Source organism: Streptomyces sp. NPDC000404 (assembly GCF_040300365.1).
Lineage (GTDB): Bacteria > Actinomycetota > Actinomycetes > Streptomycetales > Streptomycetaceae > Streptomyces > Streptomyces ramulosus.
On the sequence record NZ_JBEPDN010000011.1, the window covers coordinates 1 to 57,671 of the forward strand.

At 73.6% G+C, this 57,671-nt stretch carries 37 protein-coding genes, 1 rRNA gene and 1 other RNA gene (1 of these 39 running past the window's edge); 25 read left to right on the plus strand and 14 right to left on the minus strand.

The annotated features are described in order from the left end of the window. Positions 1-88, plus strand: a 5S ribosomal RNA gene (gene rrf / locus ABT345_RS21475); the annotation flags it as partial. A 381-nt stretch (positions 89-469) separates the two neighbouring features. On the opposite strand, the gene ABT345_RS21480 is transcribed toward rrf, so the two are convergent. Beyond that, positions 470-1,774 carry a DUF7847 domain-containing protein gene (locus tag ABT345_RS21480; RefSeq protein ID WP_345085007.1) on the minus strand — a complete coding sequence of 435 codons (1,305 nt, stop codon included), beginning with the start codon at positions 1,772-1,774 and terminating at the stop codon, positions 470-472. A gap of 155 nt (positions 1,775-1,929) precedes the next feature. Between ABT345_RS21480 and mtnA the strand changes: the two genes are divergently transcribed. From mtnA to ABT345_RS21515, 7 genes are all read left to right on the plus strand, one after another. Beyond that, positions 1,930-3,060 carry an S-methyl-5-thioribose-1-phosphate isomerase gene (gene mtnA, locus ABT345_RS21485; RefSeq protein ID WP_345085006.1) on the plus strand — a complete coding sequence of 377 codons (1,131 nt, stop codon included), beginning with the start codon at positions 1,930-1,932 and terminating at the stop codon, positions 3,058-3,060. After that, complete coding sequence (mtrA, locus tag ABT345_RS21490) at positions 3,057-3,734, plus strand: two-component system response regulator MtrA (RefSeq protein WP_004000747.1); 678 nt, start codon at positions 3,057-3,059, stop codon at positions 3,732-3,734. The genes mtnA and mtrA overlap by 4 nt, the downstream gene beginning before the upstream one ends. Before the next feature lies 1 nt (position 3,735). Beyond that, complete coding sequence (mtrB, locus tag ABT345_RS21495) at positions 3,736-5,787, plus strand: MtrAB system histidine kinase MtrB (protein WP_345085002.1); 2,052 nt, start codon at positions 3,736-3,738, stop codon at positions 5,785-5,787. Positions 5,788-5,869: 82 nt separating this feature from the next. Continuing rightward, entirely contained in the window at positions 5,870-7,702 is a 1,833-nt protein-coding gene (locus tag ABT345_RS21500; RefSeq protein ID WP_345085169.1) for an LpqB family beta-propeller domain-containing protein, read from the plus strand. A gap of 87 nt (positions 7,703-7,789) precedes the next feature. Continuing rightward, positions 7,790-8,581, plus strand: coding sequence for a ComF family protein (locus ABT345_RS21505; RefSeq protein ID WP_345084999.1), 792 nt, complete (start codon positions 7,790-7,792; stop codon positions 8,579-8,581). Positions 8,582-8,863: 282 nt separating this feature from the next. Further along, on the plus strand, positions 8,864-9,556 hold the full coding sequence (gene hpf, locus ABT345_RS21510; RefSeq protein WP_345084996.1) for a ribosome hibernation-promoting factor, HPF/YfiA family: 693 nt from the start codon (positions 8,864-8,866) through the stop codon (positions 9,554-9,556). 224 nt (positions 9,557-9,780) lie between these two features. Beyond that, positions 9,781-10,536: a response regulator gene (locus tag ABT345_RS21515; RefSeq protein WP_345084993.1), complete on the plus strand. Its 756-nt coding sequence runs from the start codon at positions 9,781-9,783 to the stop codon at positions 10,534-10,536. 123 nt (positions 10,537-10,659) lie between these two features. Here ABT345_RS21515 and ABT345_RS21520 read toward each other — a convergent pair whose 3' ends face one another. Together ABT345_RS21520 and ABT345_RS21525 are read right to left on the minus strand one after the other, a co-directional pair. Beyond that, positions 10,660-11,844, minus strand: coding sequence for a winged helix-turn-helix domain-containing protein (locus ABT345_RS21520; protein ID WP_345084990.1), 1,185 nt, complete (start codon positions 11,842-11,844; stop codon positions 10,660-10,662). Positions 11,845-11,901: 57 nt separating this feature from the next. Beyond that, complete coding sequence (locus tag ABT345_RS21525; RefSeq protein WP_345084987.1) at positions 11,902-12,513, minus strand: GNAT family N-acetyltransferase; 612 nt, start codon at positions 12,511-12,513, stop codon at positions 11,902-11,904. 238 nt (positions 12,514-12,751) lie between these two features. Here ABT345_RS21525 and secA point away from each other — a divergent pair, with 238 nt between their 5' ends. After that, entirely contained in the window at positions 12,752-15,574 is a 2,823-nt protein-coding gene (gene secA / locus ABT345_RS21530; RefSeq protein WP_345084984.1) for a preprotein translocase subunit SecA, read from the plus strand. Between the two features lie 189 nt (positions 15,575-15,763). On the opposite strand, the gene ABT345_RS21535 is transcribed toward secA, so the two are convergent. Beyond that, a complete protein-coding gene (locus tag ABT345_RS21535) occupies positions 15,764-16,195 on the minus strand; it encodes an Rv3235 family protein (RefSeq protein ID WP_345084981.1) in 432 nt (143 codons plus the stop codon). Positions 16,196-16,882: 687 nt separating this feature from the next. On the opposite strand from ABT345_RS21535, the gene ABT345_RS21540 reads away from it, so the two are divergent. From ABT345_RS21540 to ABT345_RS21550, 3 genes are all read left to right on the plus strand, one after another. Beyond that, entirely contained in the window at positions 16,883-17,377 is a 495-nt protein-coding gene (locus ABT345_RS21540) for a DUF6912 family protein (protein ID WP_345084978.1), read from the plus strand. A gap of 183 nt (positions 17,378-17,560) precedes the next feature. Then, complete coding sequence (locus ABT345_RS21545; protein WP_345084975.1) at positions 17,561-18,223, plus strand: HAD family hydrolase; 663 nt, start codon at positions 17,561-17,563, stop codon at positions 18,221-18,223. A gap of 583 nt (positions 18,224-18,806) precedes the next feature. Continuing rightward, the gene (locus ABT345_RS21550) at positions 18,807-23,816 is read left to right on the plus strand and encodes an NAD-glutamate dehydrogenase (RefSeq protein ID WP_345084972.1); all 5,010 of its coding nucleotides are present in this window, start codon (positions 18,807-18,809) and stop codon (positions 23,814-23,816) included. Between the two features lie 78 nt (positions 23,817-23,894). On the opposite strand, the gene ABT345_RS21555 is transcribed toward ABT345_RS21550, so the two are convergent. Both ABT345_RS21555 and ABT345_RS21560 read right to left on the minus strand, forming a co-directional pair. Then, positions 23,895-24,707, minus strand: coding sequence for an ABC transporter ATP-binding protein (locus tag ABT345_RS21555; protein WP_345084969.1), 813 nt, complete (start codon positions 24,705-24,707; stop codon positions 23,895-23,897). Further along, a complete protein-coding gene (locus ABT345_RS21560) occupies positions 24,700-25,638 on the minus strand; it encodes an ABC transporter permease (protein WP_345084966.1) in 939 nt (312 codons plus the stop codon). The genes ABT345_RS21555 and ABT345_RS21560 overlap by 8 nt, the downstream gene beginning before the upstream one ends. A gap of 283 nt (positions 25,639-25,921) precedes the next feature. Here ABT345_RS21560 and ABT345_RS21565 point away from each other — a divergent pair, with 283 nt between their 5' ends. Next, a complete protein-coding gene (locus tag ABT345_RS21565; RefSeq protein ID WP_345084963.1) occupies positions 25,922-26,548 on the plus strand; it encodes a TetR/AcrR family transcriptional regulator in 627 nt (208 codons plus the stop codon). A 191-nt stretch (positions 26,549-26,739) separates the two neighbouring features. Here the strand turns inward: ABT345_RS21565 and ABT345_RS21570 are convergent, their stop codons facing one another. Next, positions 26,740-29,055 (minus strand): bifunctional glycosyltransferase/CDP-glycerol:glycerophosphate glycerophosphotransferase, encoded by a 2,316-nt coding sequence (locus ABT345_RS21570; RefSeq protein ID WP_345084960.1) that lies wholly within the window; start codon positions 29,053-29,055, stop codon positions 26,740-26,742. A gap of 506 nt (positions 29,056-29,561) precedes the next feature. On the opposite strand from ABT345_RS21570, the gene ABT345_RS21575 reads away from it, so the two are divergent. Together ABT345_RS21575 and ABT345_RS21580 are read left to right on the plus strand one after the other, a co-directional pair. Further along, on the plus strand, positions 29,562-32,444 hold the full coding sequence (locus ABT345_RS21575) for a bifunctional glycosyltransferase/CDP-glycerol:glycerophosphate glycerophosphotransferase (RefSeq protein WP_345084957.1): 2,883 nt from the start codon (positions 29,562-29,564) through the stop codon (positions 32,442-32,444). Beyond that, a complete protein-coding gene (locus tag ABT345_RS21580) occupies positions 32,441-33,589 on the plus strand; it encodes a glycosyltransferase (RefSeq protein ID WP_345084954.1) in 1,149 nt (382 codons plus the stop codon). Before ABT345_RS21575 ends, ABT345_RS21580 begins: the two co-directional genes overlap by 4 nt. Before the next feature lie 64 nt (positions 33,590-33,653). Here ABT345_RS21580 and galE read toward each other — a convergent pair whose 3' ends face one another. From galE to ABT345_RS21595, 3 genes are all read right to left on the minus strand, one after another. Further along, positions 33,654-34,634, minus strand: a complete 981-nt coding sequence (gene galE / locus ABT345_RS21585) for a UDP-glucose 4-epimerase GalE (RefSeq protein WP_345084951.1) — start codon at positions 34,632-34,634, stop codon at positions 33,654-33,656. Positions 34,635-34,673: 39 nt separating this feature from the next. Then, entirely contained in the window at positions 34,674-36,314 is a 1,641-nt protein-coding gene (locus ABT345_RS21590; RefSeq protein WP_345085166.1) for a glycosyltransferase, read from the minus strand. Between the two features lie 276 nt (positions 36,315-36,590). Next, positions 36,591-40,454, minus strand: coding sequence for a bifunctional glycosyltransferase/CDP-glycerol:glycerophosphate glycerophosphotransferase (locus tag ABT345_RS21595; protein ID WP_345084948.1), 3,864 nt, complete (start codon positions 40,452-40,454; stop codon positions 36,591-36,593). Positions 40,455-41,082: 628 nt separating this feature from the next. Here ABT345_RS21595 and ABT345_RS21600 point away from each other — a divergent pair. Further along, positions 41,083-41,772: a class I SAM-dependent methyltransferase gene (locus ABT345_RS21600; protein ID WP_345084945.1), complete on the plus strand. Its 690-nt coding sequence runs from the start codon at positions 41,083-41,085 to the stop codon at positions 41,770-41,772. A gap of 34 nt (positions 41,773-41,806) precedes the next feature. Here ABT345_RS21600 and ABT345_RS21605 read toward each other — a convergent pair whose 3' ends face one another. Further along, positions 41,807-42,751, minus strand: coding sequence for a class I SAM-dependent methyltransferase (locus tag ABT345_RS21605; RefSeq protein WP_345084942.1), 945 nt, complete (start codon positions 42,749-42,751; stop codon positions 41,807-41,809). Positions 42,752-43,330: 579 nt separating this feature from the next. Further along, a complete protein-coding gene (locus tag ABT345_RS21610) occupies positions 43,331-46,567 on the minus strand; it encodes an FtsK/SpoIIIE domain-containing protein (RefSeq protein WP_345085163.1) in 3,237 nt (1,078 codons plus the stop codon). 479 nt (positions 46,568-47,046) lie between these two features. On the opposite strand from ABT345_RS21610, the gene ABT345_RS21615 reads away from it, so the two are divergent. From ABT345_RS21615 to ABT345_RS21630, 4 genes are all read left to right on the plus strand, one after another. Then, complete coding sequence (locus ABT345_RS21615) at positions 47,047-48,684, plus strand: serine/threonine-protein kinase (protein WP_345084939.1); 1,638 nt, start codon at positions 47,047-47,049, stop codon at positions 48,682-48,684. A 251-nt stretch (positions 48,685-48,935) separates the two neighbouring features. Then, positions 48,936-50,243: a serine/threonine protein kinase gene (locus ABT345_RS21620; RefSeq protein ID WP_345084936.1), complete on the plus strand. Its 1,308-nt coding sequence runs from the start codon at positions 48,936-48,938 to the stop codon at positions 50,241-50,243. A gap of 44 nt (positions 50,244-50,287) precedes the next feature. After that, positions 50,288-51,406 carry a peptide chain release factor 2 gene (gene prfB, locus ABT345_RS21625; protein WP_345084933.1) on the plus strand — a complete coding sequence of 373 codons (1,119 nt, stop codon included), beginning with the start codon at positions 50,288-50,290 and terminating at the stop codon, positions 51,404-51,406. A gap of 363 nt (positions 51,407-51,769) precedes the next feature. Continuing rightward, complete coding sequence (locus tag ABT345_RS21630) at positions 51,770-52,708, plus strand: LPXTG cell wall anchor domain-containing protein (RefSeq protein WP_345084930.1); 939 nt, start codon at positions 51,770-51,772, stop codon at positions 52,706-52,708. Positions 52,709-52,827: 119 nt separating this feature from the next. Here ABT345_RS21630 and ABT345_RS21635 read toward each other — a convergent pair whose 3' ends face one another. Further along, positions 52,828-53,016, minus strand: coding sequence for a hypothetical protein (locus ABT345_RS21635; RefSeq protein WP_030287589.1), 189 nt, complete (start codon positions 53,014-53,016; stop codon positions 52,828-52,830). A gap of 251 nt (positions 53,017-53,267) precedes the next feature. Between ABT345_RS21635 and ftsE the strand changes: the two genes are divergently transcribed. From ftsE to ssrA, 5 genes are all read left to right on the plus strand, one after another. Next, entirely contained in the window at positions 53,268-53,957 is a 690-nt protein-coding gene (ftsE, locus tag ABT345_RS21640; RefSeq protein ID WP_030287586.1) for a cell division ATP-binding protein FtsE, read from the plus strand. 9 nt (positions 53,958-53,966) lie between these two features. Further along, positions 53,967-54,878: a permease-like cell division protein FtsX gene (gene ftsX / locus ABT345_RS21645; RefSeq protein ID WP_345084922.1), complete on the plus strand. Its 912-nt coding sequence runs from the start codon at positions 53,967-53,969 to the stop codon at positions 54,876-54,878. A gap of 78 nt (positions 54,879-54,956) precedes the next feature. Then, positions 54,957-56,144 carry a S41 family peptidase gene (locus ABT345_RS21650; RefSeq protein WP_345084919.1) on the plus strand — a complete coding sequence of 396 codons (1,188 nt, stop codon included), beginning with the start codon at positions 54,957-54,959 and terminating at the stop codon, positions 56,142-56,144. 18 nt (positions 56,145-56,162) lie between these two features. Continuing rightward, complete coding sequence (smpB, locus tag ABT345_RS21655; protein ID WP_345084916.1) at positions 56,163-56,660, plus strand: SsrA-binding protein SmpB; 498 nt, start codon at positions 56,163-56,165, stop codon at positions 56,658-56,660. A gap of 158 nt (positions 56,661-56,818) precedes the next feature. Beyond that, positions 56,819-57,188: a transfer-messenger RNA gene (gene ssrA, locus ABT345_RS21660) on the plus strand. 32 nt (positions 57,189-57,220) lie between these two features. On the opposite strand, the gene ABT345_RS21665 is transcribed toward ssrA, so the two are convergent. Beyond that, positions 57,221-57,671, minus strand: the 3' end of a protein-coding gene (locus ABT345_RS21665) for an MFS transporter (protein ID WP_386460332.1). Its footprint extends 854 nt past the window's final position; the window shows 451 of its 1,305 coding nt (coding positions 855-1,305); the start codon falls outside the window, past its right edge — the gene reads right to left on this strand; the stop codon is at positions 57,221-57,223.

The window sequence follows — 57,671 nt, forward strand, 5'->3', positions numbered from 1 at the left end:
CGGTTACATTCCGAACCCGGAAGCTAAGCCTTTCAGCGCCGATGGTACTGCAGAGGGGACTCTGTGGGAGAGTAGGACGCCGCCGAACAATTTTTTAGCTCCGGTCTCCGGGAATCAGTGATGGTTCCTGGGGGCCGGAGCTTTTTTGTGTTTCAGGATCCGGATTTCGCTGGTCCCCGGCGGCGGGCGCTGGCTGTAGGAATTGCTGGTGGTGCGTGGAGCCGGGCGATTGGCTGCGTAGCCCTCAAAGCGTCCGGAAGGGCTAAGAGCGTCCGGAAGGGCTCGGAAGTTGGCGTACGGGCTGCTGAGGCGGGTGGCTCGGGGGACGGGAGGCGGCGCGGAGCCGGCCGGTGGCGTCGGGAAAAGGGGAGGAAAGGGAGCGGATACGGTTCCGCCCCGCCTCCCGGAGGAGAGACGGGGCGGAGTGCCGGTCCTGGCAGGGCCTAGGGGCTTTCCGGGCCCTGTGGGGTCAGTGCTTCGGTTCGTCGTTCGTGGACTGGTTGGGGATGTTGCCGGCGGGGGCGGGAGTGTCGTAGTCCGTGAGGCCGGCGGCGTGGGCGAGTTCGATGTCGAGGGACTCGCGGCGGATGCGCTGGTCCATGTAGAGGAGGGCCGTCACGCCTGCGCTGAGCGGGAAGGTGAGGGCGGAGCCGATGACCGCGCCGATGCCCAGGAGGGTCAGGAAGGTCCAGCCGGTGGCCTCGGTGGGGCCGCTCATCCAGTTCAGGAGGCCGTCGCCGTCGATGATGAAGGCGATCAGCGTGACGGGGATCTGGACGACGAACTCGATGACGCCGACGATCACGTACATCAGCAGCTGGATGCCCAGGATGCGCCACCAGGAGCCGCGTACCAGCTTCGCGGAGCGGCGCATGGAGGCGAGGACGCCCTGCTTCTCCAGCATCAGGGCCGGCGGGGCGAGGCTGAACCGTACCCACAGCCAGACGGCCAGGGCGCCGCCGGCCAGCAGGCCCAGCGTGCCGAGGGCGAATCCGGCGGGTGCGGAGCCGAGCGCCATGACAAGGCCGCCCGGCAGGGTGCACACCAGGATCACGGCGGTGAGCAGCAGCGTCAGCAGGAAGAGGAGGCCGCAGAGGCGGGGCAGCTGGGGGCGGGCGTCGCGCCAGGCCTCGCCGGCGGTGACCGGGCGGCCGAGGACGGCGCGGCTGACGATCATGGTCAGCAGGCCCGTGACGAAGATCGTGGCGAGCAGCCCGATCAGCGAGGTGATGCCGCTGCCGAGGAGGGACTTCTCCAGGTCGCGGAACGCTTTGACGATCTCCTCGGTGGACTCGCCGCGCAGTACGGGGGTGCGGCCGCTGTCCGGGAACCACAGGCCCGTCACCAGGGTGATGGCGAGCTGTGCCACGACGGCGATGACCAGCGAGATCCCGACGACGGTGCGCCAGTGGACGCGGAGCGTCGAGAGCGCGCCGTCGAGGATCTCCCCGACGCGCAGCGGCCGCAGCGGGATGACGCCGGGCTTCGCGGCGGGCGGGACCGGTGCCCAGCCGCCGCCCCACGGCGGACCGCCCGGTACCTGGCCGCCCGCTCCGTGACCGGCGGTGGCGCGGCCCCGGGGGCCGGGCACGCCCGCGGGCGGGGACCACTGGCCGGCGGGCGGCTGTTGCTTCGACCACTGCGGCGGTGGCGACGCCTCCTCGCCGGGGTGGTCGTCCGGTGCGGGGGTGCGGTCGGATGGTGCCCGGTCGCCGCGGTCCGGTTCGTCGGAGGGGGCGGATCCGGGCGAGGCCCAGCCCGGAGAGTTGTTCATCGTCGCTCCTTCATGCTTCCCGGCCGCCGCCGTGGCGGTCGGGGACCGGCGTCAGCGGTGGCAGTCATCGTGTCATGGCGGGTGCGGCCCGGTGCCTGTGGCCTGGGAGGGCGGTGAGGTTCTGTTCGGGTCGTGTCCGGCGGCAGACTGGGCGGATGGCCGAACGTCACGAGGTACCCGAGACCGGCGCCGCGGCGCCCGTCGTCCCGTCGCTGCGGTGGGCGGACCCGCCCGAAGGACCCGCGGTGGTGCTGCTGGACCAGACCCGGTTGCCCGCCGAGGAGACCGAGCTGATCTGCGCGGATGTGCCGCAGCTGGTGCGGGCGATACGGACGCTGGCGGTGCGCGGGGCGCCGCTGCTGGGCATCGCGGGCGCGTACGGCGTCGCGTTGGCCGCGGCGCGCGGTGACGATGTGCCGGCGGCGGCCGAGGAGCTGGCGCATGCCCGGCCGACGGCGGTCAACCTCGGATACGGGGTGCGACGGGCGGCCGGTGCCCACCGTGCCGCGTCGGGGGCGGGCCCGGCGGCGGCCGCGGCGGCTGCGCTGGCCGAGGCGCGGGCGGTGCATGCGGAGGACGCCGAGGCCAGTGCGCGGATGGCACGCCACGGCCTGGCGCTCCTCGGTGAGCTGCGGCCCGGCGGCGGGCACCGGATCCTCACCCACTGCAACACGGGCGCCCTGGTGTCCGGGGGCGAGGGGACCGCGCTGGCGGTGGTGCTCGCCGCGCACCGGCAGGGCGCGCTGCGCCGGCTGTGGGTGGACGAGACCCGGCCGCTGCTCCAGGGCGCGCGGCTGACCGCGTACGAGGCGGGGCGGGCCGGGATGCCGTACACGGTGCTGGCGGACGGGGCGGCGGGTTCGCTGTTCGCGGCGGGGGAGGTGGACGCGGTGCTGATCGGTGCGGACCGGATCGCGGCGGACGGCTCGGTGGCCAACAAGGTGGGCAGCTATCCGCTGGCGGTGCTGGCCCGGCACCACGGGGTGCCGTTCGTGGTGGTGGCGCCGTTGAGCACCGTCGATCCGGCGACGGAGCGGGGCGCGGACATCGCCGTGGAGCAGCGTCCGGCGGGTGAGGTGACGGAGATTTCCGGAACGCTTCCCGTCGCTCCGGCGGGCGCCCCGGCGTACAACCCGGCGTTCGATGTGACACCAGCGGAGCTGGTGACGGCGATCGTGACGGAGGCGGGGGTGGTCTCGCCGGTGAACCGGGACGGCCTTGCGAAGTTGTGTTCCACGTCACGTTGGAGTACGTCACGATCAGGTAATGGGATGATGGCCGAATGAAGGGACGCGTCCTCGTCGTCGACGACGACACCGCACTGGCAGAGATGCTCGGCATCGTGCTGCGCGGCGAAGGCTTTGAACCGTCGTTCGTGGCGGACGGTGACAAGGCGCTCGCCGCCTTCCGCGAGTCCAAGCCCGATCTTGTGCTGCTCGACCTGATGCTCCCCGGACGGGACGGCATCGAGGTGTGCCGGCTGATCCGGGCCGAGTCCGGGGTGCCGATCGTGATGCTGACGGCCAAGAGCGACACCGTGGATGTGGTGGTCGGCCTCGAATCGGGGGCGGACGACTACATCGTCAAGCCGTTCAAGCCCAAGGAGCTGGTCGCCCGGATACGGGCCCGGCTGCGGCGGTCGGAGGAGCCGGCGCCCGAGCAGCTGGCCATCGGTGACCTGGTCATCGATGTCGCCGGGCACTCGGTGAAGCGGGACGGGCAGTCCATCGCGCTGACGCCGCTGGAGTTCGACCTGCTGGTGGCGCTGGCCCGCAAGCCCTGGCAGGTGTTCACCCGCGAGGTGCTGCTGGAGCAGGTGTGGGGCTACCGCCACGCCGCCGACACCCGGCTCGTCAACGTCCATGTGCAGCGGTTGCGCTCCAAGGTCGAGAAGGACCCGGAGCGGCCCGAGATCGTGGTGACCGTGCGCGGCGTCGGCTACAAGGCCGGGCCCAGCTGATATGAGCCGGACCGGTGCGTCCCCGGAGGACAGGCGGGGGCGTTCCACCGACCCGGTACGCGGAACGTCCCTCTCGGCGAGGGTGTTCGCGCGGCTGCTGCGTGGCGGTCAGCTGCTGCCCGACGGGGCGGTCAGCGGTCCGGTGCATCCGTTGCTGCGGCTGTTCAGCCGCTGGGTGCGGCGGCCGCTGCTGCCCGCGGTGCGGCTGTGGCGGCGCAACATCCAGCTGCGGGTCGTCGCCTCGACGCTGCTGATGTCGCTGGTCGTGGTGTTGCTGCTCGGCGTGGTCGTCGTCGGGCAGGTCCGTAACGGGCTGCTCACCGCGAAGGCGCAGGCCGCGCAGAGTCAGGCGGCGGGCGGTTTCGGCGTGGCGCAGAAGCTCGCCGACGGTGCGGGGGCGGGCGCCGGTGCGACCGCGGGTGACGACACCGGGCGCTCCGGGGGCCGCGGGGCCCAGGATTCCGCTACCTGGCTGACCGGTCTGGTCGAGCAGCTGGCCAGCGGTGGCCAGGGTGTCTTCTCCGTCGTGGCGCTCAGCTCGGACTCCGACGAGCCGTTCGGCGACGCCAGCCGGGGCACCCGGGGGCCGCGTGCCTCCGGGGACGTCGATCCGGAGGCGAGCGTGCCGCCGGAGCTGCGGCGGAAGCTGGATGCCCGGGCGGGCACGTTCCGGCAGTACACGCAGATCAAGCGGATCGGCTCCGACGAGGGCCGGCCGGCGCTGATCATCGGCAAGCGCCTCAACGACGTGAACGGCAATCAGTTCCAGCTGTACTACCTCTTCCCGTTCACGCAGGAGGCGGAGACGCTGAAGCTGGTCACGGGCACGCTGGCGACCGCCGGGGTGTTCGTGGTGATCCTGCTCGGCGCCATCGCCTGGCTCGTCGTCCGGCAGGTCGTCACGCCGGTGCGGATGGCCGCGGGGATCTCCGAGCGGCTGGCCGCCGGGCTGCTCCAGGAGCGGATGAAGGTCTCCGGCGAGGACGACATCGCTCGTCTGGGTGAATCGTTCAACAAGATGGCGCAGAACCTCCAGCTCAAGATCCAGCAGCTGGAGGAGCTGTCGCGGATGCAGCGCCGCTTCGTCTCGGACGTCTCGCACGAGCTGCGGACGCCGCTGACGACGGTCCGGATGGCGGCGGACATCATCCACGAGGCGCGCGAGGACTTCGACCCGGCCACCAAGCGCTCCGCGGAGCTGCTCCGCGGCCAGCTGGACCGCTTCGAGTCGCTGCTGGCGGAGCTGCTGGAGATCAGCCGGTTCGATGCCGGTGCGGCGGCGCTGGAGGCCGGGCCGGTCGATCTGCGGGACGTGGTGCAGCGCGTGATCGAGGGCGCCGAGCCGCTGGCCGAGCGGACCGGGACGCGGATCGTGGTGCGCGGCGCCGAGCAGCCGGTGATCGCCGAGGCGGACTCCCGGCGGGTCGAGCGGGTGCTGCGCAATCTCGTCGTCAACGCCGTGGAGCACGGTGAGGGCCGCGATGTGGTGGTGCGGCTGGCGTCGGCCGGCGGCCCCAGTGGCGGTGCGGTGGCGGTGGCGGTGCGCGACTACGGCGTGGGGCTGAAGCCGGGCGAGGCGGCCCGGGTGTTCAACCGTTTCTGGCGCGCGGATCCGGCGCGGGCGCGGACGACGGGCGGTACGGGCCTGGGCCTGTCGATCGCCGTCGAGGACGCCCGGCTGCACGGCGGCTGGCTCCAGGCGTGGGGCGAGCCCGGTGGCGGTTCGCAGTTCCGGCTGACCCTGCCGCGGACGGCGGGGGAGGCGCTGCGGGGTTCGCCGATCCCGTTGGAGCCGGAGGACTCGCGGCGCAACCGCGCGGCGGCGGCCGCGGGCCGGCGGCGGCCCGGTGCCCGTACGCCCGCCGCCCTTCCGGCGCCGTCCCGCCGGGCGCTGCCCGCCGGCCCGTCGGAGCCCGGTGCGTCGCCGGAGGGCGTACGGGACGACAGGGCGGCGCGCGGGGCGCAGGCGCGCGCCGGGGAGGCGGCCCGGTCGGGCGACCCGGCCGACGGCGTACGGGGCGGGGACCGGGAAGGTGAGCTGCGTGGGCGCTGAGCAGGGACGACAGCGGGAGGCCGCGGCCTCCGGGACGGGCCGGGACAGGGGCGCCGCGGGGCCGGAGGAGGCGGGCGCCGAGGTGCCGCGTCCCCGGGTCGCCCCCGGGGCGCGCCGTCGCCGGGTCCGGGGCGTCGCGCTGCTGGGGTCCGCGGCGCTGGTGCTGGCGGGTTGTGCCTCGATGCCGGAGAGCGGGGACGTCAAGCCGGTCGACCAGTCCCCGCGCGCGGACGGCGATTCGCAGGTGCGGGTGTACGGCGTGCCGCCGCAGGCCGGTGCGCAGCCGACCAACATCGTCCGCAGCTTCCTGGACGCGACCACCAGCGACGAGGCGGACTTCCGGACGGCCACGCAGTATCTGGCGCAGTCGGCGCGGCGGACGTGGCGGCCGTTCCTGGTGACGAACGTGCTCCAGGAGCGTCCCAAGCCGGAGAACGGGCCGCAGGTCCGCGGGGACCGCGACGGATACACCGTCACGCTGTCGGGCAGTCAGGTCGCCACGGTGGACGCCGCGCACGCGTACACGCCGGAGGAGAAGCCGTACCACCGCACGATCCACCTCATCAAGGAGAAGGGGCAGTGGCGGATCGACCGGCTGCCCAACGGGCTGGTGCTCGGGCAGTCCGACTTCCAGCGCATCTATCAGTCGGTCAACAAGTTCTACTTCGCGTCCTACAAGACGGAGTCGCAGGAGCCCAAGGCGCGCCGTAACGTCCTGGTCGCCGACCCCGTCTACCTGCGGCGGCGGATAGATCCGATCACGGCGAGCGTGCAGGCGCTGCTGGACGGGCCGACCAACTGGCTCAACCAGGTCACCGTCTCGGAGTTCCCCTCCCGCACCCGGCTGGCCAGCCGCAGCCTGTCGCTCGACGACTCCAACGCGCTGCGGGTCAAGCTCACCAAGGAGGCGGTGAGCACCGACACCGGGCAGTGCCGGCGGATGGCGGCTCAGTTGTTCTTCACCGTCCAGGACATGACCCGGGCGTCGAAGATCAGCGAGGTGGAGCTGCAGGACAACAACGGCAACTCGCTGTGCGTCCTGAGCCAGAGCCGGGCGGAGCGGGACTTCGCGCCGCAGCCGCGCACCGGGGGGCCGGCGGACGAGTACTACCTCGACGCCGAGCACCGGCTCGTCGCGCTGTCGGACACCGCGGCCGAGGCGTCGCCGGTGCGCGGCCCGTTCGGTACCGGCAAGACGCCGCTGGGCTCGGTCGCCGTCGCCCGGGACGAGCGCACCGCCGCCGGGGTGTCGACCGATGGCAGGTCGTTGTACGTCGCCGCGCTGGAGGACGGCGCGGAGCGGGGCGGACCGATGCTGACCAGCGCGGTCAAGGACGGTCTGACGGCGCCCAGTTGGGACGGTCTGGGTGATCTGTGGGTCGCCGAGCGCACCGCCCACGGCTCGCGGCTGCTGCGGATGCGCGAGGGCAAGGGCGATCCGGAGCAGGTGGCGGTGCCCGGGTTGGGTGACCGGCGGATCAAGGCGATCCGGATGGCCGCCGACGGCATCCGGATAGCGATCCTCGTGGAGGACGGCGGGCGGACGACGCTGCAGCTCGGCCGGGTCGAGCGGGGCGGTTCGTCGGCGCGCCCGCTGCTGTCGGTCGAGGAACTGCGGCCGATCGCGCCCCAGTTGGAGGATGTGGTCGCGGCGTCCTGGGCGGGCGGCAGCCGGCTGGTGGTCGTGGGCCGCGAGTCGGGCGGCGTGCAGCAGATGCAGTTCATGGAGACCGACGGGTCCGCGTCGAACGTGCCGAGCCTGCCCGGGGTCACGGGCGTCAAGGCGGTGGCCGCGTCCGAGGACGAGTCCCGCCCGCTGATCGCGGACGCCGTCGACGGCATCGTCCGGTTGCCGCCGGACGCCAATTGGAAGACCGTGGCGAAGGACGGTTCGGCGCCGGTCTACCCGGGGTGAGTGCGCGGTGACGCGGCCGGGGGCCGGTGCGCCGGGCGGTTGTCCACAGGGCTGGTGACGAGCTGGCCCGCGCGTGACAGTGGAGCCATGCGGAGGTTGTGGCGGGAGCTGGCCGGGCTGGTGCTGCCGGTGGAGTGTGCCGGGTGCGGGCTGCCGCGGACGGAGCTGTGCGGGCCGTGCCGCCGGCGGCTGGCGCGCGGCGGACGCGGCGCGGCCCGGGTGCGCCCGGACCCGCCGCCGGCCGGGCTGCCCGAGGTGTGGGCGGGGGCGGTCTACGCCGGCGAGGTGCGGGCGGTGCTGCTCGCGCACAAGGAACGGGGCGCCCTCCGGCTGGCCGAGCCGCTGGGCGCGGCGCTGGCGGGCGCGGTACGGGGGCTGTGCGGGCGGCAGGGCGGCGCGGGCCCGCGGGCGGGTCCGGTGGTGCTGGTCCCGGTGCCGTCGGCGCGGCGGGCGGTGGCCGGGCGCGGGCACGACCCGGTGCGCCGGCTGGCGTACGCGGCCGCCCGTGAGCTGCGGCGGACGGGCCGGGCGGCGCGGGTGTGGCCCGGGCTGCGGCAGTGCCGGGCGGTGGCGGACCAGGCGGGGCTGGGCGCCCGGGAGCGGCTCGTCAATCTCGCCGGGGCCCTGGAGGTCCGGGGCGGGGCCGCCGGAGCGGTGGCGGCGGAGCGGATGGTGCTGGTGGACGACCTGGTGACCACGGGGGCGACGCTCGCCGAGGCCGGGCGGGCGGTGGCGGCGGCGGGCGGCCGGGCGCTGGGGGCGGCCGTGGTGGCCGCTCCGGGGTCGGCGTTCGCCGTCCGACCGGAACCAGGGCCGGAATGCGGACGTTCCGAGGACAGCAGGGGAAACAGCGGTGACGGGACGGCTCCGGAGGGGTGAAATCCACTCGAACGCAACTGGTGACCGCGAGGGGGTGCCGACACCCGCCGGAGAGAGCTATGTTCGGTTGTGAGGACTTGGCAGACGCTTTGCCTCGAATGTCGTGCTGGGTGCGTATGAGGCCGTTTGCCGCGACCCTGAAATCAGGAGAGTGGAGAGCCCGTCCCCGGGGGAGGAGGAGGTGAAAGTCGCCAAGTCCGAGGCTTCGGCACTCACCGGAGCCTGGTGCAAGAAGGAATCGCACCGCCTTCCGGGCGGAGCGATCCGGGAACGGAGTTCTGCGTGGACATCGTCGTCAAGGGCCGCAAGACCGAGGTGCCCGAGCGGTTCCGCAAGCACGTGGCCGAGAAGCTGAAGCTGGATAAGGTCCAGAAGCTCGACGGCAAGGTGATCAGCCTGGACGTCGAAGTGTCCAAGGAGCCGAACCCGCGGCAGGCCGACCGTTCCGACCGGGTGGAGATCACCCTTCGCTCCCGCGGCCCGGTGGTCCGGGCCGAGGCTGCGGCAGGCGATCCGTACGCCGCGCTGGATCTGGCCACCGCGAAGCTGGAGGCACGGCTGCGCAAGCAGCACGACAAGCGCTTCTCCCGTCGGGGCAGCGGCCGCATCCCGGCCAGCGACGTCGCGGTGAGCGTCCCCGACGCCGCGAACCTCAAGCCCAACGGGGAGCTCGCCACGGAGGCGCTGTCCGAGGACCAGGTGCCCACCAAGAGGGTGGCGTCCCTGGACGTCCAGGGGGACGGCCCGCTGGTCGTCCGCGAGAAGACCCACTCCGCGGCGCCCATGGCACTCGACCAGGCGCTCTACGAGATGGAGTTGGTCGGTCACGACTTCTATCTCTTCGTCGACGCCGAGACGAAGCAGCCCAGTGTCGTCTACCGGCGGCACGGCTACGACTACGGCGTCATCCACCTGAACCCCGATTCGTTCGGGGAGGAAGGAGCCGGGGGCGCGGGGGGCGCACTCGGCGGCTGACCTCATCCCTGTGGTGCCCCCGGCGTGCGCCCGGGGGCACCATTGCGCCTGCAAGGGGGAGGAGTTGATGCCGTATAGAGTTGTGCCGGGCCATGGCGCGGGGGCACCTGGGGTGCCGGGGACGCGGCCGTATGGCGTTGATCGGGCTGGCCGCGGGGGCTGTTGTCAACCAGCCTTGTGTCCAAGCTCTGGCCATCGGGCCGGGCAGTTGACGGGGAGGGACGATGGGGGACAGCTTCGGACCCGTGCGCGGCGACGCGGACGACGGCGGTAACGGCGCCGGTGACGCGTTCGGGAGGGGAACGGAGCCGTCACGCAAGGAGCCGATCCGGGTGCTGGTGGTGGACGACCACGCACTCTTCCGGCGGGGCCTGGAGATCGTGCTGGCCCAGGAGGAGGACATCCAGGTCATCGGCGAGGCCGGGGACGGCGCCGAGGCGGTGGAGAAGGCCGCCGATCTGCTGCCCGACATCGTGCTGATGGACGTACGGATGCCCCGGCGCGGCGGTATCGAGGCGTGCACCGCCATCAAGGAGGTGGCCCCCAGCGCGAAGATCATCATGCTGACGATCAGCGATGAGGAGGCCGATCTCTACGAGGCGATCAAGGCCGGCGCCACCGGCTATCTGCTCAAGGAGATCTCCACGGACGAGGTGGCCACCGCCATCCGGGCGGTCGCGGACGGGCAGTCGCAGATCAGCCCCTCGATGGCGTCCAAGCTGCTGACCGAGTTCAAGTCGATGATCCAGCGCACCGACGAGCGGCGTCTGGTGCCCGCGCCCCGGCTCACCGACCGGGAGCTGGAGGTCCTCAAGCTCGTCGCCACCGGCATGAACAACCGCGACATCGCCAAGGAACTCTTCATCTCCGAGAACACCGTGAAGAACCACGTCCGCAACATCCTGGAGAAGCTGCAGCTGCACTCCCGGATGGAAGCGGTGGTGTACGCGATGCGGGAGAAGATCCTCGAAATCCGGTGAGGGCCGGGCGGGCGCCGGGCCCGCCCCGGCTCCCGGCCCCCGCGCCTCTTCGCGTGCGGCCCGGTCGGCTTCACGCGCGCCCCGGCTGCCCCGCTCCGGCCAGGCCGATCCGCGCCGCCCAGGTCAGCCGCCGAGAGATATCAGTTCCCGGCGCAGCGCGGCGTCCAGCGCCGGATCGTCGCAGCGCTCCACCCGTACGGTGTCGCATCCCACCCAGCTCGCCGCCTCGTAGAGCGCCTGTGCCATCGGGCGGACCGCCTTGGGGCCGTCCAGCGACACCTGGCGGGCGACGAGGGTGGTGCCCTCGCGGGCCGGGTCGACCCGGCCGATCAGCCGGCCTCCGGACAGCAGCGGCATCACGAAATAGCCGTGTATCCGCCGGGCGCGCGGGACGTACGCCTCCAGGCGGTGGGTGAAGCCGAAGATCCGCTCGGTGCGCGGGCGGTCCCAGATGAGGGAGTCGAACGGGGAGAGCAGCGTCGTGCGATGGCGGCCGCGGGGCGGCGCAGCGAGCGCCGCGGGATCGGCCCAGGCGGGCTGGGGCCAGCCCTCGACCTCGACCGGCACCAGCCCGGAGTCCGCCAGCACGGCGTCGACCTGCGCGGCCTTGAGGCGGTGGTAGTCCGCGAGATCGGCGCGGGTGGCGACGCCCATCGCCGCGCCCGCCTGCGCCACCAGCCGGCGCAGGCACTCCTCATCCGTCGGCTCGTCCGTCAGCAGCGGGGCCGGTATCGCGCGCTCGGCGAGGTCGTAGACCCGCTTCCAGCCGCTGCGCCGGGTGCAGACCACCTCGCCGTACATCAGGGCGCGCTCCACCGCGATCTTCGACGCGCTCCAGTCCCACCACTCGCCGCCGTTCTTCGCGCCGCCCAGCTGGCTCGCGGTGAGCGGGCCGCGCTCGCGCAGCTGCGTGAGGACCGCGTCGTAGGCGCCGGGGGACAGCTCGTGGTGCCAGTGCGGGCGGGAGCGGTAGGCGCGGCGGCGGAAGGCGAAGAGCGGCCACTCCTCGACGGGCAGGATGCAGGCGGCGTGCGACCAGTACTCGAAGCTGCGGTCGCCGCTCCAGTAGGCGGCCTCGATCTCCGTACGGTCGAGGGCGCCGAGGCGGCTGTACGGGATCAGCTCGTGCGAGCGGGCGAGCACCGAGATCGTGTCGAGCTGCACCGATCCGAGGCGGCGCAGCACCCCGCGGACCCCGGCGCGGCGGCCGTCCGCCCCCAGCAGGCCCTGGGCGCGCAGGGCCAGCCGCCGCGCCTCGTCACGGGAGAGTGCGGTCACGGAGCGCGGTTGCGAAGTCACGGCGGTCATGCGGCACAGACTAGGGGCGACCACTGACAACGCCCCGCGCCGCCGCGGCCCGGCCCGTCACTCCCCGTACGGCAGATACGGCGTCCGCGCCGCGGGCTCGCCGGACGGGGCGCCGAGGTCCGGCAGGTCGGAGGGGAGGAGCGAGCCGACCCAGACGTCCCGGCGGGTTCCGCCGCGTACCAGCTCGCCGCGGAGGGTGCCCTCCCGGTGGAAGCCGGTGCGGCGGGCGACCGCCCACGAGCCGTGGTTGCCGGCCTCGGCGCGCCACTCCAGGCGCTCCACGCCCAGATCGCGGAAGGCCCAGCGCGCCACCGCGGCGGCGGCCTCGGACGTGTAGCCCCGGCCGCGCTGCTCCCGGGCGGTCCAGTACCCCAGCTCGGCCTGGCGCTCCGGGGTGCGCAGACGGTCGAGGCGGACCAGGCCCACCGCGCCGACCAGCGCCTGCGCCTCCCGGGTGAGCACCGCGAAGGACAGATCGGTGTCCGTGTGCCAGCCCTGCGGGGAGAACGCGCCCGTGAAGTGCTCGGCGTCCCGGAGCGTGTACGGGGACGGGACGCTGGTCCAGCGCGGGATGTCCGGATCCTGGCAGGCGGCGTGCACCGCGGGCGCGTCCGAGGGCCGGAACGGGCGCAGCAGCAGGCGCTCCGTGGTGAGGGTGACGGGTCTCATGGAGGGATTCTGCGGCCACCCGGGCACGGGGGCGAAGGGATTTCACCGCCCGGCCCGGCACCTTCCCGCGGCCTCGCGCGTTCATGGGAGGAGGGGCCGGAAGGGTTCGCTGCGGCGGACCTCCCGACCGGACGGCGTCCTCCTTTACGATGGCCGTTGCGGCGGGGCCTGCCCCTGGAAAGATGCCGCGCCCGCGCACCCGACCGTGCAGGCCCGACCGGCAAGGAGACCAGCCCAAGTGTCCGTCTTCAACAAGCTCATGCGTGCAGGCGAAGGAAAGATCCTGCGCAAACTGCACCGCATCGCGGGGCAGGTCAACTCCATCGAAGAGGACTTCGCGGCCCTCTCCGACGCCGAGCTGCGGGCGCTGACCGATGAGTACAAGGAGCGCTACAAGGACGGCGAGAGCCTGGACGACCTGCTGCCCGAGGCGTTCGCCACGGTCCGCGAGGCCGCCAAGCGGGTGCTCGGCCAGCGTCACTACGACGTCCAGCTGATGGGTGGCGCGGCCCTTCACCTGGGATACGTCGCCGAGATGAAGACCGGTGAGGGCAAGACCCTCGTCGGCACCCTCCCGGCGTATCTGAACGCCCTCTCCGGCGAGGGCGTCCACCTCATCACGGTCAACGACTACCTCGCCGAGCGCGACTCCGAGATGATGGGCCGGGTCCACAAGTTCCTGGGCCTGAACGTCGGTTGCATCCTCGCCGACATGACCCCGGCGCAGCGCCGTGAGCAGTACGGCTGCGACATCACGTACGGCACCAACAACGAGTTCGGCTTCGACTACCTCCGCGACAACATGGCCTGGTCGAAGGATGAACTCGTCCAGCGGGGCCACAACTTCGCGATCGTCGACGAGGTCGACTCCATCCTCGTCGACGAGGCCCGTACGCCGCTGATCATCTCCGGCCCCGCCGACTCCGCCACCAAGTGGTACGGCGACTTCGCCAAGTTGGTACGCCGCCTGAAGAAGGGCGAGGCCGCCAACCCGCAGCGCGGCATCGAGGAGACCGGCGACTACGACATCGACGAGAAGAAGCGCACCGTCGGTATCCACGAGTCCGGCGTCAGCAAGGTCGAGGACTGGCTGGGCATCGACAACCTCTACGAGTCGGTGAACACCCCGCTGGTCGGCTACCTCAACAACGCCATCAAGGCCAAGGAGCTGTTCAAGAACGACAAGGACTACGTCGTCATCGACGGCGAGGTCATGATCGTCGACGAGCACACCGGCCGTATCCTCGCGGGCCGCCGCTACAACGAGGGCATGCACCAGGCCATCGAGGCGAAGGAAGGGGTGGAGATCAAGGACGAGAACCAGACGCTCGCCACGATCACCCTCCAGAACTTCTTCCGCCTCTACAACAAGCTCTCCGGTATGACCGGTACGGCGATGACCGAGGCCGCCGAGTTCCACCAGATCTACAAGCTCGGCGTCGTCCCGATCCCGACCAACCGCCCCATGCAGCGGATGGACCAGGCCGACCTGATCTACCGCACCGAGCCCGCGAAGTTCGACGCGGTGGTCGACGACATCGTCGAGAAGCACGCGAAGGGCCAGCCGATCCTGGTCGGCACGACCTCCGTCGAGAAGTCCGAGTACCTCTCGCAGCAGCTCAAGAAGCGCGGCGTCGACCACGAGGTGCTGAACGCCAAGCACCACGAGCGGGAGGCGTCGATCGTCGCCCAGGCCGGCCGCAAGGGCGCCGTGACGGTCGCCACGAACATGGCCGGCCGCGGCACGGACATCAAGCTCGGCGGCAACCCCGACGACCTCGCCGAGGCCGAACTGCGGCAGCGCGGTCTGGATCCGGTCGAGCACGTCGAGGAGTGGGCGGCCGCCCTGCCGGATGCGCTGGAGCGCGCCGAGGCGGCCGTGAAGGCGGAGTTCGAGGAGGTCAAGGAGCTGGGCGGGCTCTACGTCCTGGGCACCGAGCGCCACGAGTCGCGCCGGATCGACAACCAGCTGCGCGGCCGCTCCGGCCGTCAGGGCGACCCGGGCGAGTCGCGGTTCTACCTCTCCCTGGGCGATGACCTGATGCGGCTGTTCAAGGCCCAGATGGTCGAGCGCGTCATGGCCATGGCCAACGTCCCCGACGACGTCCCGATCGAGAACAAGATGGTCACCCGGGCCATCGCCTCCGCCCAGTCGCAGGTCGAGCAGCAGAACTTCGAGACGCGGAAGAACGTCCTGAAGTACGACGAGGTGCTCAACCGCCAGCGTGAGGTCATCTACGGCGAGCGCCGCCGCGTCCTGGAGGGCGAGGACCTCCAGGAGCAGGTCAAGCACTTCATGGACGACACCATCGACGCCTACATCCAGGCGGAGACGGTCGAGGGCTTCGCGGAGGAGTGGGACCTGGACCGCCTGTGGGGCGCGTTCAAGCAGCTCTACCCGGTGAAGGTCACCGTCGAGGAGCTGGAGGACGAGGTCGGCGACCGCGCCGGGATCACCTCCGACTTCATCGCCGAGGCGATCAAGGACGACATCGCCGCCCAGTACGCCGCCCGCGAGGAGCAGCTCGGCTCCGACATCATGCGGGAGCTGGAGCGCCGCGTGGTGCTGTCCGTCCTGGACCGCAAGTGGCGTGAGCACCTCTACGAGATGGACTACCTCCAGGAGGGCATCGGCCTGCGGGCGATGGCCCAGAAGGACCCGCTGGTCGAGTACCAGCGCGAGGGCTTCGACATGTTCACCGCCATGATGGAGGGCATCAAGGAGGAGTCCGTCGGCTATCTGTTCAACCTGGAGGTCCAGGTGGAGCAGCAGGTCGAGGAGGTCCCGGTGGCGGAGGGCGCCGAGGCGCCGTCCCTGGAGAAGGAGGCCGCGGAGGCGGTTCCCGCCGGTGCGGGCCGTCCCGAGATCCACGCCAAGGGCCTGGAGGCACCGCAGCGGCCGGACCGGCTGCACTTCTCGGCGCCGACGGTCGACGGCGAGGGCGGCGTGATCGAGGGCGACCTCGTCGACGACGACGCCCCGGCCCGTTCGGAGGCGGACGGCCTGACCCGCGCCGAGCGCCGCAAGGCCCAAAAGGGCGGCCGACGCCGCAAGAAGTGACCTGAGCAGTGACGGCGGGGCCCCGGGGAGCAGTTCCCGGGGCCCCGCCGTTTCCGCGTCCCGGCCGCCTTGAGGGACACGGGCGTCCGGGTGCGGGTGCCCGTTGCGTACGGCCGTGGTGGGCACGGCTGCCGTGCGTATGGGCAGGGCGGTTGCGGCCGGGACGGGTACGGGCATGGCGCGGCCGGGTCAGCCTTGCCCGGTGGCCCGGCCGTCCGGGGCCGGGCCGATGTCCAGGGCGGCGCAGCGCCAGCGGGCGTCGGCGCCCAGCTCCAGCCGGAAGGCGAGGGCGCGCAGCCGCTCGCCGTGGGCGATCCGGGCGAACGCCTCGATCACGCCCTCGCACGGCTTGCTCAGCCCGCACTCCCGGAGGGTGGGGGCGTCGTGCGGCCGCGTCCCCCGCAGCGGGGCGAGCGGGGCCAGCTCGATCAGCCGGTCGTACGCGGCGGGCAGCGCATGGCCGAGGAGGGCGTGGACGGGCAGCTCACCGGCGAGTGTGGACAGCAGCTGCCGGGCGAACCACTGATGCGGCCGGCGCTCCTGCGCGCGCCGCTGCGCGCCGGGCGACGGCAGCGCGGCACCACCCGCCGCCCGCCTGCTGACCGCGGCCGCGGCGCGCACGGAGTGCCCGGGAAGGGCGCGTCCGGCGGTGGGCCTCGCACTCGGGTGTCCGGTGGTGGACCACGCACCCGGGCGTCCGGCGGTGGGCCTCGTGCCCGCGCGGCCGGTAGGTCGGGCGCCCGTGCGTCCCCTGGGGCCGGTGCTTGGGCGGGAGCCGCTGCTGCGGCCCGTCGGCCTGCATCCCGCCGGTGAGCGGGGCGGGGCGCCGCCCGGGGCGGTCGGTCCCAGGGTGGTGGCGCCGGGCGGCGCCGGGGGCTGCGGTGCGCGGCGGGGGTGCGGGACGGTCGGTAAGCCGTCGGGGCGGGAGCCGGGCGGGGCGGGCTCGGGCGGTGCGGTGGTGCGGGTCGGGAGGGTGGTCGTGGTGCCGGTCATGCGGTCGCCCCCGTTCTGCCGGGCCCGGTCCGTTACCGGGCAGTAGCTTCGGTGGGGCTCTTCTACCGACGGACCGGGCCGCGGGCAATGCGCCGCTCGCCGCGGCGGGGCCGCCGGAAAGTTCACCGTTCCGGGTGGCGACGGCGTGAACAGGCCTCGGGAGGCGGGTCCCGGCGTGCCGGAAGGGCGCCGTCCGGGCCGTGGGGGCGCCCCTCGAAAGGGGACGCGCGCCCGTATGCTGGCTGGCGCCCTGCCGGGCGCCGGGTACCTCTCCGGGCTCGATGAAATTGCGTGAATTGAGTGAAAGCGGCTGTCATGCGCGTCTACGTTCCCCTGACCCTTCCCGGGCTCGCCGAGGTGCACGGCAAGGGGGAGCTGGGTCCCGGCCCGCTGGACGCGTACGCCGTCACCCCGGCGCTGCGGGAGTGGCTCTCCGACGACATCGAGGAGCTGGAGTACACCGCGCTGGGCTACGCGGCCCAGGCGTCGCTGCGGCAGCTCGCCGCGCGGCCGGACGCCGCCCGGCGGCGCGTCGTCGTCGCGGTGGACGTGCCGGACGCCGCGGTGGCGGCCGCGCCCGGCGATGCGCAGGACCCCGCCGCGGTGCGGGTGACCGGTCCGGTGCCGATGAAGAAGGCGGCCGCGGTCCACGTGGACGCGTCCGACGCGGAGGAGGCCGTCGCGGCCGCCGCGTCCGCGCTCGCCGCCGCCGACGGGGGTGACGGGGCCGCGCTGCGGACGGTCGAGGGCGCGGAGGACCACGACCTGATGTGGTTCGGCGTCCAGGAGATCCCGGGCCTGCTCGGCTGAGGCGGCGACCGGCGTCGTCGCACCTGCTCGGCGCCGGGGCGCCCGGCCCGCGCCCCGGGCGTGAGGCGCCGCGCCCGGCGTGTGCCTCCGGGGCCGGGGAGCGGCGCGGGGGCGTTGTCAGTGGCGGCGGGTACGGTTTTTCGTGTGCCCGGCGCAGGGCGGTGGAGCGGACAGGGGGCAGGAATGGGCGAGCGCGCGACGCATCTGGTGTGGGACTGGAACGGCACGCTGTTCCACGACATCGACGCCGTGATCGGGGCGACCAACGCGGCGTTCGCGGAGGTCGGCATGGAGCCGATCACGCTGGAGCGCTACCGCGAGCTGTACCGCGTCCCCGTGCCGCTGTTCTACGAGCACCTGATGGGCCGGATGCCGACGGACGCCGAGTGGCTGGTGATGGACGAGGCGTTCCACCGCCACTACACCGACCGGCGCGGGCACTGCGGGCTGGCCGACGGGGCGGATGCCCTGCTGGCCGGGTGGCGTGCGGCCGGCGGCAGCCAGTCGATCCTGAGCATGTTCGGCCACGACGAGCTGATACCCCTGGTCCGGGGCTTCGGCATCGAGCCGCACTTCCTGCGGGTGGACGGCCGTAAGGGGCCCTCCGGCGGCGGCAAGAGCGAGGACATGGTGCGCCACCTCGCCGCGCTGGAGTCCGTGGACCCACACCGTACGGTCGTGATCGGGGACGCGGTGGACGACGCGGTGGCGGCCCGCCACGCGGGGGCGCAGGCGGTGCTCTACACCGGCGGCTCGCACAGCCGCGACCGGCTCCGGGCGGCGGGCGTCCCGATCGTCGACACCCTCGCCGAGGCGGTCGAGGTGGCCGGAAACCTGGCGGCGTGAGCCGGGAGCGGTGACATGCGGCGGGTCCCGGGTGGGCGGTCGGCCCCGGCGCGGCGAGGCCCGGCCTCCCGGCCCCGCACCCTCCGGCCCTGCCCGGTGCCCCGGCCTCCCGTGCCCGCCCGCGCCCCCGTCCTGCTCGGACGGCCCGGCCTCGTACCGCCACGCCCGCGCCTGTGCCCCGGCGCCCCGGGCCGGACCGGCCCGGACGTCCCCCACGCACAAACTCCCCGGTAGCCCGTTGTCCAGAAGGTCTAAGTTCGGGAGAGAGATTTGGACGTGTAAGGCCGATGACGGCACCGAAGCGAAGAGCGATAGCCTTGCAGCGTGATCAGCGCGATAACTCGCGGGGGCATCGAGGTCCCCGCCCTGCGCCCGGGACACGGATGTGACCGGGCGGCCGCTGGTCTCTGCGGCCACGAGCGCGTGACGACTACGTCAACAGTCTTCGACCGCGCCCAGGCCCGCGCTCAGCGCGGCATAGCGTCGGCAGCGACAGGACACCCCGCGTCACCGCGGCGTTGTGCAGCATCCACGGAGTTCTTCCACGACGTCACGCAACGGCGCGCGACAGGAGCCAGAGGACATGCAGAACAAGCTGGATGAAGCCAAGACCGAGCTGCTCGAACGGGCGGCCCGGGTCGTTGAAAGCAGCCCGGCCGGCAGCAAGAAGCCGGTCAGAGGTCTCGACCAGGAGACCCTCACGGGTTATCTCCAGCGCTACTACCTGCACACCGCCACCGAGGACCTCGCGGACCGCGACCCGGTGGACGTGTTCGGCGCCGCGATCTCGCACTTCCGTCTCGCCGAGAACCGTCCGCAGGGCACCGCCAACGTCCGCGTGCACACCCCGACCGTCGAGGAGAACGGCTGGACCTCCAGCCACTCCGTCGTCGAGGTGGTCACCGACGACATGCCCTTCCTCGTCGACTCGGTCACCAACGAGCTGTCCCGGCAGGGCCGCGGCATCCACCTGGTGATCCACCCGCAGGTCACCGTCCGCCGCGACGTCACCGGCAAGCTCCTGGAGGTCCTGGACCGCGGCGAGGCGGGCGGCGCCGCCGCGAAGCCCGCCGCCAAGCCCGCGGCCAAGGGCAAGGGCCGCACCGCCAAGGCCAAGGCCGCCGCCGAGCCCGAGCTGCCGCACGACGCGGTCACCGAGTCGTGGATCCACGTCGAGATGGACCGCGAGACCGACCGCGAGGACCTCAAGCAGATCACCGCGGACCTCCTCCGGGTGCTCTCCGACGTCCGCGAGGCCGTCGAGGACTGGGAGAAGATGCGCGGCGCCGCGCTGCGGATGGCCGACGAGCTGCCGTCCGAGCCGACCGCCGACGACCTGCGCGACCAGGAGATCGAGGAGGCCCGCGAGCTGCTGCGCTGGCTCGCCGCCGACCACTTCACCTTCCTCGGCTACCGCGAGTACGAGCTGATCACCGCCCCCGGTGAGGGCGGCGCCGAGGAGGACGTCCTCTCCGCCGTGCCCGGCACCGGCCTCGGCATCCTGCGCGCCGACCCGCAGCACGCCGAGGACGACGGCCACCCCGTCTCCCCGTCGTTCAACCGACTGCCGGCCGACGCCCGCGCCAAGGCCCGCGAGCACAAGCTGCTCATCCTCACCAAGGCCAACAGCCGCTCCACCGTCCACCGCCCGTCCTACCTCGACTACGTCGGCGTCAAGCGGTTCGACAAGGACGGCAACGTCATCGGCGAGCGCCGCTTCCTCGGCCTGTTCTCGTCGGCCGCGTACACCGAGTCGGTGCGCCGGGTGCCGGTGATCCGCCGCAAGGTCGACGAGGTACTGGCGGCCGCGGGCTTCACGCCGAACAGCCACGACGGCCGTGACCTGCTGCAGATCCTGGAGACCTACCCGCGCGACGAGCTGTTCCAGACGCCCGCCGACCAGCTGCGCTCCATCGCCACCAGCGTCCTCTACCTCCAGGAGCGCCGCCGCCTGCGGCTCTACCTCCGCCAGGACGAGTACGGCCGCTACTACTCCGCGCTGGTCTACCTCCCGCGCGACCGCTACACCACCGGCGTCCGGCTGCGGCTGATCGACATCCTCAAGGAGGAGCTGGGCGGCACCAGCGTCGACTTCACCGCCTGGAACACCGAGTCGATCCTCTCCCGGCTGCACTTCGTCGTCCGCGTCGAGCCCGGCGCCACGCTGCCGGACCTGACCGACGCCGATGTGGACCGCATCGAGGCGCGCCTGGTGGACGCCGCCCGCTCGTGGGCCGACGGCTTCGCCGAGGCGCTGACCGCCGAGGTCGGCGAGGAGCGCGCCGCCGAGCTGCTGCGCCGCTACGGCCGTTCCTTCCCCGAGGGCTACAAGGCCGACAACTCCCCGCGCAGCGCCGTCGCCGACATCCAGCACCTGGAGAAGCTCGCCGCCGACGAGGGCAAGGACTTCGCGGTCAGCCTCTACCAGCCGGTCGGCGCCGCGCCCAACGAGCGCCGCTTCAAGATCTACCGCACCGGTGAGCCGGTCTCGCTCTCCAAGGTGCTGCCGGGCCTGAACCGCCTGGGCGTCGAGGTCGTCGACGAGCGCCCCTACGAGCTGCCCTGCTCCGACTCCACGCTGGCCTGGGTCTACGACTTCGGCCTGCGGATGCCGGAGAAGGTCAACGGCGACGACGCCCGCGAGCGCTTCCAGGACGCCTTCACCGCCGTGTGGACCGGCGCCGCCGAGAGCGACGGCTTCAACGAGCTGGTGCTCCGCGCCGGCCTCGACTGGCGTCAGGCGATGGTGCTGCGGGCCTACGCGAAGTACCTGCGGCAGGCCGGGTCGACCTTCAGCCAGACGTACATGGAGGACACGCTCGCCAACAACGTCCACACCACCCGGCTGCTGGTCTCGCTCTTCGAGGCGCGGCTGTCGCCGGAGCGGCAGAGCGCCGGCACCGAGCTGATCGACGGGCTGCTGGAGGAGCTGGACGGCGCGCTCGACCAGGTCGCCTCGCTGGACGAGGACCGCATCCTGCGCTCGTTCCTCACCGTCATCAAGGCGACGCTGCGCACCAACCACTACCAGCGCGACGACGCGGGCCGCCCGCACGCGTACCTCTCGATGAAGCTGGACCCGCAGGCGATCCCGGACCTCCCGGCGCCCCGCCCGGCGTTCGAGATCTGGGTGTACTCGCCGAAGGTCGAGGGCGTGCACCTGCGCTTCGGCAAGGTGGCGCGCGGCGGTCTGCGCTGGTCGGACCGGCGGGAGGACTTCCGTACGGAGATCCTCGGCCTGGTCAAGGCGCAGATGGTCAAGAACACCGTCATCGTGCCGGTCGGCTCCAAGGGCGGTTTCGTCGGCAAGCAGCTGCCGGACCCGGCGCAGGGCCGCGACGCCTGGCTCGCCGAGGGCGTCGCCTGCTACCGCACCTTCATCTCCGGCCTGCTCGACATCACCGACAACCTCGTCGGCGGCGAGGTCGTGCACCCGCAGAACGTCGTCCGCCACGACGGCGACGACACCTACCTGGTCGTCGCCGCCGACAAGGGCACCGCGACCTTCTCCGACATCGCCAACGAGGTCGCCGAGTCGTACGGCTACTGGCTGGGCGACGCCTTCGCCTCCGGCGGCAGCGCGGGCTACGACCACAAGGGCATGGGCATCACCGCCCGCGGCGCCTGGGAGTCGGTCAAGCGCCACTTCCGGGAGCTGGGCCACGACACCCAGACCCAGGACTTCACCGCCGTCGGCGTCGGCGACATGTCCGGTGACGTGTTCGGCAACGGCATGCTGCTCAGCGAGCACATCCGCCTGGTCGCCGCCTTCGACCACCGCCACATCTTCCTCGACCCGAAGCCGGACGCGGCCACCTCGTACGCCGAGCGCCGCCGCCTGTTCGAGCTGCCGCGCTCGTCGTGGGCGGACTACAACACCGAGCTGCTGTCGCAGGGCGGCGGCGTCCACCCGCGGACGGCGAAGTCCATCCCGATCAACGCGCAGATCCGCGCGGCGCTCGGGCTGGAGGCAGGCGTCAAGAAGATGACGCCCGCCGAGCTGATGAAGGCCATCCTCAAGGCGCCGGTGGACCTGGTCTGGAACGGCGGCATCGGCACCTACGTCAAGTCGTCGGCCGAGTCGCACGCCGACGTCGGCGACAAGTCGAACGACGCGATCCGCGTCAACGGCGACGAGCTGCGCGCCAAGGTCGTCGGCGAGGGCGGCAACCTCGGTCTGACGCAGCTGGGCCGGATCGAGTTCGCCACCAACGGCGGGAAGATCAACACCGACGCGATCGACAACAGCGCCGGTGTGGACACCTCCGACCACGAGGTGAACATCAAGATCCTGCTCAACGCGGTGGTCGCCAACGGCGACATGACGGTCAAGCAGCGCAACAAGCTGCTCGCCGCGATGACCGACGAGGTCGGCGCGCTGGTGCTGCGCAACAACTACGCGCAGAACACCGCGCTGGCGCTGGCCCAGGCGCAGTCCGGCGCCATGATCCACGCCCAGCAGCGCTTCCTGCGCCGCCTGGTGCGCGACGGCCACCTCGACCGCGCGCTGGAGTTCCTGCCCACCGACCGGCAGATCCGCGAGCGGCTGAGCCAGGGCCGGGGTCTGACCCAGCCGGAGACCGCGGTCCTGCTCGCGTACACCAAGATCACGGTGGCCGATGCGCTGATCCGGACGGGGCTGCCGGACGACCCGTACCTCCAGCACCTGCTCAACGCGTACTTCCCGTCCGCGCTGCACGAGAAGTTCGCCGAGCAGATCGAGGGCCACGCGCTGCGCCGCGAGATCGTCACCACGGTGATGGTCAACGACACCGTCAACACCGGTGGTACGAGCTTCCTGCACCGGATGCGGGAGGAGACCGGCGCCTCGCTGGAAGAGGTGGTGCGGGCGCACACCGCGGCCCGGGCGATCTTCCGGCTCAACCAGGTGTGGGACGACGTCGAGGCGCTGGACAACCGCGTCGCGGCCGCCGTCCAGACCCGGATCCGGCTGCACAGCCGCCGGCTCGTCGAGCGCGGCACCCGCTGGCTGCTCAACAACCGCCCGCAGCCGCTGGCGCTGTCGGAGACCATCGACTTCTTCCGCGACCGGGTCGCCACGGTCTGGGAGCAGCTGCCGAAGCTGCTCCAGGGCGGCGCCCGCGAGTGGTACGAGTCGAACCTCGCGGAGCTGACGGAGGCGGGCGTCCCGGAGGCGCTGGCCGTCCAGGTCTCCGGCTTCTCGGCGGCCTTCCCGGCGCTGGACATCGTCGCCGTCGCCGACCGCACCGGCAAGGAGCCGCTGGCCGTCGCCGAGGTCTACTACGACCTGGGCGACCGGCTGCGGATCAACCAGCTCCTGGACCGCATCCTGGAGCTGCCGCGCGACGACCGCTGGCAGTCGATGGCGCGTGCGTCGATCCGTGAGGACCTGTTCGCCGCGCACGCCGCGCTCACCTCGGACGTGCTGTCCGAGGGCGACGCCTCCGCCACGCCGGAGCAGCGCTTCTCGGCGTGGGAGGAGAAGAACGCCGCGATCCTGGGCCGCGCCCGCGCGACCCTGGAGGAGATCCACGGTTCGGAGGGCTTCGACCTGGCGAACCTCTCGGTCGCGATGCGGACGATGCGCACCCTGATGCGGACGCACAGCTGACGCAGCCGGCCGCGCCCGTGCGCGCGCGAGGGCCCCCGGAGCAGCGGCTCCGGGGGCCCTCGCCCGTATCCGGGGGCGCTATTTGTGGCCCTCGTACGCCCGGACGACCTCGTCGGTCGGGCCGTCCATGACGAGTTCGCCCTTCTCCAGCCACAGGACGCGGTCGCAGGTGTCGCGGATCGACTTGTTGTTGTGGCTGACGAGGAAGACGGTGCCGGCTTCCTCGCGCAGTTCGCGGATGCGGGCCTCGGAGCGCTTCTGGAAGGCGCGGTCGCCGGTGGCCAGCGCCTCGTCGATCATCAGCACGTCGTGGTTCTTGGCGGCGGCGATGGAGAACCGCAGCCGGGCGGCCATGCCGGAGGAGTAGGTGCGCATCGGCAGGGAGATGAAGTCGCCCTTCTCGTTGATGCCGGAGAAGTCGACGATGTCCTGGTAGCGGGCGCGGACCTCCTCGCGGCTCATGCCCATGGCGAGGCCGCCGAGGAGGACGTTCTTCTCGCCGGTCAGGTCGTTCATCATGGCCGCGTTGACGCCGAGCAGCGAGGGCTGGCCGTCGGTGTAGACGCGCCCGGCGGCGGGTGGCAGCAGTCCGGCGATGGCCCGCAGCAGCGTGGACTTCCCGGAGCCGTTGGAGCCGATGAGGCCGATCGCCTCGCCCTTGTGCGCGGTGAAGGTGACGCCGCGCACGGCGTGCACCTCGCGGGTCCCGGCGGTGGTGGTGCGGCGGACGATCCGGCGCAGCGCGGAGACCGCGTTGCCGCGGCCGCCGCCCGCGCCGTGGACCTTGTAGACGATGTGGACGTCGTCGGCGATGACGGTGGGGACGCGGCCGTCGGCGGCGGGGGCGCCGGTGCCGGTGGTTTCGGTGGTGAGCGTGGTGGTGTCAGCCACGGCCGTACTCCTCCTCCGCCTTCCAGAAGAAGACATAGCCGACCGTGCCGGAGAGCAGCGCCCAGCCCAGGGCCATCGGCCAGACGTGGGCGGGCAGTGCGGAGGCGCGGACGGAGTCGATCAGGGCGTACCGCATCAGGTCGATGTAGATCAGTGCGGGGTTGGCGTTCAGGGCCGCCGCGACGAGCGCCGGGGCGTGCTGGGTGAAGACCGAGAGGTTGTAGAAGACGCCCGAGACGTACATCCAGGTGCGCAGGACGAACGGCATGAGCTGGGCGGTGTCGGTGGTGCGGGCGCCGATCCTGGCCATGATCATCGCGAGCCCGGCGTTGAAGACGGACTGGAGCAGCAGTGCCGGGATCATCAGCAGCCAGTGCCAGGTCAGCGGCACCCCGCAGAGCAGCACGATGGCGGCGAGCACCCCCATCGAGAAGATCAGCTGCTGGAGCTGGATCAGGGTGTACGCGATCGGCAGGCAGGCGCGCGGGAAGTGCAGCGCGCGGACCAGCCCGAGGCTGCCGGAGACCGCGCGGGTACCGGCGAGCACGGTGGACTGGGTGAAGGTGAAGACGAAGATGCCGGTGCACAGGAACGGGATGAAGTCCGGGATGCCGCGGTCGGTGTGGAGCAGCATGCCGAAGATCAGGTAGTAGACCCCGGCGTTGAACAGCGGCGTCATCACCTGCCAGAGCTGGCCCAGCCGTGCGGTGGTGTAGAGCGCGGTGAGCCTGGCGGTGGCGAAGGCGGTGATGAAGTGGCGCCGCGCCCAGAGCCTGCGGGTGTACTCCGGCAGGGCCGGGCGGGCGCCGCTGAGCGTCAGTCCGTGGCGCGCGGCCAGTTCGCGCAGCCGCGGATCGGGCGCGGCGCCGGGGCCGGGGAGGCGGGCGGTGTCCGGTCCGGCCGGTGCGGGGGGAGCGAGGGTCTGGGGCATGGGGCCGCTTTCGTACGGGCCGACGGGCGCGGAGCGGGTCCGGTGCGCACCGAGGGGCGACGGGGTCCGGCGCGCGGGGTGCGCGGTGGCGGACGGCGGGAGGGTCGGGGAGGTCCGGGGTCGGTGGGGCCGGGGCCTCGGGGGCCGGGGCCGTACGGGGTCGGCGTACGGCAGGCCGTGGCGTCTACGTCGGAACGGGACCGTTTCGTCGTGACGTCGGAGCGAGACTAGGGCGAGTCGACGTCGAGACGCAACCGTAGCGTCGTGACGCTATGCTCAAGCCATGGCAAAGAACGGGAGCGATCACACGTCCGCGACGGCGCGCCGGGCCCCGGCCGGGGCGGCCGTGCTGCGGGAGGACAAGACCGCCGCGATCCGGGCCGCGGTCTTCGCGGAACTGGCCGCGGTGGGGTTCGCCCGGATGTCGATCGAGGGCATCGCGCGGCGGGCCGGGGTCGGCAAGACGGCCGTCTACCGGCGCTGGCGCTCCAAGCTCCATCTGGTGCTCGACGTGGTCTCGGCGCTGGCCGCCGAGGGGCTGCCGACACCCGACACGGGCACGCTCCGCGGCGATGTGCGGATGCTCCTGGAGGTGGCCGCCCGGACGCTGCGCCATCCGATGGCCTCGCAGATCATCCCGGATCTGCTGGCGGAGGCGGCGCGCAGCCCGGAGCTGGCCGAGGCGCTGAAGGCCGCGCTCCACGACGGCCAGGAGGGCATGGCGGCGGCGATGGTGGCCCGGGCGGTCGAGCGCGGCGAACTGCCCGGGGACGCCGACGGCCGGCTGGCGCTGGACCTGATGACGGGCCCGCTCTACTGGCGGCTGGTGGTCGCCCGCGACGAGCTGCCCGACGGCTATCTGGACGAGCTGGCGGACGCGGTGACGGGGGCGCTGGGCGCGGGGAGGTAGCGGTCGGGCCGGGCGCGGGACCGCCGCGGCCCGGCGGGCCGGGCCTGAGAGCGCCGCCCGGCCCGGGCGCGGCTTCCGGTCCGGGCACGGCCCTCAACTCGGGCGCGGCCCCCGGCCCGGAGCGCGGCCCCCGCCCCGGAGCCCGGCGGCGGGCCGCCCGGTGGCCCCGCCCGCCGCCTCCCCGCGCGGGCTCAGCCGGCCAGTTCCACGTCGTCGGCCGAGACCCCGGCGCCCGCCACGACGGTCGCGCCCGTCGCCGCGGCCGCCTCCCGCGGCGACGGCGCCACGGTGCGCTCGGCGAGCGGCAGCGGCGCCGGCGTCGGCTCCTGGCCCAGGAAGAGCGCGCGCACCACGCGCTCCGCCGCGTGACCGTCGTCCCACTGGCAGAAGCGGGCGCGGAAGGCGGCGCGCAGCGCGGTGGCCTCGGCGCCGTCCCAGCGGCCGCTGCGGAACGCGTCGATCAGCTCGTCCTCGTTGGTGGCGATGACGCCGGGCGTCTCGCCCTTCTCGCCGGACAGCAGGTCGAAGGTGACGCCGCGGGAGCGGACGTAGACGTCCCAGTCGTCGGCGTAGGTGAGGATCGGCCGGTCGAGGTTGGCGTAGTCGAACATGATCGACGAGTAGTCCGTGATCAGCGCGTCGGCGGCCAGGCAGAGGTCCTCGACGACCGGGTAGGTGGAGACGTCGATCAGCGCGCCGCGCTCCTGCAGCTCCGCCAGGCGGGGGTCCGCGCCGTAGAAGTAGTGGGTGCGCACCAGCAGGACGACGTCCTCGCCCAGCTCGCGGGTGACGCGCTCCAGGTCCATCCGCGGGACGTATCCGGCCTGGTAGTCGCGGACCGTCGGCGCGTAGAGGACGGCGGTGCGGCCGGGGGCGATGCCCAGGCGCTCGCGGATGGCGAGGACGTCCTCGGCGGTGGCGCGGTAGTAGACGTCGTTGCGCGGGTAGCCGGCGTCGAGCGAGCGGAAGGCGCACGGGTAGACCCGCTCCCACTGCTCGGCGGAGTGCTGGTTGGCGGTGAGGGAGAGGTCCCAGCGGTCGGCGCGCTCCAGGAGCCCGCGCATGCTCATGCCCTTGGCGGCGGCCGGGTACTTCTGCTGGTCGATGCCCATCCGCTTCAGCGGCGTGCCGTGGTGGGTCTGGAGGTGCACCTGCTCGGGGCGCTTGACGATCTCCCCGGCGAAGTTGACGTTGTTGATCAGGTACTTGGCCCGGGCCATCACCTCCCAGTAGCGCGGGGAGTTCGCCACCACGAAGTCCGTCCCGGCGGGGACGGTGTCCTCCGCGCCCTTACGGATCACCCAGACGCCGTGCACATGCGGCGCCAGCTCCTTCGCCTTCTCGTAGACGGCGAGCGGGTTGCAGGCGGGCGTGCGGTTCCAGTAGGCGGAGTAGACGGCGAGGTTCTCGTCCACCGGGCGGCGCAGCTGGAGCTGGTAGAAGCGGTGGTAGGCGTGCTTGCCCACGGTGCGGCGGGCCTTGCGCAGCCGGTCGCGCCCGGCGATGCGGGCGCCGTTGACCAGCTTCAGCGCCTGGAACGCCTGGTACGAGCCGCGCCGCAGCGCCTGGTACTTCGCGCCGTCGATACCGGGCGGCACCACGAAACCGGCGGGCTCCAGCTGCCGGTACATCGCGGCGGCGCGGTGGAAGAACTCCGGGCGGTCGGCCGGGGTGACGCGGTTCTCGCGGGCGAAGGTGAAGAGGAAGTGGCTCACCATCCGCTCGAACATCAGCGGGCGGACGCGGTCGAGGTCCGGGCGGGTGTCGAGGAAGGCGAAGAGGCGGCGGTACTGCGCGAAGATCGTGAAGTGGGTGCGGCCCGGCGTCTTCATGGAGTTGCCCTGGCGGCGCTGGCGGTACTCCACACAGACCTGGTCCAGGCAGCCGGCGGTCTCGGCGGTCAGCATCGTCGTGTACACCATGAGCGCGTCCTCGTAGACGCCGTCGGTGAAGGCGAAGCCGTTGCCGGTGAAGAAGTCGCGGCGGAAGGCGCGGTTCCAGACGACCGCGAAGAGGTTGAGGTACTCCAGCCGGTCGGCCGGGCGGAAGGTCTCCGTGCCCGCCTGGGCCAGCAGCTCACCGCTGGCGCTCGGCTGGACCTTGTTCCACCAGTACGTGCGGACGTGGTCGAAGAGCAGGATCTGAGGGTCCGCGGTCTCCTTGAGGCGGTCGGCCATCGCCCGCAGCGAGCCGGGCGCGAAGGTGTCGTCGCTGTCGAGGAAGAGCAGGTAGTCGCCGCGCGCCCGCGCCACGCCGGTGTTGCGCGCCTGGCCGATGCCGCCGTTCTCCGCGTGGTGCACGGCGATCACCCGCGCGTCGCGCGCCGCGTACTCGTCCAGGATCGCGCCGCAGCCGTCGGGTGAGCGGTCGTCGACCGCGATCACCTCGAAGTCGGGGAAGTCCTGCGACAGCACCGAGTCCAGGCACTCCCGCAGGTAACCCTGCACCTTGTACACGGGCACGATGACGCTGAAGCGGGGGGCGGAACCGGTGACTGCCTCGGACATGTGGCGGCTACTCCTCGTGACGAAACGAGCGCGGAAGGCGGGAAAAATCCCTGCGGAAGGCATATCTGCGCCAGTTGTATGACTGGAGTTCACCGGAAAGGGTTGCCGCCCGTTACCGGAAAGTTCTGTGGCCCTCGTTACATATCCGGGTAAGAACGGGCATGTCGGCGGTTTCGCCCAACCACCGTACGTAGTCGCCGAACGCCCTCCGTGTCCGCGTACGGGCGCCCGCGCGCGTGGGCCACCTCACGGCGGGCGGCGGAACCGGACCGGGACGGCGTGCCTCTACACAAGGGAGGCGCCGGGGCGTCCGGAGCGCGCAGCGGTCCGGCTGCCGGGTGCCGCCGCCGCGGGGTGACCCGCCCGGGGCGCATGCCACGGACGGGTGGTCCGGCGCACGAATAACCGTAGGAATTACCGCCGTTGTCCGTCCCGTAAGCCACGGCGCGAGCGGCCCGGCGCGGTAGTTTTGATGGCTCGTACGGCAAAGGAAACAGAGGATAGGGGTGCCCGTGCCTGACGTCTCCGTAGTCGTGATCGTCTACAACGACGCAGAACGACTGCCGACCGCCGTCCGGTCCGCCGTGGACCAGACGCTGCACGGTGTCGAAGTGGTCATCGTCGACGACTGCAGCACGGACAGATCGTTCGCCGTCGCGCAGGAACTGGCCGCCGCCCACCCCGGCAAGGTCCGCGCGCTCCAGCTGCCGCAGAACAGCGGCGGCTGCGGCGCCCCGCGCAACCACGGCGTCGCCCACGCCCGCGGCACCTACGTGATGTTCCTCGACAGCGACGACGTCCTGGAGCCCAACGCCTGCCGCAACATGCTCGACGCCGCCGAGCGCACCGGCGCCGACCTGGTCTCCGGCATGTGCGTGCGGGTCCACGTCGACACCCGCACCAAGAAGACCGTCGAGTGGTACCCGTGGCTCTACGCCCGCACCCGGACCCTCGAATCGATCTCCGAGCTGCCCGATCTGCTGGTCTTCGACACCCTGTCGACCAACAAGTGCTACCGCCGCGAATTCCTCCGGGAAGCCGGACTGGAATTCCCCGTCGGCATCCACTACGAGGACCTGCTCTTCTCCGCGCAGGCGTACGTCGCCGCCCGCCGCATCACGCTGATCCCCAATCACGTCTACTTCTGGAACGTCTTCGAGAAGGCGGCCACGAAATCGATCAGCAATCGGCGCCATGAAATCGCCAACTTCGCGCACCGCATGGAAATCCACCGGCGCGTCGACGAACTCCTCGCGGAACAGGGTCTGGACGATCTGAAGTTCCACAAGGACGTCAAATTCCTCAAGCACGACCTCGTACTGCACCTGCGGGATCTGCCGCTGCTCGACGAGGGCTACCGCCGCGAATTCGCCGAGATGGCCAACGGCTACCTCGCCGGGATCGCCCCCGAGGCGTACGAGCGCGTCCAGCCGATACAGGCCATCTGCGCCTACCTCCTCGGCAAGGAGGACTGGCCGGCGCTGATGCCCGCGGTCGACACCCTCATCAACCGCGACAAGCTCTCCGCCCCGCTCACCGAGCGTGACGGCCGCGTCTACTGGACCGACCGCCACCTCGACGACCCCGAGGGCCGCCGCGTCCTCGACGTCACCGACGCCGGCTACCACACCCGCCCGCTCGGCAAGCTCTTCCTCCGCAACCAGCTCACCGGCTACACCGACGACGGCCGCGGCACCGTCGAGCTGTCCGGCGAGGTCGTCAACCCGCTCGGCGCGGTGACCCCGGCCACCCCGTTGCGCGGCCGGATCGAGCTGAAGGCCCGCCGCCGCAGCCTGCAGACCTTCTCCTTCCCGCTGCGCACCCTGCGCCTCGACGGCGACCGCATCCGCTGGGACGCGAAGCTGGACCTCGCCCGCCGGCTGCGCCCGCTCGGCGTGATCGACGCGGTCTGGGACGTCCGGCTGATCCTGGACGCCGACGGCGAGCTCACCCGCACCCGGCTGACCGTCGGCGGCGTCGACCTCGACGCGGCGCACGCCCTGCGCGTCCGCCCCCGGCTCACCCGCCTGGTCTCCGACCGCATCGAGCCCGCCCCCTCCAAGCGCGGCCACCTCACCTTCGTGCTGCGCGCCGAGAGCCGCGCCAGCCGCGGAACCCAGAAGCTGCTCGGCGAGGCGCTGCGCAGCCCCGCCGCCGCCCTCGCCAAGACCGGCATCCGCAAGGCCCGCAAGGCCAAGCGGCAGCTCAGCTCCGGCGAGACCAAGCTCCGCGTCTACCACGAGGCGTTCAGCAAGCTCCCCATCCGCAAGGGCCTCGTCGTCTTCGAGAGCCACCTCGGCAAGCAGTACAGCGACAGTCCCCGCGCGATCTACGAGGAGATGCGCCGCCGGGGCATCGAGTTCGAGGCGGTGTGGAGCTACGCCGGGAAGAAGCCCGACGGCTTCCCCGAGGACGCCACCCTCGTCAAGCGCTGGAGCTGGCAGTACCTGCGGGCGCTGGCCCAGGCGGAGTTCTGGATCGACAACCAGGGCTACCCGCTCAAGCTCACCAAGCGCCCCGAGACGACCTACCTCCAGACCTGGCACGGCTCGGCGCTCAAGCGGATGGGCTTCGACGAGCCCCGGCTGCGGCTCCAGCCGCGCGCCGCGAAGGACGCCTACCAGCAGGTCCTCGACCGCTTCGACCACTTCCTGATCCGCTCCGAGCACGACGAGCGCACCCTCGCCCGCGCCTTCCGGCTCCGCCCCGAGGTGCTGCTGCGCACCGGCTACCCCCGCAACGACGCACTGGTCGCCGCCCGCCGCGCCGAGGAAGAGTCCGGCACCCGCACCCGCGGCCCGCTCGCCGCCGAACTGGGCATCCCCGCCGACAAGAAGGTCCTGCTCTACGCGCCGACCTTCCGCGCCGCCGCGAACGGCAAGGTCAAGGGCTTTGAGCTGCCCTTCGACGTCGACGAGTTCGCGGCCCGCTTCGGCGACCGCTACGTCCTGCTGATCCGCTCGCACTACCTCAACCACGTGGTGCTGCCGCCGTCCGTCCGCGGCACCGTCATCGACGTCACCGGCCACCACGACATCACCCCGCTGATGGAGCTGGCCGACGGCCTCATCACCGACTACTCCTCGGTGATGTTCGACTACGCCCTCCTCGACCGGCCGATGGTCTTCTACGCCTACGACTACGACGAGTACGCCAACGAGGCCCGCGGCACCTACTTCGACCTCAAGGCCACCGCCCCCGGCCCGTTCGTCGAGACCGAGGACGCCCTCTTCGACGCCCTCGACCACCTCAAGTCGGCAGACGCCGAACACCGCGAGGCCCGGCAGCGGTTCACCGCCGCCTACGGCGAGTACGACCGGGGGGACGCGGCCCGCCGCGTCGTCGACCGGTTCTTCGGCACCGCGGAGCGCGAAGGAGACGCCAAGTGACCGGCCGCGACATCTACTTCGTCTGCAACAACACCGACGAGATGGGCGGGGTGACCACCTGGACCCACCAGATGGCCCGTCTCTTCGCCGAGCGCGGCCACCGGCCGCACATCATCGGCATCGTCCCGGCGGCCCCGGAACTCCGCGCCGACCTCGGCGAACTGCCCTACCCCACCGAAACCCTCTACACCGAGCACCCGCCGAAGACCGGCCCGGTGCGCGGCGTCAAGGGCCGGCTCAACCTCGCCGAGCGGCGCCGCCGCGCCGCGCGGGACGCCGGGATGCGGGAGGCGGCCGACCGGCTCTCCGCCCGCTTCGCCACCGCCCGCCCCGGCGGCGTCGTCATCTGCACCCAGGTGTGGGCCATGGAGTGGGTGACGCTCGCCGACACCGCCGGGATGCCGGTGATCGGCATGAGCCACGAGTCGTTCACCGCCTGCCGTGCCTCCTCCCGCTTCGCCCGCGTCAAGCGCTACTACGAGGGCGTCGACCGGCTCCTCGCCCTCACCCGCGAGGACGCCGACCTGTGGATCCGGGCCGGTATGGACAACGCCGACTTCATGCCGAACCCGCTGCCGGTCATGCCGGACGTGCCCTCGGCCCGTACGGAGAAGGTCGTCGCGAGCATCGGGCGGCTCTCCGACGAGAAGGGCGTCGACCTGCTCCTCGACACCTGGGCGCTTCTCGCCCCCCGCCACCCGGACTGGCTGCTGCGGATCTACGGCTCCGGCGAGGACGAGGAGCTGCTGCTCAAGCAGCGCGAGGCGCTGGGCCTGGAGCGGTCGGTGGAGTTCATGGGCCGCACCGACGACGTTCCCGAGGCGCTGCGCGGCGCCGCGGTCTTCGCCCAGTCCTCGCGCGCCGAGGGCTTCCCGCTGTCGCTGATGGAGGCGATGGCCGCGGCGGTGCCGTGCGTGGCGTTCGACTGCGCGCCCGGCGTCCACGAGATCGTCAGCGACGGCGAGGACGGTCTGCTGGCCCAGCCCGGCAACATCAACGAACTCGCCGCCCACCTGGAGAGCCTGCTCACCGACCAGGAGCTGCGCGACCGGCTCGGCACCGCCGCCCGGGAGAACGTCCGGCGCTACTCCACCGACCGCATCACCCGCCGTTGGGAGGACCTCTTCGCCTTCCTGGAGCGCTGAGCGGGCCGGTACGACGAAAGGCGCCCCGCACCGGACTCCGGTGCGGGGCGCCTTTCGCCGTTCCTCAGCGCGCCTCGGGGTGGTGGTGCTGCCACCCGGCCCACGCCGACGTGATCATCTCGCGGACGTCGTGGTGCGCCTTCCAGCCCAGCTCCGCGGCGATCTTGTCGGCGGCGGCGACCACCCGCGCCGGGTCACCGGGCCGCCGCGGCGTCACCTCGGCGGTGACCTCCGTGTGCCCGGTCACCTCCGCGATCAGATCGACCATCTCGCGCACCGACACGCCCTCGCCGCGGCCGATGTTGAGCGTCAGATCCCGCACCGGACCGTGCTCGGCCAGCTTCTGCGCGGCCACCACATGCGCCTCGGCGAGGTCCGCGACATGGATGTAGTCGCGGATGCAGGTGCCGTCCGGCGTCGGGTAGTCGTCGCCGAAGATCCGCGGCGCGGCGCCCTCGGTGAGCTTCTCGAACACCATCGGCACGATGTTGAAGACGCCGGTGTCGGCCAGCTCCGGGGTGGCCGCGCCCGCGACGTTGAAGTACCGCAGGCACGCCGTGCTGATGCCGTGCGCCTTGCCCGTCGCCCGCGCCATCCACTCGCCGACGAGCTTCGTCTCGCCGTACGGGTTCATCGGCACGCACGGCGTGTCCTCGGTGACGAGGTCGACGTCCGGCATGCCGTACACCGCGGCGGACGAGGAGAACACCAGCCGGCCCACCCCGCCGGCGGCCATCGCCTCCAGCAGCGTCTGCAGTCCGTGGACGTTCTCGCGGTAGTAGTGCAGCGGCATCTCCACCGACTCGCCGACCTGCTTCTTCGCCGCCAGGTGCACCACATCCGTCACCCCGTGCTCGGCGATGGTGCGGTCCAGCAGCGCCCGGTCCAGGGTCGAGCCGACGATCAGCGGCACGTCCTCGGGGAGCCGGGCGGCGACCCCCGTCGTCAGGTCGTCCAGCACGACCGGGGACTCCCCGGCCTGCCGCAGGGCCCGTACGACGTGGGCGCCGATGTACCCGGCACCGCCCGTGATCAAGTAAGTCATGCGCCAATCCTAGGGTTGGAGGGGGAAGAGCCGGGGAATTCAGCGGCGCAGCCGCGCCGCCGCGATCCGCCACACGCTGCGCACCCCGGCGGCCACCCGCAGCGCCAGCGCCCCGCCGGTCGTCGCGTACGGCTGCACCAGCAGCACGGCGTGGCGGCGGCTGGGCAGCACCCGGCGGCGCAGCCCCGGGCCGACCGCGCGCAGCGAGGCGCGGAAGCCGGATCCGTCGGCGCAGTGCACCTGCGCCATCAGGTCCCAGGCCACCGGCCCGGCCTCGGCGGCCGGCCCGCGCGCGACGAGCGCCGCCGGATCCATCGCCACCTCGGCGGTCCAGGTCCCGTCCGGGCCGGGCGTCAGCGCGGCGGTCCGCACCGGACCGCGCCGGTCGTCGGCGCGCCGCCGCCACTCCACGTCGACGGAGACGGGACCCGCGGCGGCCAGCCGCCCGTACATCTCGTGCACCCGCAGCCGCAGCACGCTGCGGCGGCCGACGACCGGCTCCGCGTCGATCGTCACCGGCAGCCGGCGGGTGGGCTTGGAGTCGATCGCGTCCAGCTCGACCTGCGCCAGCTGCCGCGACCACACCGGGCGGCCGTCGTCGTCCCGGGCATACGGCGGCAGCAGCCGGCCGGGCCGGGCCGCCAGCTGCGTCAGCCGGTCCAGCTCCGCCGGCGGCTCGGGCGCGGCCTGCACCACCCGGGCCAGCCAGCGCGCCGGCGCCCGCGCGGCCAGCAGCTCGGCCTCCTCGAAGTCCGCCAGGTAGGCGCGGGTCAGCCGCCACCACTCGGCCCGATAGGCGGCGTCGCGGGTGTGCAGCTCGCGGACGTACATCCGCAGGTCGTGGTCGAGGAACTTGGTGCGCGCGGCCCGCGCCAGCCCGGTGCGCCCGGCGTCGCGCAGGATCGCCACGCTGTCGCGGTGCGCCTCGATGCGCGCCTGCCAGTTGGTGACGGCCTTGCGGTCCAGGGAGATCGACTGGCGGGCGGCGGCGCGGCGGACATGCCAGATGTAGACGCTGTCCGGGATCGTCACCAGCCGCGGCGCGGCCGCCAGGACCCGCGCGGTGAAGACGAAGTCCTCGTACGTGAAGCGGCCCTCGGGGAAGACGATGGCGTGCTCGGCGAGGAACGCCCGGTCGTAGAGCTTGTTGACGCACAGCGTGTCGCGGACCAGCTGGGGGCTGGCGCCCGGTGCGGTGTGCACGGCGCGGTCGCGGTAGAGGGCCGGCTGCCAGGGCACGTCGCGGCGGGCCGGCAGCTCCCGGCGGACGCAGGCGCCGGACGCCACCGGCGCGTCCTCGGCGAGCGCGGCGCGCAGCAGCGCCGGGGCGGCGCCCGGCGGCAGCACGTCGTCGCTGTCCAGGAACATCACGAAGCGGCCGGTGGCGGCGCGCAGCCCGTCGTTGCGGGGGGTGCCGCAGCCGCCGCTGTTCTCGGCGCGGTGCAGCACCCGCAGCCGCGGGTGCTCCCGGGCCAGGGCGTCCAGGGCGGCGCCGGTGCCGTCGGTGGAGGCGTCGTCCACCGCGATCACCTCGACGGCCGAGCCGTCCGCCTCCTGGGCCAGCGCGGAGCGCACGGCCTGGGCGACGTTCGCGGCGTCGTTGAAGGCGATGACGACGATGCTGATCTGCGCGGCCGGAGTGAGGGTGGGCCCCGGCGACGGCTCAAGGGCTTCTTTCACAGTCACTACATCTACATTCCGTGTCGACGGCATCTCTGTGCGCGAGCGGGCTCCGGTCTCCTCTGTCTCTGCTTCAGAGGGGGATTCCCGTCGCGCGGTTGCGCCCGCCGCCGTGGTTTTACGGGTCATTGCCGTCCGTTAACGGGTGGGACATCTGCTGTTGGCGGGTGCTTGGCGCGGGCGGAGCGCCCGTACACCGGTGTAACGACGGGCCCGCCCCGCGATGCCGGTGTCCGCCGAACCTCCACCGCTCCGACCACCGCCCGACACCTGTGCTCACCGCAGCAGCAGATCGGCGGCGCGCGTCGCGGCCGCCCCGTCGTCGCGGTGGCAGAACGTCTCCCGGAAGCGCCGGTAGGCCCCGGCGCCCGCCCGGGCGACCGCGTCCAGATCGCGCAGCGCGTCGATCAGCTCCCCGGTGGAGCCGAGCTGCGGACCGGGAGCCACCGCCTCGAAGTCGACGGTGAAGCCGCGCAGCGTGTCGCGGTAGTACGGCAGGTCGGGGGTGAGGAAGAGCATCGGGCGGCCGGTGTTCGCGAAGTCGGCGGCGAGCGAGGAGTAGTCGGTGACCAGCACGTCCGCGGCGAGCAGCAGCTCGGTGGCGTCCGGGTACGCGGTGACGTCGACGGCGAAGGGCGCATGGCGGGCCGGGAGCCGGTCGGCGACCAGCGGATGCCCGCGGACCAGCAGCGCGTGGTCGTCGCCGAGCGCCCGCCGGGCCGCGTCCAGGTCCAGCGGCAGATGCAGCCGGTGGTGGTGGCGGTCGTAGGCGAGGTGGCCGCGGACGGCCGGGGCGTACAGGACGACGGTGCGGCCGTCGTCGACGCCGAGCCGGGCGCGGACCGCCGCGGCGCGCGCGTCCCGGTCCGGTGCGAAGAACGCATCGGTGCGCGGCAGCCCGCTCTCCAGCGGCTCGCCGGGGAAGCCGAGCGCCTCGCGCAGGACGGGCGTGCTGTGCGCGTTGGGCGACAGCAGCACGCTCCACTGGCGGGCCGCCTCCGGATCGGCCGGCCCGTGGACGCCCGCCGGCTCCGCGCCGATCCGCCGCAGCGGGGTGCCGTGCCAGGTCTGGACGACCAGCTGGCCCTGACGGCGGCGGAAGAAGTCCGGCAGCTGGGTGTTGGCGATCACCCAGCGGCTGTGCGCCAGCGCGCCGTGCCACTCGGCGCTGCCCACGACGACGGCGCGCGCGGTGTCCGGCACGGCGGTCTGCCCGTCGCGCACCGCCCACAGGTGCTCGGCGCCCATGCCGCGGCGGATCAGCTCCTCGTGGACGGCGCGCGGCGAGTCGCCGTAGGCGCGGCCGCCGAAGCTGCTGTAGAGGATCGCGTCGCGCAGCGGGCGCCCGCGGTGCAGCGGGTAGTGCGTCTCGCGCAGCACCCGCCGCCGGTACGGCCCCCGGTCGGTGACCGGCAGCGTCACCCCGGCGGTCAGGCACACCTCGTCGTGGTCGCGCCGGTCGAGGGTGAACGGCTTGCCGCGGACCGCGCGGGAGGCGGGCAGCCCGTCGAGGACGGACGGCGCGAAGCGGACCGGCACGTCCGGGGTGTCGGCGCCCGCCGCCCGCAGCCGCAGCGCCCAGCGCCCGGCGGGCAGCGGCAGCGGTCCGCCGGGCGAGTCCAGTGCGGCCAGCGGCAGCGCGCAGTGGAACCGCTCGCCGTCGTGGGTGGTGGCGAAGGCCCACTCGGCGGCGTGCGCGGTGTGCGCGAGGACCAGCTCGGTGGCGGGCGGCGCGGCGGCGGGCAACACCCCGGCCAGCAGCAACGTCCCGTCGATCCGCCACACGACGCGGTCCGCGTACGGCTGCGGGACGCGGTCGTGCACCACCAGATGCCCGGCGGCGCTCCCCGCGCAGACCAGCTCCCGGCCGCGCACCGGCGGCAGCGCGAGCGGCGCCAGCGTCGGCGAACAGGCGACGGGCGCGGCCGCGCCACCGGGCAGGACCAGGGTCACGGCCCAGGTGGCGGAGAGGGCGGGGGCGTGCGCCGCGGCGCCGGGCGCGGTGCCGTGGGGCGCGTCGCCCTCGCCGTCCGGTACGGGCCGGGCGGCGGCCACCGCGTCCGCGAGGATCCGCACGGTGTGCCCGGCGGCCGGGCGGCGGGGCTTCCAGGGGGGCGGGGGAGCGGTGGTGCCGGGGGTGTGTTCGGCGTCCGGGGCCGGGGCGCCGGGGGCCTCGGGGGTGGCGGTGCCCGTGCCGTCTGTCGTGGCCGTGTCCGCGGCCTCCGTGGTCGCTGACTCGGGGGCGCCCGCGTTCCGGGCCTGCGGGGCGGCGTCCGGGGCGCCGGGGTCCGGAACGGCCGTGTTCGGAACGGCGGTGTCCGGGGCGCCGGTGCCCGCCCCTGCCGTCTCAGAGGTGCTCTCCCCACCAGGGGCGCCCGCGTCCTCCCGCGCGCCCCCCTCGGGTGCCGCTTCCCGGTGGTCCGGTGTGGCCTCTTCCTGGGGTGGCCGGGCCGGGAACGACACCACGGTGCCGGTCTCCGTGTCGGTCAGCCGCAGCGCGGTGGGGGCGGCGGCGCCGGGCGGGGCGGCGACCGTCAGACAGAGCGCGCCGCCCGTCACCTCCCGGGCGGTCAGCCGGTAGCCGATCGGCTCCACGGTCAGCCGCAGCAGCCCGTCCACGTACCGCGGCGTGACCCGTACGCCCTGCCCGGTGTCGTAGGTCCGCGGCGAGGTGCCGGAGCCGGACTCCGGGGGGCGCAGCCCGGAGGTGCGCACCAGGCCCGCCGCGCTGCGGGTGACGGTGACCCGCCAGTCGCCGTCCGGCCACCGGCCGAGCCGCCGCAGCCGCCGTGGATCGAGCACCACCTCGAACCCCGACCAGTCGTAACAGTGCAGCTCCTGACCGGATTCGGCGGTCGCCGCGGCCGACTCCACCGGGCGCAGCGGCAGCACGATCCGCCGCCGCCCCTGCGCCAGCACCAGCGTCCCCAGATAGCTGTGGCGGTGCGGCGCGCCGAGGTTGCGGATGTACGCGTAGCCCCGCAGGAACAGCAGCCCGTCGCGCCAGGCCGCCTCCTGGACGTGCGCCCGTACGGGGAAGTCGTCGCGGCCCAGCCGGGTGACGGCGGACGGCAGCCGCAGCGGCGGATCCAGCGGCAGCGCGGCCCGGCGGCGCAGCGGCACCCCGGTCACCAGGAACGCCGCCGCCTGCCGCCGCCGGTACGCCACCAGCCGCAGCAGCTCCTCGGGCCGTCCGGCCCGTACGAGGTACCAGAGCATCCGCGTCTCCACCGGGAGCGCGGACAGCAGCCGGGGGTCGACCCGGGAGAGGTAGGCGCGGGCGTGCTCCAGGAACGCGGTGCGGGTTTCCGGCGCCGCGGCGGGCAGCGCCTCGACGAGATCGTGCAGCCCCTCGGTGAGCTGCGCCCGGTCGTACTCCGCACGGCAGGACACCCCGCGGGTGCGCGCCGGATCGGCCAGGAACTCCCCGATCCGCGCGAGCGCCGCGAACCGCTCGGCGACCGTCCGCCCGTCCGGCAGCGGCCGGCCGGCTCCGGGCGCCCGCAGTTGGCAGACGGGCGCGCGCAGCACGTCGACGGCGTCGGCGAGGAAGTGCGCGGGCAGCGTCACCACCGCGTCGTCGCAGCTGCCGCCCTCGGGAAAGGCGAGGTGGTGGCGGTCCCAGAAGGCGCGCCGGAACACCTTGTTGGTCGCGCAGGTGTCGGACAGCAGCGTCCGGTCCTCGGCGATGTGGGTGCGGGTCGCGCCGGTCCGGTCGGCCGGCTGCCGCGCCGCGGGCCGCCCGTCCGCCCCGAGCAGCCGGACGCCGCCGGTCGCCAGGTCCGCGCCGGACGCGTCGAGCAGCGCGGGCAGCTCCTCGTACGCGCGCGGCAGCAGGAGATCGTCGGGCCCGGGGAAGGCGAGGTACGGCGTGTCCGGGTAGGCGTGCTGGGCGCCGGCGTTGCGGGCCGAGCCGGGGCCCGCCCCGGCGGCGCGGATCAGCCGGAAGCGCGGATCGCGGGCGGTGAAGCGGCGGGCCAGCGCGGCACCGGGCCCGTCCGGCTCGGGCGCGCCGTCCACCATCACCACGTCCAGCGCGGCCGGGGTCTGCGCCGCGATCGACTCCAGGCACTCCTCGGTGTGCCGCAGGGGCCCTGCGGTGCGGTGCACCGGGACGACGACGGTGAGCCGTGGCTTCATGCGCGCGACCAAGCCTTTCCGAACGGGGAACCCGGGCGGCCCGGAGCCGGGCGGTCCGGCACCGGAACCCCGCGCCGGAACCGGGGCGGGGTACTGAGGTGGACAACTCACCCGGCGCCGCCCCGGTCACCGGATCTGCGCTGAAAGGGTGAGGGGACCGAGGCGCCGGGGGAGCCCCTGACCGGGGCACGGCGGGGCGGGACGGGGCGAGCCCCTGCCAGGGGCGCGGTGTGGCGCGCCGAGGCGTGCGGGGCGGGGCGTGCGCCTCGGCGCGGGTGGGGCGGGGCGCGCGGTGGTGCCGGGCCCGGCGGGGTCTCGCGGTGGTGCCGGGCCCAGCCGGGCCCCGCAGTACCGCCGGGCGGCGACGGTGGCCGGGCCCCGGTCCGGCCGGACGGTGAGCCCCCCGCCCGGTGCGGGCACCCGCACCGTCAGGTCCGGCCGGCGCCGGCATGCGGCCGGCTCCAGGGGGCGGCGTACGGCCGGCTCCCGGGCCACCGGCGCCGCCGTGCCGGGGACCGCCCGCCCCCGGTCGGCGTGGTGTGCGCCGTGGCCCGGGGTGATGCCGTAGACCGGAGCCGATGCCGTAGCGGCCCGGTCGTCGCCGGGTCCCCAGGGAAAGGTGACCTCGATGCCCCCGATGCCCGGACGGACCGAAACCCCCGCCGCCCCCACCGCTCCCGCCGCCCGCCGGACACCGGTCTCCCGCCGCACCGCGGACGCCGCCGCGCCGGTCCGCACCGGCCCGCCGGCCCGCGCACAGGACGCGCCGCGGCCGCTGCTGCCCTGGCTGCGCCCGCCCCGCGCGCCCTACCGCCGGGCGCTGCGCCGCATCGGCGCCGGGCGGGTGCTGGACATCGGCTGCGGCACCGGCGACACCCTGGCCGGCTGCGCGCCGGGCAGCGTCGGGATCGCCCACGACGCGCACTCCGCCGACATCTGCCGCGCCCGGGGCCTGACCGCGTACACCGCCGACGCCTTCCTGACCAGCGCCCACGCCCGGCCCGGCGGCTTCGACACGCTGCTGTCCGCGCAGGTCCTCCAGCACCTCGACGACGAACAGGTCGAGGGCCTGCTGCGGGCCTATCTGCCGTACGTACGGCCGGGCGGCGGGGTCGTGCTGATCACCCCGCAGGAGGCCGGCCACCGCGGCGCCGGGCGCTTCACCGACTTCACCCTGCTGCGCGCCTACGCCGAATCCGCCGGGCTGTCGGTCCGCCGCACCTACTCCTTCCCGCTGCCCCGCCCCGCCGGGAAGATCCTGGGCGCCAACGCGTTCGTGCTGGCCGCGCGGGTGCCGATGGAGCGGCTGCCGGGCTGAACCGCGACGGCGCTCCCCAAAACCGCCGGGGCGCTCAGCGCCGTACCGCCCGCTCCCGCCGCGCCGCCACGAGCGCCCGGGTGACGGCCGGCGGCAGCCAGTCCGCCGCCAGCCGCCGCAGCGGCCCGCGCCCCGGACGCGCCGGACCGCGCCGGCCGGCCCCCGGTACGTGCTCCGGTGCCCGCGTCCCCTTCGTCCCGGCGGCCGGGCGGTAGCGGGAGACCGGGTGTGCCGGCTCCGGTGCGTCCTTCGCGCTGATCCGGATCAGCGGTGCGCCGTTGACCTGCTGCACCTCGTGCCAGACGCCCTCCCGCCCGGCCAGCCACGTAAGCAGCGCCGTCCGCAGCGGCTCCGGGTCGCCCCAGGTGCCGTAGAACTTGGTGCCGGTGATGCACACCGGGTGCAGCCCCTCGTTGGTGACCGCCTGCCAGGTCGCCGCGGCCACCCCCGGGCAGTGCTCGGCGCGGAAGTCGTCCAGCACCACGACGCCGGTGCCGGTCAGCAGGGTGCGTACGGCCAGGATGTCGCCGTGGACGTGCTCGTACAGATGCGAGGCGTCGATGTGGGCGAAGCGGACGCTGCCCTCCGCGACGTGGTCGCGCACCCGCGAGCTGAGGCCCTGGACGATGTCCGGCAGCGTGTCGTGGAAGGCGAGGTAGTTGGCCTCGAAGGCGCGGCGGGTCAGCGTCGCGTAGGACTTCGCCATCTCCTTGGTGTTCGAGGCGTCCTCGGCGGGCGAGTCGAACAGGTCGCAGACCGTGAACCGCTCGCCCGCCCCGAGCCGCGCGCCCAGGAAGATGGCGCTCTTGCCCAGATAGGCACCGAGTTCGAGCAGGTCACCGCGGTGCCCCGCGGTCCGCTGGTGGCTGAGGAACCAGTCGAAGAGCAGTTGATCCGCGGTGAAGAACCACCCCTTGACCTCGGAGAGCCGGGTGGGGCGCGGAAGCGGTGCACGGTGGTCCGCGAGGGGAGCAGTCATGGGCGGTCCGTCTCCAGACGGTCGGGATTCCGACGGCGTTACGGCCTGCGGCGCGTGGCGGTGCCAGGGACCCGCCGCCTCGGCGCGGCCGTCATCGTAGGCGGCGCGAAGTGAACGGAAGGTGGCGAAAAATGGGGCGTCCGGAACCGGAAGGCGGGGGTGGGGCCGGAGGGGAGGGCGTGGAGGAACCCAGCCCCGGGAGCCGGGGAGTGGATCGCGTGCGGTGGCTGTATCAACTCCCTTGAGTGCAGCCGGAGTTGGGGTGAATCTTCGGCTTCGGCGGGTGCCCGGCGCCGTGCGGTGGCGTACGAGCCGGTGGCACCGGGCGTCCGCGGCGCGGGCCTCGTAACGGCCCGGGCCGGGGCGCCCACGAACCCCCGGCCGCGTGCGTCCCGGCCAGGGGCAGCAGCCCGGAACCCGGCGGCCCGGGGGACCCAGGTAATCCGGCAGCCCGCCAACCCGGACGCCGCAAGGCCCCGCCCGGCGCCACGAGCCCCGGCCGCGTACGTTCCGGCCAGGGCCGGCGGCCCGGCGCGTGGCGGCCCGGACGGGGACAAGCCCCCGCCCGGGCGCACCCGGTCACACCAGCGGTGGCCCCTCCGCCGCCCCCAGGGACTGGGCGGCGCGCTGCAGGGCGCTGGCCAGGAGGGCCAGGTCCGTGGGGCCGTTGCCCAGTTCGCGCAGCGGGCGGCGGGTCGGCGGGTCGCCCATCCGGGACCACTCCAGGGGGACGACCGTCGGGCGGAGCGTGGCCGTACGCGGTATCCGGCCGGTCACCCGGCCCGCCTGGAACGGCGTCGCCGAACCGTCGCGGGTGCGGTGCAGCACACCGCGGCCCGGCGGAACCGGCTCCGACGGATCGTCCGGCTCGCCCAGCACGGCGCGCAGCGCGGCCCGTTCGCTGGTCGCCGTCTCCGCGGTCCGCTCCGGGTGGCCGGTCGCGGCGATCAGATGGACGCCCAGCTCCGCGCCGCCCCGCGCCACCGCCTCCAGGGCCCGCACCACCGAACCCGCCGACGGGCGGCCGGTGCTGCCCAGCGCGGGCGCGACCAGCGCGTCGAAGTCGTCGACCAGCACGAACAGCCGGGGCATCGGCGCCACGTCCGGCGCCGCCTCCGTGGCCGGCACCCCGCCGCGCGAGCGCAGCCGCAGCGTGCCGGTGCCCGACGGGTCCGGCTCCGCGCCCTCGGGCGTCCGGCGCTGCGCGACGATCCGCGGCGCGGGCAGATGCTTCGCCCGCCACTGCGCGAACGGCGTGCCGCCCAGGATCTCCGCGCGCCGCTTCAGCTCCGACGACAGCGCCTGCGCGAACTCCCGCATCCGTACCGGATCGGACGCCGCCAGATACGTGGTGACGTGCGGCAGCTCGGTGCAGAGCCGCAGGCCCTCGCCGCGCTCGGAGCCGCCGCCGTCCACCAGCACCAGCGACAGCAGATCGGGCCGGTCGGCGGCGGCCAGCGAGGCGGCCAGCGACCGCAGCAGCTCCGTCTTGCCGGTGCCCGGCGCGCCTTCCAGCAGCAGATGGCCGCCGTCGGCGGCGAGATCGGCGGCGAGCGGACCGTGCGGCCCGGCGCCGAGCACCGCGGCCGCCGCGGACGCCCCGCCGTCGAGCGCCGCCGCCCACCGGGCCAGCAGCGACGCCGGGGTGGCGCGGGCCAGCCCCAGCTCGTCCAGCAGCCGGGAGGAATCGGGCAGCGGCGCCGCCACCCGGGGCGCCGCCCGGCCGCCGGCCGCCGCATCCGTCTCGCGCAGCGGCGCCAGCGCCCGCGCGAGGCGCTCGGCCCAGGCGCCGGAGACCGCGTCCAGCACGGCGACCGTGCCGTTGGGCCCCGAACCGGGCTGGACCACCCGCAGCGCCGTCGCCACATCGCCGCTGAGCACCGCGACCGCCCCGCACTCCCCGAACGCCGGCGACGCCACCCGGGCCGCCTCGTACGTCGCGGCCAGCGGGAACGCCGGGGACGCCGCGGGCGTCTCGGCCAGGCACAGCAGATGGATACCGGCCGCCGGGCCCCCGGCCGCCAGCCGCGCCGCGGTCTCCCGCAGCGCCGACGACCCGAGATCGCCGTCGACCAGCACGACGGTGAACGGCCCCTGGTGCTGCGCCGCCGCCGCGGCGATCTCCGCCCGCTCGGCGCTCGCCCAGCCCGGACCCAGCGGCCCGTCGTCCAGCCGCCGCACCAGCTCCGCCGTGCGCGCCGCCGCCTGCTCCCGGTCGTACGCCAGCAGCAGCCGGCAGTCCTGCCCGTGGGCCGGGCGGACGTGCGGCAGCCAGCCCAGCCACGACCAGTCGGCGACGCGCTCCTCGGCGGGGCGGTTGCGGTCCGTGCTGAGCAGCACGATCTCCAGGGCGCCGGGCGCGTGCAGCGCGGCCAGCTGGGCGAGGGCCGAACGCGCCAGCCCGGCCAGCCGCTCCCGCGGCCCGGCCAGCCCCAGCGAACCGGCCCGCCGCAGCTCCACGGTGACCGGCTCCGCCACCCGGCCACCGGCGCGCGAGGCCGTGCCGAGGCGGACGGTCAGCGCATCCGGATGGTCCCGGTCGCGCTCCCACAGGCGCGGCCCGGGGCCGAGCGCCGTCAGCAGCACCTCGGCGGCGTCCGGCCACCGCTCCGCCGCACCGGGATCCGCCGGCACCGGCTCCGCCGGGGCCTCGGCGCCCGCCAGCGGCTCCGGGGCGCCCGGCTCCTCCAGGCCGTCCACCGGACGGCCACCGGCCAGCCGCCGCGCCCAGGCGCCGATGCCGCCGCGCCGCCCGGCCCGCCGCGCCGCCTCGTCGGGCGGGGCCAGCGACAGCTGCCCGCCGTGCGTGCCCTCCCCGGACGAGGTGGCGCCCGACGGGCCGAAGGCGTCCGGGCGGGTGCCGTGCAGCGGGGTGTCCCGCCGCTGCCGGGCCCGCTCCGGCCCGTCCTCGGGCGCCGCGCCGTACGGGCGGTGCACGCCGTAGGCGTCGTAGTCGTACGCGGCCGGGGCGCCGTCCGGGCCGGCGGGCGGCGCCGGCTCCGGGCGGCGGCTGCCGGGCACGAACACCTCCGGGGCTCCCTGCCCGCCCGTGCCGTGACCGGGCGCGCCCGCGCCCCGGCCGTACACCGTCGGCGCCGTGCCGCCCCCGGGGAGGACGACGGGGCCCGCCGCGCCCGGGGCGGAGCCGGCCGGCCCGGAGGCGGAACCCGGGCGCAGCCGCAGATGGCCCTCGCCGTCCGGGGTCGTCGCCAGCGCCGGATCGGGGGTGGCGGCCGGCGGCTGTAGGAGCAGCGCCGACTCGCCGACGCGCAGCAGGGCGCCCGGGCCCAGCCGCGCGGGCCCGGCGGTGACCTCGGCGCCGTCCACGGTCGTGCCGTTGGTGGAGCGCAGATCGGCGACGAAGACGGCGCCGTCCGGCTCGACCGTCACCGCGCAGTGCATCCGGGAGACGTCCGGGTCGTCCAGCGGCACATCGGCGTCGGCGGAGCGGCCCACGCGGATCTGGCCGCCGTGCAGCAGATGGACGCCGCCGGCGTCCGGCCCGGAGACCACCCGCAGCCGCGCCGGACCGTGCGGCAGGCCGTGCGCGGGATCGGGGCCGGGGGACTGGAGGGCGAGGACCGCGCCGTCGATCAGCGGCGGCTCGCCGAGCGCCGCCCGCTGCGGGTCGAGCCGCTCGGCCCCGGCGTACAGGACGACCGGGCCGCCGGCGTCCGCGCCGGGCCCGGCGACCGCTGCCGCCAGCGAGCCGGCGACCGCCGCGAGCGCGGTCCCGGCAGGGGCCGTCACGAGCACGTCACAGGCGCGCGCGGGGTGGCCGCCGCGCGGCCCCAGGACGGTCAGCCGGATCTGCATCGCCGTCAACGGTCCCTTCTGCCCGGGGAGTTCGGTGACGGGTCCGCTCAACCCCCCACCACGCCCGAGCGCATCGACTCGTACAAGTCCCACCTGCCGCGCCGCGGGCGGGAACGGCGTCCACGGCACGTGTGCTGGGTGCATCCTCGCACCTGCCGCTGACAACCCGTCCGCCGACCGGGGCGCAATGATCTTGCCGGGAACGCCCGTGACGCCGCGTGGGCGGGGGATGACGGCGGGCGCCGGCCCCGCCCCGTCCGCCCCTTCCGGCCGAAAACCGACCCCGCCACGGCGCGGACACCCCGGGCCTGCGCCACGCAACCATCCGCCCCCACCCCGCGTCTTCCCCACGAGCCACCACAGGCGACGCGGCAGCGCAACGCCGACCGCGGGAGCAGCGGCAACTACAGTGGGGCGACGGGCCGCGGAACGACCCAGCGGACCGGCAACAGTTGATCACCGACCAGGGAGCGCATGACGTGCGGCCGGTAGGCAGCAAGTACCTGCTCGACGAGCCGCTGGGACGCGGCGCCACGGGCACCGTCTGGCGTGCGCGCCAGAGGGAGGCGGCGGGCGCCGAGGCGGCCGTCGCCGGCGAGCCCGGCGAGACGGTCGCGATCAAGGTCCTCAAGGAGGAGCTGGCGAACGACGCGGACGTGGTGATGCGCTTCCTGCGGGAGCGCTCCGTCCTGCTGCGCCTGACCCACCCCAACATCGTCCGCACCCGCGACCTCGTGGTCGAGGGCGATCTGCTGGCCCTGGTCATGGACCTCGTCGACGGCCCCGACCTGCACCGTTACCTCCGGGACAACGGCCCGCTCAGCCCGGTCGCCGCGTCCTTGCTCACCGCGCAGATCGCCGACGCCCTCGCCGCCAGCCACGCCGACGGCATCGTCCACCGCGACCTCAAGCCCGCCAACGTCCTGCTCGCCGGGTCCGACGGCGACGGCGAGATGCACCCGATGCTGACCGACTTCGGCATCGCCCGCCTCGCCGACTCCCCGGGCCTGACCCGCACCCACGAGTTCGTCGGCACCCCCGCCTACGTCGCCCCGGAGTCCGCCGAGGGCCGCCCGCAGACCTCCGCCGTCGACATCTACGGCGCCGGAATCCTGCTGTACGAGCTGGTCACCGGCCGTCCGCCGTTCGCCGGCTCGACCGCCCTGGAGGTGCTCCACCGCCACCTCAGCGAGGAGCCGCAGCGCCCCGGATCCGTCCCCGAGCCCCTGTGGACGGTCATCGAGCGCTGCCTGCGCAAGCGCCCCGAGGAGCGGCCGAGCGCCGAGAACCTCGCCCGCGCGCTGCGCACCGTCGCCGCCGGTGTCGGCGCGCACGCCACCCCGGAGCAGGCCGAGGCGGCGCTCGGCGTCGCCGCGCTGCTCGCCCCGGACCCGTCCCCGGCGCAGGTCCCCGGCACGGAGGGCGACGGCGGCGGCAGCGGTGACGCCGAGCCCACCCAGGTGCTGCCCACCGGCGCCGCCGCCGTCGACCCGGCCGCCGCCACCAGCGTGCTGCCCGCGACCGGCGCCCCCGGCGGGCCCGCCCCGACACGCGCCATGCCGCCGGTGCCGCCGATGCCCGGCGGGCCCCCCGCGGGCGGCCCCCAGGAGCCCGACGGGCCGCACCCCTGGGAGTCCCAGATGCGGGCCGCGCGCGACCGCAACGACCAGACGCAGGTGCAGTACCTCGACCCGAGCGAGGACCCGCTGTGCCGCCGCCCGCAGCGCCGCCCGGCCCCGCAGCAGCCGCCGCAGCACCAGCAGCCGTACGCTCCGCAGCCGGTCCCGTACGCCCAGCAGCAGCCCCCGCAGCAGCAGCGCCCGCCGGCCCCGCAGCGTCGCCAGGAGCCGCCGCCGCAGCGCTACGAACCGGAGCCCCCGCCGGCCCGCGAGCCCCGCCCGCCCCGGGAGCCGCGCCGCCGCAGCGCCAACCCGATGCGGATCCCGGGCCTCGGCTGCCTCAAGGGCTGCCTGTTCACCCTCGTGATCCTCTTCGTCGCCGGCTGGCTGATCTGGCAGATGATCCCGCCGGAGTGGATCGGCACGACCAAGGGCTTCTTCGACTGGATCGGCTCGACCTACCGGGACATCGAGCACTTCGTCAAGAACCTCGGATAGCGCCGCCGTCCGAGAGCGAGGCAACACGGTGCCCCGGGTGACACACCCGGGGCACCGTGCCGTTCGCGGCCGCCGGTCCGGGCGCCGATCCCCGGGCCGGCCAGTGGATTTGTCGACTTCCGCCGGTGATTTCTCCCCCAGAACGGAAGGTTGCCGCCGTCCCGGGCACGGAACGCCCCGCCGTCCGCGTAGCTTTGTCGTCAACCTCAGCCCCCGCAGGACGCTCGGGGGCCCGACACGTCGGAGCAGTCTTGGCACGGAAGATCGGCAGCCGGTACACCGCCCACCAGATCCTGGGGCGCGGCAGTGCGGGCACGGTATGGCTGGGCGAGGGCCCCGAAGGGGCCGTGGCCATCAAGCTGTTGCGTGAGGACCTCGCCTCCGACCAGGAGCTGGTCGGCCGCTTCGTCCAGGAGCGGACGGCGCTGCTGAGCCTGGACCACCCGCGGGTCGTCGGCGTGCGCGACCTCGTGGTCGACGGCAACGACCTGGCGCTGGTCATGGACCTGGTCCGCGGCACCGACCTGCGCACCCGGCTGGAGCGCGAACGGCGGCTCGCCCCGGAGGCGGCCGTCGCCATCGCCGCCGACGTCGCCGACGCCCTCGCCGCCGCGCACGCCGCCCGGATCGTCCACCGCGACGTCAAGCCGGAGAACGTCCTCCTGGACATGCAGGGCCCCCTCGGCCCCGGTGGCGCGCACCCCGCGCTCCTCACCGACTTCGGCATCGCCCGCCTCGTCGACTCCCCGCGCCGCCTGCCCCAGCCCGCCGCCGGCTCCGGCCCCGCCACCCTCCGCTCCGCCAAGGTCATCGGCACCCCCGACTACCTCGCCCCCGAGATCATCGAGGGCCTCCCGCCGCGCGCCTCCGTCGACGTCTACGCGCTGGCCACCGTCCTGTACGAGATGCTGGCCGGGTTCACGCCGTTCGGCGGCGGGCACCCCGGCGCCGTGCTGCGCCGCCATGTCACCGAGCGGGTCGCGCCGCTGCCGGGCATCCCGGACGAGCTGTGGCAGCTGCTCCTGCAGTGCCTCGCCAAGGCGCCCGCCTCCCGGCTGCGCGCCCCCGAGCTGGCCGCCCGGCTGCGCGAGCTGCTCCCGGGGCTGGCCGGGATGCCGCCCCTCGACATCGACGAGCCGGACGACGAGGAGGGCCCGGACGGCGCCGCCGAGGACGAGCCCGCCCCCAAGGACGCCGACGCCACACCGGCCGCCACCGGCGAGGCCGCCCCGCCGCGCGGCTCCGTCGCGCTCGTCCAGGGCGCCGCGCCCGACTCGAACCGCGAGACGCACACCAGCATGCGGGTCCCCGGCCCGGACGAGCTGGCCGGCGGCGCGCACGGCACCGCGCGCGCCCCGCGGGCGGCGGGCGAGCGCCGTGCGGGGTCGGCCCGTCACCGCTCGTCACCGGAGGCGGTGCGCCGCCGCCGCGTCCGGCTGGGCGCCGCGGCCGCCGGACTGGTCGTCGCGGTGGGCCTGGGCACCTGGCTGGCCTCGGGCGACGGCGATCAGGGCGACGCCGGACCCGGCATCGAGCAGCCCGATCCCGCGGCTCCCTGACGGGGCCGGGCCACACTGTCGGCGGCAGCCGTTAGGCTGGGTGCGTGGCAGTCGTCGATGTTTCCGAAGAGCTGAAGTCCCTCTCCTCGACCATGGGGTCGATCGAGGCCGTCCTGGACCTCGACAAGATGAGGGCCGATATCGCCGTGCTCGAGGAGCAGGCCGCGGCCCCGTCCCTGTGGGACGACCCGGAGAGCGCACAGAAGATCACCAGCCGGCTCTCGTACCTCCAGGGCCAGCTGCGCCGCGCCGAGGAGCTGCGCGGCCGCGTCGACGACCTGGAGGTCCTCTTCGAGCTGGCCGAGGCCGAGGACGACGAGGACACCCGCACCGAGGCCGAGAGCGAGCTGGCCGCCGTCCGCAAGGCGGTCGACGAGCTGGAGGTCCGCACCCTGCTCTCCGGCGAGTACGACTCCCGTGAGGCCGTCGTCAACATCCGCGCCGAGGCCGGCGGCGTGGACGCCGCGGACTTCGCCGAGAAGCTCCAGCGGATGTATCTGCGCTGGGCCGAGCGCCACGGCTACAAGACCGAGCTGTACGAGACCTCGTACGCCGAGGAGGCCGGCATCAAGTCGACCACCTTCGCCGTCCAGGTCCCGTACGCCTACGGCACCCTCTCGGTCGAGCAGGGCACCCACCGTCTGGTGCGCATCTCGCCGTTCGACAACCAGGGCCGCCGCCAGACGTCGTTCGCCGGCGTCGAGGTGCTGCCGGTCGTCGAGCAGACCGACCACATCGAGATCGACGAGTCCGAGCTGCGGGTGGACGTCTACCGCTCCTCCGGCCCCGGCGGCCAGGGCGTCAACACCACGGACTCCGCGGTCCGCCTGACGCACATCCCCACCGGCATCGTCGTCTCCTGCCAGAACGAGCGCTCGCAGATCCAGAACAAGGCGACCGCGATGAACGTCCTCCAGGCGAAGCTCCTCGAGCGCCGCCGCCAGGAGGAGCAGGCGAAGATGGACGCGCTCAAGGGCGACGGCGGCAACTCCTGGGGCAACCAGATGCGTTCGTACGTCCTGCACCCGTACCAGATGGTCAAGGACCTGCGCACGGAGTTCGAGGTCGGCAACCCGACGGCGGTCCTCGACGGCGACATCGACGGCTTCCTGGAGGCGGGCATCCGCTGGCGCAAGCAGCAGGAGCAGGAGGCCGGGAAGTAGGGCGCCCGCGCCCCGCACACCGGCCCCGCCGCACCCCGCGGCCGCCGCCCGCGCCACCCGCGGCGACGTGGAAACAACTGTTCCTCCTCGGAGGGCAGTTGTTTTTGCTTTCGGCGGCCAGGTCACAGTCGTACGTCCATGTAACGCCCAATTCCTACTCTTTCGGACGCCGCGACTTTATTCGACCTTGACGATGCCGGGAGAACTCGGAAGGCTGGGATCGGCATACGTCTGTCCGGGGCGTGCGTCGAACGGGGAGACGGCAGGCCCGCCGAGGCGGTGTCAGGTTTCGTATACGCCCCGGTCCGCGCCCCCGTACAGCGGTGCTCCATAACGAGTTCAGCTACTGGGGGTAGCAGACATATGACCAAGAAGACGCGGCTGCGCGTAGCGCGCATTGCGGCCGGTGCGGTGATCGCGGCCGGTGCGTCGCTCACCGCCGCCGGCGCCGCCTCCGCGGCGACGCCCGAGGGTCAGGTTCAGGGCCAGAAGCCGTGCCCGGACTGGGACATCTTCGACCTCTGCCACATCGGCGGCAACGGCGGTTCCACCGGCGGTGACGACAACGGCGGCACCACCGGCGGCGAGGACGGCGGCCAGGACAGCGGCGGCTCCGACGGCGGCTCCATCGCGGGCACCGACGGCGGCTCGATCGCCGGTACCGACGGCGGCACCGTGGACGGCGGCACGACCGACGGTGGCACGACCGACGGTGGCACCACCGATGGCGGCACGATCGATGGCGGCACCACCGACGGTGGCACCACTGACGGTGGTACGACCGACGGCGGCACCACCGACGGCGGCACCACTGACGGTGGCACCACCGATGGCGGGACGACCGATGGCGGCACGACTGACGGTGGTACGACCGACGGTGGCACCACCGATGGCGGCACCACCGACGGTGGCGCCAACGGCGGCCACGACAACGGCGGCACCAACGGCGGTCACGACAACGGTGGCAACTCCGGCGGCCACGGCACCGGCGGTAACTCCGGTGGCCACGGCAACGGCGGCAGCACCGGTGGTCACGGCACCAGCGGCTCCACCGGCGACGGCACCGGCACCGACAACGCCGGCAGCAAGCCGATCGAGCAGCCGGGCCAGGCCAACGAGCAGATCGGGGACACCCCCGGCCCGGCCAAGCAGCAGCCCAAGGGCGGCGAGCTGGCCGAGACCGGTGCCTCCGGTACGACCTTCCTGCTGGTGGGCGCCGCGACGATGATCGCCGGTGGTATCGGCTTCCGCCTGATGCCGCGCCTGATCAACAAGAACGGTGGCGGCGCGGCCGCGGCCTGACGCCGATCCGCAGCACCACGACCGAGGGCCCGGAGCGCCACCGCGCACCGGGCCCTCGGGCCGTACCGGACACCTCACCCGGCGTCACCGCGCACGGGGCGCGGGAGCGCACCGCCGCCTCAGACGGCCTGGTGCAGCAGCAGCCCCACCGCGACGAGGGCCACCAGCAGCGCCACCAGCAGTGCCGGGTTGACCTGGGCGAACAGGCTCTGCTGCTGAAGCCGCTCACGGCTGGCGCGGCACACGGGGCAGCGGCCCTCGTTCACAGGGGCCGCGCAGTTGGCGCACACCAATCGGTCGTACGTCATGCGACCTCCTTCTTCCTCCGCCCCAACGCTCCGGGGGACGTGAGTGTTCCCTCTACCACTGTGCCAGCTCGGTCACCGAACGGCGCGTCCCGCCGGAATGGACTGGTTTTGTCCCCCGGGCGCCGTGACCAAACGCACCAACCACGGATGCTGACTACGCCGCCGAATGAGGTTCGCGTAGGGTCACGCACACCGACGGGAGCCGCAACCCGGCAACCCGTGCCCCTACCCAGGTCGACCGTGGTGCATCTGTGATCCGATTCGACAACGTCTCCAAGACTTACCCGAAGCAGAACCGCCCCGCACTCAGGGATGTCTCCCTGGAGATCGAGCGTGGCGAGTTCGTCTTCCTGGTGGGCTCCTCGGGCTCCGGTAAGTCCACCTTCCTGCGGCTGCTGTTGCGCGAGGAGCGCGCCAGCCACGGTGCCGTGCACGTGCTGGGGAAGGACCTCGCGAAGCTGTCCAACTGGAAGGTGCCGCAGATGCGGCGCCAGTTGGGCACCGTCTTCCAGGACTTCCGGCTCCTTCCCAACAAGACGGTCGGCCAGAACGTCGCCTTCGCCCTCGAAGTCATCGGCAAGCCGCGCGGCCAGATCCGCAAGACGGTCCCCGAGGTCCTCGAACTCGTTGGTCTGGGCGGCAAGGAGGACCGCATGCCGGGCGAGCTGTCCGGTGGTGAGCAGCAGCGCGTCGCCATCGCGCGTGCCTTCGTCAACCGCCCCATGCTCCTCATCGCGGACGAGCCGACCGGCAACCTCGACCCGCAGACCTCCGTCGGCATCATGAAGCTGCTGGACCGGATCAACCGGACCGGTACGACGGTGGTCATGGCCACCCACGATCAGCAGATCGTCGACCAGATGCGTAAGCGGGTCATGGAACTAGAGAAGGGCCGGCTCGTACGCGACCAGTCGCGCGGCGTTTACGGCTACCAGCACTGAAAGGACGCCATGCGCGCCCAGTTCGTCCTGTCGGAGATCGGCGTCGGTCTCCGCCGTAACCTCACGATGACCTTCGCCGTCATCGTCTCCGTAGCCCTCTCGCTCGGTCTGTTCGGCGCCTCGCTGCTGATGAGCGACCAGGTCGACACCATGAAGGGCTACTGGTACGACAAGGTCAACGTCTCCATCTTCTTCTGCAACAAGAACGACCCCTCCGGCGCCAACTGCGCCAAGGGCGCCGCGACCGAGCAGCAGAAGGCGGAGATCAAAGCGGACCTGGAGCGGCTGCCGATCGTGCAGAAGCCGGTCCTCTACGAGTCCAGCGACCAGGCGTACAAGCACTACAAGGAGCAGTTCGGCGACACGCCCGTCGCCGGTCTGGTCACGCCCGACCAGCTGCCGGAGTCCTTCCGGGTCAAGCTGAAGGACCCGACGAAGTACGAGGTCATCAAGTCGGCGTTCTCCGAGCGGCCCGGTGTCCAGGAGGTCCAGGACCAACGCGACACCGTCGAGCCGCTGTTCAACCTCCTCGACGGCATGCGGATCGCGGCGCTCTGCGTCATGGGCCTGATGCTGGTCGTTGCGCTGCTGCTGATCGTCAACACCGTCCGGGTGTCGGCGTTCAGCCGCCGCAGGGAGACCGGCATCATGCGGCTGGTCGGTGCCTCCAGCTTCTACATCCAGATGCCGTTCATCATGGAGGCGGCCATCGCGGGCCTGATCGGCGCCGCCTTCGCCTGTGTGCTGATCATCGGCGGCAAGTACGCCCTGATCAACAACTGGCTGGCCGAGAAGATCAAGGTCGTGGACTTCATCGGCTGGGATTCGGTCGTCTCCGTCCTGCCGCTGATCCTCCTCATCGGTCTGGTGATGCCCGCCTTCGCCGCGTTCTTCGCCTTGCGCAAGTACCTCAAGGTGTGACATCCCCCCGCCCCCGGCAACAGGCGCCGTACGGTCAACTCACCGTGCGGCGCCTTTGCGTCGCCTAGACTCACCGCCATGTTGCGCCCGTGTCTGTCCGTCAGGCCCCGCCGCATCCGCCGCGGCACGGCGTCGGCGTTGACTCTCGCGACCGTCCTGGTGACCGGCGCCGCCGCGGGCAGCTGGCACGCCGGCCACACCGCGCACCCCCGCCCCGAGCCGCGCGCCGCGGCCGGCACCCGTACGGCCGACCGGGCGGCGGTCGAGAAGGCGGCGGCCGAGGCGATGGCCGCCGGGAAGTCCGGGGCGCAGGCGGCGGCCGAGGTGGTCAGCCGCAGCGGCGACCGCTGGTCGACGATCTACACCGCCGGGGAGTTCGAGGACTTCCAGCGGCAGCTCGACGGGGACTACGTCGGCGTCGGGCTCTGGCTGCGGCAGGCGCGCGGCGGCCGGATGGAGGTCTCACGGGTGCGCTCCGGCGGCCCCGCGGACCGCGCCGGGACCGCCCGGGGCGACCGGCTGGTGGCGGTCGACGGCCGTCCGGTCCGGGGCCGTCCGGTCACCGAGGTCGTGGGCCTGCTGCGCGGCGACGGCACGGTTGGCCGGGGGCGCGCCGGTACCCCCGTCGAGCTGGCGTTCCAGCGCGGCGCCCGGAAATGGACCACCACCGTCCACCGCGCCCGGCTGCGCAGCCAGGACGTCACCACGGACCGTCCGGCCGGGGCGTCGGGCCCGGTGCGGATCCGGGTCGCGGCGTTCACGAAGGGCAGCGGCGCGGCGATCCGGGACGCGGTGCGCGCCGCCCCGCCGGGCGCCGGTCTCCTGCTGGATCTGCGCGGCAACACCGGCGGCCTGGTCGACGAGGCCACCGCCGCCGCCTCCGCCTTCCTCGACGGCGGGCTGGTCGCGACGTACGACGTGCACGGCCGCCAGCGGGCGCTGTACGCGGCCGACGGCAAGAACACCCGGGTGCCGCTGGTGGTGATCGTCGACGGCGGCACGATGAGCGCGGCCGAGCTGCTGGCCGGGGCGTTGCAGGACCGCGGCCGGGCGGTGGTCGTCGGCGCGCCGACCTTCGGGAAGGGGTCGGTGCAGATGCCGAGCACGCTGCCGGACGGGTCGGTCGCGGAGCTGACCGTCGGCCATTACCGCACTCCGGCCGGGCGGACGGTCGACGGGCACGGGATCACGCCGGACCTCAGCGTCGGGGACGGGGCGACCGCGCGGGCCGTCACGGTATTGAGTGGCCTCGGCACCGGGGCTTAGTGCGAAAATGGCAGGACTATGGCTAAGCAGAAGAAGGACAAGGATCCCGGGCGCAAGCTCGTCGCGCAGCACAAGAAAGCGCGCCACGATTACCACATTCTGGACACTTATGAGTGCGGTCTGGTGCTGAGCGGTACCGAGGTGAAGTCGCTCCGGCAGGGCCGCGCCTCGCTCGTCGACGGTTTCGTCCACATCGACGGCAACGAGGCATGGCTGCACAACGTGCACATTCCCGAATACGCACAGGGCACCTGGACCAACCACGCGGCCCGCCGGAAGCGGAAGCTGCTGATGCACCGCGCGGAGATCGACAAGCTGGACGCCAAGAGCCAGGAATCCGGTCATACGGTCGTGCCGCTGGCGCTCTACTTCAACAAGGACGGCCGGGCGAAGGTCGAGATCGCGCTGGCCAAGGGCAAGAAGGAGTACGACAAGCGGCAGACGCTCCGCGAGCAGCAGGACCGCCGTGAGGCGGAGCGCGCGGTCTCCGCGGCGCGCCGTCGCCAGCGCGGCTGACCTGCGGGGCGAGCCGCCCGCCGCCGGCCCCGGAATACGCTGGCACCGTCGCGCGTTGTTCACGTACGATGGCTACGCACCCCAGCGAGGGTGTGCGGTCCCGTGACCGTTGTCCGGCTTTCGCCGGGCGGGGCGCGGTGCTTTTGAAAAAACAACATGGGGATGATCGGTTTCGACAGCGGATGTCGAAGCAGGGGAAGCGAGTCGAGGAAGCGGCAATGATCTCGTTAACCATGTGTCGCAACCAATAATCGCCAACACCAAGCGCGATTCCTTCGCCCTCGCTGCCTAAGTAGCGACCTGCGAAGTGTCAGCCCGGGGATGTTCCCGACCCGGATCCTGGCATCAGCTAGGGAACTAAACTTCTGATCCCGGTCACGGGGTTCAGAAGGAAATCAAACAGTGACTGAGCCCGTCGGAGACTTGTCCGCGTGATCTCCGGGGCCGAGAAAATCGCAGCGGACTGCACTCGGAGAAGCCCTGATTCCGCACCGTTGGACGCGGGTTCGATTCCCGCCATCTCCACAATTCCCATGTGAGGCCCAGGCCCCGGATGTCCGTCAGGACGCCGGGGCCTGAGTCGTTTCCACGGCCGCCGTGGCCGGTGCCGGGCGCCGCGTCGTAGCCAGCGCCACCGCCAGGGCGAGCGCCGCCGCCAGGGCGGGTACGGCGTAGGGGCCCGCGGCGCCGGGCGGCAGCAGGTCCACGGTGCGGCCGCCGGCCGCCGAACCGGCCGCGATGCCGGTCAGCAGCGCCGTCACCGCCAGCGTCATCCCCTCGTTCAGCCGCTCGGCGGGGGTCCGGGCGGTCAGCAGCGCCATTCCGGCGATCATGGCGGGGGCGGTGGCCGCCCCGGCGACCAGGAGCGCACCGGCGACGAGCGGCAGCCGTCCGGTGGCGGCGGCGAGCGGCACCGCCGTCAGCAGTGCGGCCATCGCGGTGAGCGCGGCCACCAGCCGCCGGCGCGGCTGCGCGGCGGGCGGCCGCAGCCCGCACAGCAGCCCCGCGACG

Coding starts and splice junctions, on each gene's coding strand:
- ABT345_RS21480 (WP_345085007.1), bottom strand. CDS start 1,774: ATGAACAACTCTCCGGGCTGGGCCTCGCCCGGATCCGCCCCCTCCGAC.
- mtnA (WP_345085006.1), top strand. CDS start 1,930: ATGGCCGAACGTCACGAGGTACCCGAGACCGGCGCCGCGGCGCCCGTC.
- mtrA (WP_004000747.1), top strand. CDS start 3,057: ATGAAGGGACGCGTCCTCGTCGTCGACGACGACACCGCACTGGCAGAG.
- mtrB (WP_345085002.1), top strand. CDS start 3,736: ATGAGCCGGACCGGTGCGTCCCCGGAGGACAGGCGGGGGCGTTCCACC.
- ABT345_RS21505 (WP_345084999.1), top strand. CDS start 7,790: ATGCGGAGGTTGTGGCGGGAGCTGGCCGGGCTGGTGCTGCCGGTGGAG.
- ABT345_RS21515 (WP_345084993.1), top strand. CDS start 9,781: ATGGGGGACAGCTTCGGACCCGTGCGCGGCGACGCGGACGACGGCGGT.
- ABT345_RS21520 (WP_345084990.1), bottom strand. CDS start 11,844: ATGACCGCCGTGACTTCGCAACCGCGCTCCGTGACCGCACTCTCCCGT.
- ABT345_RS21525 (WP_345084987.1), bottom strand. CDS start 12,513: ATGAGACCCGTCACCCTCACCACGGAGCGCCTGCTGCTGCGCCCGTTC.
- ABT345_RS21540 (WP_345084978.1), top strand. CDS start 16,883: ATGCGCGTCTACGTTCCCCTGACCCTTCCCGGGCTCGCCGAGGTGCAC.
- ABT345_RS21545 (WP_345084975.1), top strand. CDS start 17,561: ATGGGCGAGCGCGCGACGCATCTGGTGTGGGACTGGAACGGCACGCTG.
- ABT345_RS21550 (WP_345084972.1), top strand. CDS start 18,807: ATGCAGAACAAGCTGGATGAAGCCAAGACCGAGCTGCTCGAACGGGCG.
- ABT345_RS21560 (WP_345084966.1), bottom strand. CDS start 25,638: ATGCCCCAGACCCTCGCTCCCCCCGCACCGGCCGGACCGGACACCGCC.
- ABT345_RS21565 (WP_345084963.1), top strand. CDS start 25,922: ATGGCAAAGAACGGGAGCGATCACACGTCCGCGACGGCGCGCCGGGCC.
- ABT345_RS21570 (WP_345084960.1), bottom strand. CDS start 29,055: ATGTCCGAGGCAGTCACCGGTTCCGCCCCCCGCTTCAGCGTCATCGTG.
- galE (WP_345084951.1), bottom strand. CDS start 34,634: ATGACTTACTTGATCACGGGCGGTGCCGGGTACATCGGCGCCCACGTC.
- ABT345_RS21595 (WP_345084948.1), bottom strand. CDS start 40,454: ATGAAGCCACGGCTCACCGTCGTCGTCCCGGTGCACCGCACCGCAGGG.
- ABT345_RS21600 (WP_345084945.1), top strand. CDS start 41,083: ATGCCCCCGATGCCCGGACGGACCGAAACCCCCGCCGCCCCCACCGCT.
- ABT345_RS21605 (WP_345084942.1), bottom strand. CDS start 42,751: ATGACTGCTCCCCTCGCGGACCACCGTGCACCGCTTCCGCGCCCCACC.
- ABT345_RS21610 (WP_345085163.1), bottom strand. CDS start 46,567: ATGCAGATCCGGCTGACCGTCCTGGGGCCGCGCGGCGGCCACCCCGCG.
- ABT345_RS21630 (WP_345084930.1), top strand. CDS start 51,770: ATGACCAAGAAGACGCGGCTGCGCGTAGCGCGCATTGCGGCCGGTGCG.
- ABT345_RS21635 (WP_030287589.1), bottom strand. CDS start 53,016: ATGACGTACGACCGATTGGTGTGCGCCAACTGCGCGGCCCCTGTGAAC.
- ftsX (WP_345084922.1), top strand. CDS start 53,967: ATGCGCGCCCAGTTCGTCCTGTCGGAGATCGGCGTCGGTCTCCGCCGT.
- ABT345_RS21650 (WP_345084919.1), top strand. CDS start 54,957: ATGTTGCGCCCGTGTCTGTCCGTCAGGCCCCGCCGCATCCGCCGCGGC.
- smpB (WP_345084916.1), top strand. CDS start 56,163: ATGGCTAAGCAGAAGAAGGACAAGGATCCCGGGCGCAAGCTCGTCGCG.